Source organism: Streptomyces sp. SN-593 (assembly GCF_016756395.1).
Lineage (GTDB): Bacteria > Actinomycetota > Actinomycetes > Streptomycetales > Streptomycetaceae > Actinacidiphila > Actinacidiphila reveromycinica.
In genome coordinates, this window is record NZ_AP018365.1 from 7,064,016 (window position 1) to 7,121,686 (window position 57,671).

The 57,671-nt window shown below is 73.6% G+C and carries 45 protein-coding genes and 2 pseudogenes (2 of these 47 cut by a window edge); 27 read left to right on the top strand and 20 right to left on the bottom strand.

What is annotated here, in order from left to right:
• From RVR_RS30585 to RVR_RS30610, 6 genes are all read right to left on the bottom strand, one after another.
• Nucleotides 1–628, bottom strand: partial view of an enoyl-CoA hydratase family protein gene (locus tag RVR_RS30585; RefSeq protein WP_202237138.1) — the 5' portion only. Its footprint begins 116 nt before the window's first position; 628 of the gene's 744 nt are visible here — the first part of the coding sequence; it begins with the start codon at nt 626–628; its stop codon lies beyond the left edge, outside the window.
• 99 nt (nt 629–727) lie between these two features.
• Nucleotides 728–1,918 (bottom strand): acyl-CoA dehydrogenase family protein, encoded by a 1,191-nt coding sequence (locus RVR_RS30590; RefSeq protein ID WP_202237139.1) that lies wholly within the window; start codon nt 1,916–1,918, stop codon nt 728–730.
• An 88-nt stretch (nt 1,919–2,006) separates the two neighbouring features.
• On the bottom strand, nt 2,007–4,244 hold the full coding sequence (locus RVR_RS30595) for an ATP-binding protein (RefSeq protein ID WP_202237140.1): 2,238 nt from the start codon (nt 4,242–4,244) through the stop codon (nt 2,007–2,009).
• Nucleotides 4,245–4,257: 13 nt separating this feature from the next.
• Nucleotides 4,258–5,841 carry an acyl-CoA carboxylase subunit beta gene (locus tag RVR_RS30600; protein ID WP_202237141.1) on the bottom strand — a complete coding sequence of 528 codons (1,584 nt, stop codon included), beginning with the start codon at nt 5,839–5,841 and terminating at the stop codon, nt 4,258–4,260.
• Nucleotides 5,838–6,644, bottom strand: coding sequence for a TIGR03084 family metal-binding protein (locus tag RVR_RS30605; RefSeq protein WP_202237142.1), 807 nt, complete (start codon nt 6,642–6,644; stop codon nt 5,838–5,840). Before RVR_RS30605 ends, RVR_RS30600 begins: the two co-directional genes overlap by 4 nt.
• Before the next feature lie 168 nt (nt 6,645–6,812).
• Nucleotides 6,813–8,384: an FG-GAP repeat domain-containing protein gene (locus tag RVR_RS30610; RefSeq protein ID WP_202237143.1), complete on the bottom strand. Its 1,572-nt coding sequence runs from the start codon at nt 8,382–8,384 to the stop codon at nt 6,813–6,815.
• A gap of 125 nt (nt 8,385–8,509) precedes the next feature.
• Here RVR_RS30610 and RVR_RS30615 point away from each other — a divergent pair, with 125 nt between their 5' ends.
• Entirely contained in the window at nt 8,510–9,289 is a 780-nt protein-coding gene (locus tag RVR_RS30615) for an HAD family hydrolase (RefSeq protein ID WP_237405057.1), read from the top strand.
• Between the two features lie 13 nt (nt 9,290–9,302).
• Nucleotides 9,303–10,940, top strand: coding sequence for an ABC-F family ATP-binding cassette domain-containing protein (locus tag RVR_RS30620; protein ID WP_202237144.1), 1,638 nt, complete (start codon nt 9,303–9,305; stop codon nt 10,938–10,940).
• 163 nt (nt 10,941–11,103) lie between these two features.
• Here RVR_RS30620 and RVR_RS30625 read toward each other — a convergent pair whose 3' ends face one another.
• Nucleotides 11,104–12,201 carry an aldo/keto reductase gene (locus tag RVR_RS30625; protein WP_202237145.1) on the bottom strand — a complete coding sequence of 366 codons (1,098 nt, stop codon included), beginning with the start codon at nt 12,199–12,201 and terminating at the stop codon, nt 11,104–11,106.
• A 192-nt stretch (nt 12,202–12,393) separates the two neighbouring features.
• On the opposite strand from RVR_RS30625, the gene RVR_RS30630 reads away from it, so the two are divergent.
• The gene (locus RVR_RS30630) at nt 12,394–13,296 is read left to right on the top strand and encodes an AraC family transcriptional regulator (RefSeq protein WP_202237146.1); all 903 of its coding nucleotides are present in this window, start codon (nt 12,394–12,396) and stop codon (nt 13,294–13,296) included.
• A gap of 150 nt (nt 13,297–13,446) precedes the next feature.
• On the opposite strand, the gene RVR_RS30635 is transcribed toward RVR_RS30630, so the two are convergent.
• On the bottom strand, nt 13,447–15,492 hold the full coding sequence (locus RVR_RS30635) for a S53 family peptidase (RefSeq protein WP_237405059.1): 2,046 nt from the start codon (nt 15,490–15,492) through the stop codon (nt 13,447–13,449).
• A 399-nt stretch (nt 15,493–15,891) separates the two neighbouring features.
• Here RVR_RS30635 and RVR_RS30640 point away from each other — a divergent pair, with 399 nt between their 5' ends.
• Nucleotides 15,892–16,707 (top strand): TrmB family transcriptional regulator, encoded by an 816-nt coding sequence (locus RVR_RS30640; RefSeq protein WP_202237148.1) that lies wholly within the window; start codon nt 15,892–15,894, stop codon nt 16,705–16,707.
• 70 nt (nt 16,708–16,777) lie between these two features.
• The gene (locus tag RVR_RS30645) at nt 16,778–17,665 is read left to right on the top strand and encodes a DMT family transporter (protein ID WP_202237149.1); all 888 of its coding nucleotides are present in this window, start codon (nt 16,778–16,780) and stop codon (nt 17,663–17,665) included.
• A 146-nt stretch (nt 17,666–17,811) separates the two neighbouring features.
• On the opposite strand, the gene RVR_RS30650 is transcribed toward RVR_RS30645, so the two are convergent.
• Nucleotides 17,812–18,612, bottom strand: a complete 801-nt coding sequence (locus RVR_RS30650; protein ID WP_202237150.1) for an enoyl-CoA hydratase/isomerase family protein — start codon at nt 18,610–18,612, stop codon at nt 17,812–17,814.
• Between the two features lie 315 nt (nt 18,613–18,927).
• Between RVR_RS30650 and RVR_RS30655 the strand changes: the two genes are divergently transcribed.
• Nucleotides 18,928–19,410: an ATP-binding protein gene (locus RVR_RS30655; protein ID WP_202237151.1), complete on the top strand. Its 483-nt coding sequence runs from the start codon at nt 18,928–18,930 to the stop codon at nt 19,408–19,410.
• 136 nt (nt 19,411–19,546) lie between these two features.
• Here the strand turns inward: RVR_RS30655 and idi are convergent, their stop codons facing one another.
• Together idi and RVR_RS30665 are read right to left on the bottom strand one after the other, a co-directional pair.
• Nucleotides 19,547–20,155, bottom strand: a complete 609-nt coding sequence (gene idi, locus RVR_RS30660) for an isopentenyl-diphosphate Delta-isomerase (RefSeq protein ID WP_202237152.1) — start codon at nt 20,153–20,155, stop codon at nt 19,547–19,549.
• A 129-nt stretch (nt 20,156–20,284) separates the two neighbouring features.
• Nucleotides 20,285–21,247, bottom strand: a complete 963-nt coding sequence (locus RVR_RS30665) for a cation diffusion facilitator family transporter (protein ID WP_202237153.1) — start codon at nt 21,245–21,247, stop codon at nt 20,285–20,287.
• Nucleotides 21,248–21,629: 382 nt separating this feature from the next.
• On the opposite strand from RVR_RS30665, the gene RVR_RS30670 reads away from it, so the two are divergent.
• From RVR_RS30670 to RVR_RS30745, 16 genes and pseudogenes are all read left to right on the top strand, one after another.
• The gene (locus RVR_RS30670; protein WP_202239392.1) at nt 21,630–23,516 is read left to right on the top strand and encodes a DUF5941 domain-containing protein; all 1,887 of its coding nucleotides are present in this window, start codon (nt 21,630–21,632) and stop codon (nt 23,514–23,516) included.
• Entirely contained in the window at nt 23,513–24,265 is a 753-nt protein-coding gene (locus RVR_RS30675) for a phosphocholine cytidylyltransferase family protein (RefSeq protein WP_202237154.1), read from the top strand. The genes RVR_RS30670 and RVR_RS30675 overlap by 4 nt, the downstream gene beginning before the upstream one ends.
• Nucleotides 24,253–25,314: an iron-containing alcohol dehydrogenase family protein gene (locus tag RVR_RS30680; RefSeq protein ID WP_202237155.1), complete on the top strand. Its 1,062-nt coding sequence runs from the start codon at nt 24,253–24,255 to the stop codon at nt 25,312–25,314. Before RVR_RS30675 ends, RVR_RS30680 begins: the two co-directional genes overlap by 13 nt.
• Complete coding sequence (locus RVR_RS30685) at nt 25,292–26,071, top strand: CDP-alcohol phosphatidyltransferase family protein (RefSeq protein WP_202237156.1); 780 nt, start codon at nt 25,292–25,294, stop codon at nt 26,069–26,071. The genes RVR_RS30680 and RVR_RS30685 overlap by 23 nt, the downstream gene beginning before the upstream one ends.
• 8 nt (nt 26,072–26,079) lie before the next feature.
• The gene (locus RVR_RS30690) at nt 26,080–26,955 is read left to right on the top strand and encodes a glycosyltransferase family 2 protein (RefSeq protein ID WP_202239394.1); all 876 of its coding nucleotides are present in this window, start codon (nt 26,080–26,082) and stop codon (nt 26,953–26,955) included.
• 80 nt (nt 26,956–27,035) lie between these two features.
• Nucleotides 27,036–27,968, top strand: a complete 933-nt coding sequence (locus RVR_RS30695) for an ABC transporter permease (RefSeq protein WP_202237157.1) — start codon at nt 27,036–27,038, stop codon at nt 27,966–27,968.
• Nucleotides 27,955–28,764: an ABC transporter ATP-binding protein gene (locus tag RVR_RS30700; protein WP_202233427.1), complete on the top strand. Its 810-nt coding sequence runs from the start codon at nt 27,955–27,957 to the stop codon at nt 28,762–28,764. The genes RVR_RS30695 and RVR_RS30700 overlap by 14 nt, the downstream gene beginning before the upstream one ends.
• A 430-nt stretch (nt 28,765–29,194) precedes the next feature.
• Entirely contained in the window at nt 29,195–30,082 is an 888-nt protein-coding gene (gene hpnC / locus RVR_RS30705; RefSeq protein ID WP_202237158.1) for a squalene synthase HpnC, read from the top strand.
• Nucleotides 30,079–31,035 carry a presqualene diphosphate synthase HpnD gene (hpnD, locus tag RVR_RS30710; protein WP_202237159.1) on the top strand — a complete coding sequence of 319 codons (957 nt, stop codon included), beginning with the start codon at nt 30,079–30,081 and terminating at the stop codon, nt 31,033–31,035. The genes hpnC and hpnD overlap by 4 nt, the downstream gene beginning before the upstream one ends.
• Nucleotides 31,036–31,264: 229 nt before the next feature.
• The gene (gene hpnE, locus RVR_RS30715; RefSeq protein WP_202237160.1) at nt 31,265–32,773 is read left to right on the top strand and encodes a hydroxysqualene dehydroxylase HpnE; all 1,509 of its coding nucleotides are present in this window, start codon (nt 31,265–31,267) and stop codon (nt 32,771–32,773) included.
• On the top strand, nt 32,770–33,849 hold the full coding sequence (locus RVR_RS30720; RefSeq protein ID WP_202237161.1) for a polyprenyl synthetase family protein: 1,080 nt from the start codon (nt 32,770–32,772) through the stop codon (nt 33,847–33,849). Before hpnE ends, RVR_RS30720 begins: the two co-directional genes overlap by 4 nt.
• Nucleotides 33,850–33,948: 99 nt before the next feature.
• A complete protein-coding gene (gene shc, locus RVR_RS30725; protein WP_202237162.1) occupies nt 33,949–36,042 on the top strand; it encodes a squalene--hopene cyclase in 2,094 nt (697 codons plus the stop codon).
• 3 nt (nt 36,043–36,045) lie between these two features.
• A complete protein-coding gene (locus tag RVR_RS30730) occupies nt 36,046–36,663 on the top strand; it encodes a phosphorylase family protein (protein ID WP_202237163.1) in 618 nt (205 codons plus the stop codon).
• A 5-nt stretch (nt 36,664–36,668) separates the two neighbouring features.
• The gene (hpnH, locus tag RVR_RS30735) at nt 36,669–37,697 is read left to right on the top strand and encodes an adenosyl-hopene transferase HpnH (RefSeq protein ID WP_202237164.1); all 1,029 of its coding nucleotides are present in this window, start codon (nt 36,669–36,671) and stop codon (nt 37,695–37,697) included.
• Nucleotides 37,698–37,824: 127 nt separating this feature from the next.
• Nucleotides 37,825–39,762 (top strand): annotated as a pseudogene (dxs, locus tag RVR_RS30740) (1-deoxy-D-xylulose-5-phosphate synthase); the annotation flags it as partial.
• A 227-nt stretch (nt 39,763–39,989) separates the two neighbouring features.
• Entirely contained in the window at nt 39,990–41,426 is a 1,437-nt protein-coding gene (locus tag RVR_RS30745) for an aspartate aminotransferase family protein (RefSeq protein WP_202237165.1), read from the top strand.
• A gap of 49 nt (nt 41,427–41,475) precedes the next feature.
• Here RVR_RS30745 and RVR_RS30750 read toward each other — a convergent pair whose 3' ends face one another.
• Nucleotides 41,476–42,336: a tyrosine-protein phosphatase gene (locus tag RVR_RS30750; RefSeq protein ID WP_202237166.1), complete on the bottom strand. Its 861-nt coding sequence runs from the start codon at nt 42,334–42,336 to the stop codon at nt 41,476–41,478.
• Nucleotides 42,337–42,649: 313 nt separating this feature from the next.
• Here RVR_RS30750 and RVR_RS30755 point away from each other — a divergent pair, with 313 nt between their 5' ends.
• Nucleotides 42,650–43,468, top strand: coding sequence for an SGNH/GDSL hydrolase family protein (locus RVR_RS30755; protein WP_202239396.1), 819 nt, complete (start codon nt 42,650–42,652; stop codon nt 43,466–43,468).
• Nucleotides 43,469–43,724: 256 nt separating this feature from the next.
• On the opposite strand, the pseudogene RVR_RS38005 reads toward RVR_RS30755, so the two are convergent.
• A pseudogene (locus RVR_RS38005) lies at nt 43,725–43,955 on the bottom strand (ATP-binding protein); the annotation flags it as partial.
• 265 nt (nt 43,956–44,220) lie between these two features.
• Between RVR_RS38005 and RVR_RS30765 the strand changes: the two are divergent.
• The 3 genes from RVR_RS30765 (at nt 44,221) to RVR_RS30775 (ending at nt 46,162) form a co-directional block, all read left to right on the top strand.
• Nucleotides 44,221–45,045, top strand: a complete 825-nt coding sequence (locus RVR_RS30765) for a helix-turn-helix domain-containing protein (RefSeq protein WP_202239398.1) — start codon at nt 44,221–44,223, stop codon at nt 45,043–45,045.
• Between the two features lie 3 nt (nt 45,046–45,048).
• Complete coding sequence (locus RVR_RS30770; RefSeq protein ID WP_202237167.1) at nt 45,049–45,300, top strand: DUF397 domain-containing protein; 252 nt, start codon at nt 45,049–45,051, stop codon at nt 45,298–45,300.
• Nucleotides 45,301–45,367: 67 nt separating this feature from the next.
• The gene (locus RVR_RS30775; RefSeq protein WP_202237168.1) at nt 45,368–46,162 is read left to right on the top strand and encodes an SAM-dependent methyltransferase; all 795 of its coding nucleotides are present in this window, start codon (nt 45,368–45,370) and stop codon (nt 46,160–46,162) included.
• 264 nt (nt 46,163–46,426) lie between these two features.
• Here RVR_RS30775 and RVR_RS38745 read toward each other — a convergent pair whose 3' ends face one another.
• Nucleotides 46,427–47,455, bottom strand: coding sequence for a saccharopine dehydrogenase family protein (locus tag RVR_RS38745; protein WP_202237169.1), 1,029 nt, complete (start codon nt 47,453–47,455; stop codon nt 46,427–46,429).
• A gap of 209 nt (nt 47,456–47,664) precedes the next feature.
• Here RVR_RS38745 and RVR_RS30785 point away from each other — a divergent pair, with 209 nt between their 5' ends.
• Nucleotides 47,665–49,677 (top strand): M3 family metallopeptidase, encoded by a 2,013-nt coding sequence (locus RVR_RS30785; protein WP_202237170.1) that lies wholly within the window; start codon nt 47,665–47,667, stop codon nt 49,675–49,677.
• Between the two features lie 69 nt (nt 49,678–49,746).
• Here RVR_RS30785 and RVR_RS30790 read toward each other — a convergent pair whose 3' ends face one another.
• The 6 genes from RVR_RS30790 to RVR_RS30815 all read right to left on the bottom strand — a co-directional run.
• Nucleotides 49,747–50,919: an MBL fold metallo-hydrolase gene (locus RVR_RS30790; RefSeq protein WP_237405061.1), complete on the bottom strand. Its 1,173-nt coding sequence runs from the start codon at nt 50,917–50,919 to the stop codon at nt 49,747–49,749.
• Between the two features lie 183 nt (nt 50,920–51,102).
• On the bottom strand, nt 51,103–51,642 hold the full coding sequence (locus RVR_RS30795) for an SRPBCC family protein (protein WP_202237172.1): 540 nt from the start codon (nt 51,640–51,642) through the stop codon (nt 51,103–51,105).
• 124 nt (nt 51,643–51,766) lie between these two features.
• Nucleotides 51,767–52,399 carry a GNAT family N-acetyltransferase gene (locus RVR_RS30800; RefSeq protein ID WP_202237173.1) on the bottom strand — a complete coding sequence of 211 codons (633 nt, stop codon included), beginning with the start codon at nt 52,397–52,399 and terminating at the stop codon, nt 51,767–51,769.
• Nucleotides 52,396–55,422 carry a glycoside hydrolase family 2 TIM barrel-domain containing protein gene (locus RVR_RS30805; protein WP_202237174.1) on the bottom strand — a complete coding sequence of 1,009 codons (3,027 nt, stop codon included), beginning with the start codon at nt 55,420–55,422 and terminating at the stop codon, nt 52,396–52,398. The genes RVR_RS30800 and RVR_RS30805 overlap by 4 nt, the downstream gene beginning before the upstream one ends.
• Nucleotides 55,423–55,519: 97 nt before the next feature.
• Nucleotides 55,520–57,115 (bottom strand): carboxylesterase/lipase family protein, encoded by a 1,596-nt coding sequence (locus RVR_RS30810; RefSeq protein WP_202237175.1) that lies wholly within the window; start codon nt 57,113–57,115, stop codon nt 55,520–55,522.
• A 115-nt stretch (nt 57,116–57,230) separates the two neighbouring features.
• On the bottom strand, nt 57,231–57,671 hold the 3' portion of the coding sequence (locus tag RVR_RS30815; protein ID WP_237405062.1) for a GntR family transcriptional regulator. The gene runs 231 nt beyond the window's last position; 441 of the gene's 672 nt are visible here — the last part of the coding sequence; the start codon falls outside the window, past its right edge; its stop codon occupies nt 57,231–57,233.

The following is a 57,671-nucleotide window of genomic DNA, read 5'->3' on the forward strand; positions in this document are numbered from 1 at the left end:
GCCGGTCCAGCAGCGCCGCCGCGGTCAGCTCCTTGGTCGCGGCCAGGCCCTGCGGCGAGGCGGCGCGCAGCCCGGCGAGGATGCCGTCGAGGTCGTCGTCCCACGCGGTGACCAGCCCGGTCCTGATCGCCTCGGCCGTGCCGAAGCGCTCGCCGGTGAGGAAGTAGCGGGCCAAGGCGCGCCGGTCGCCCGCGGCCAGGACCGGTATCGAGGCGACGGCGGGGGCGAGTCCGAGCCGGGACTCGGTGAAGGCGTAGGAGGCGTCGTCGGTCGCCACCGCGATGTCGCAGGCGGCCAGCAGTCCGAGCCCGCCCGCCCTGGCGTGCCCGCGCACCCGCGCCACCACCGGCTTGGGCAGGCTCGCCATCTGCCGCATCAGCTCCGCCAGCAGGGCCGGACCCTGCTGGACGCGGCGGTCGGCGAGGTCGGCGCCGGAGCAGAACGTGCCGCCGGTGTGGGTGAGCAGTACCGCCCGGACCGCGGTGTCCGCGGCGGACCGCCGCAGCGCCGACGCGAGCCCGTCCAGCAGGTCGGCGGACAGGGCGTTGCGGTTGTGCGGGGAGTCGAGGGTGATGACGGCGATACCGCGGTCGAGGTGCCGCTGGACCAGCGGCGCTGTGGCTGCCACGGTGCGGACTCCTGTCGGTCGGGCTCGGAGAGGAGCGGGCGGGGCCGGTCGTGCGGGCCGGTACGCGGGGGTCCGTACGCAGAGGTCAGTACGTGGGGGTCAGTACGACTTGGGCAGGCCCAGCGTGTGGTGCGAGACGAAGTTGAGGATCATCTCGCGGCTGACCGGGGCGATCCGGCCCACCCGGGAGGCGGTGAGCAGCGTGGCCAGGCCGTACTCGGCCGTCAGGCCGTTGCCGCCGAGGGTGTGCACGGCCTGGTCGACCGCCTTCGCACCGGCCTCCGCGGCGGCGTACTTGGCCATGTTGGCCGCCTCGCCGGCGCCCATGTCGTCGCCCGCGTCGTAGAGGTGCGCGGCCTTCTGCATCATCAACCGGGCGAGTTCCAGCTCGATGTGGGCCTGCGCGAGGGGGTGGGCGATCGCCTGGTGGGCGCCGATCGGTGCCTGCCAGACCTGCCGGGTACGGGCGTACTCCACCGCCCGGGACAGGGCGTAGCGGCCCATCCCGATGGAGAAGGCGGCGGTCATCACGCGCTCCGGGTTGAGCCCCGCGAAGAGCTGGAGCAGTCCGGCGTCCTCGTCGCCGACCAGCGCGTCGGCGGGCAGCGCCACGTCGTCGAGGAAGAGCTGGAACTGCTTCTCGGGCGCGGCCACCTCCATCTCGATCTGCCGGAACTCGAAGCCGGGGGTGCCGCGTTCGACGATGAACAGGCAGGGCTTGAGCTTCCCCGTACGGGCGTCCGCGGTGCGGCCGACGACCAGCGTGGCGTCGGCGATGTCCACCCCGGAGATGAAGACCTTGCGTCCGGTCAGCCGCCAGCCGCCGGTGTCCTCGTCGCGGCGCGCGGTGGTGGAGATCCGGTGCGAGTTGGAACCCGCGTCCGGCTCGGTGATGGCGAAGGCCATCCGCAGCGTGCCGGCGGCCAGCCCGGGCAGCCAGCGCTCCTTCTGCGCGGCCGTGCCGAACCGGGCGATCACGGTGCCGCAGATCGCCGGCGACACCACCAGCAGCAGCAGGGGGCTGCCGGCGGCGCCCAACTCCTCCAGCACGATGGACAGTTCGGCGAGCCCTCGACCGCCGCCGCCGTACTCCTCGGGCAGGTTCACGCCGAGGTAGCCGAGCCGGCCGGCCTCCTGCCACAGCTCGTCCGGCTGCTCGCCGGCGCGGACGGTCCGGGTGAAGTAGTCCCGGCCGTAGCGGCGGCCGAGGGCGCCGACCGCCGCGCGCAGCGCACGCCGCTCGTCGCTCTCCAGCAGCGCGTGGTCGAAGGGGGTCGCGTCGGTGCTCATGTCGCTTTTCCTCCCGTTACGTGGGGGCGGTGCGCGGGGGCGGTGCGGTACGAGACGGCGGTACGAGGCTGCGGTACGTGCGGGGGCCTCACGGCTCCTGTCGCGGCGGGTTTCCGTCCTCCTTCACGACGGCCAGGACGGCGCCGGGCTCGACCTGCGCGCCCACCACGGCGGTGAGTTCGGCGAGCGTGCCCGCCGTGGGGGCGGTGACCACGTGCTCCATCTTCATCGCCTCCAGCCACAGCAGCGGCTCGCCGCGCTCCACCTTGTCGCCCGGTGCGAAACGGCCGATCCGGACCACCGTGCCGGGCATCGGCGCGCGCAGCGACCCGGGTGCGACCTGCTCGGCGGGGTCGGCGAAGCGCGGCAGCGCGACCAGCGCGACGCCGCCGTCGGGCCCGTCGACGAACACCTGGTCGCCGTAGGCGGCCACCTCCAAGGTCCGCCGGACGCCGGTGACTTCGAGCACCACCCGGTCCGGGGCCGCGGACACGAGCACGACGCCGTCGTGGCCCTCGGCGGTCAGGCCGTCGCGGGTCAGCCGGTAGCGGACCTCGTGCTCGGTGCCGGACGGCTGCGCCCGGTAGCGCTTGACCTGCGGCTGCGACGGGAGGTTGCGCCAGCCGCCGAGGCGGGCGGCGACCGGGGCCGGCCGGGCCGGGGGAGCGGACGCCACGCCGCGGCTGGCCGCGTCCGCGAGCGCGGCGGCCAGTGCGGCCGTGCGCTCCTCCCTCCCGGTCGCGCCCTTCCCACCGGTCGCACCGCTCCCGCCCGCCCGCGCTCCCGCGTCCCCGGTCTCCCCGGTCTCCCCGCCTTGCCCGCGGGGCCCGGTCAGCTCGGCCAGGTGCCCCTCCAGCCAGCCCGTGTCGAACCGGGCGGCCGCGAAGTCGGGATGGTGCAGGATGTCCGTGATGAGCTGACGGTTCGTCAGTGGACCGTGGATGCGCGCCCGTCGCAGACCGACGGCCAGCCGGCGGACCGCCTCGGCGCGGGTCGGGGCCCAGGCGATCACCTTGGCGAGCATCGGGTCGTAGTGCACGCCGACGGTGTCACCGCCGGTCACTCCGGAGTCCAGTCGCAGGCCCGCGTCGCGCCCCGGCGGGAGCGTGAACTCCGCGTCCACGCCCGGTACCTCCAGCCGGTGGACCGGACCGGCCTGCGGCTGCCAGCCGCGGGCCGGGTCCTCCGCGTACAGCCGCGCCTCGACGGCGTGCCCACGCGGCAGCGGGGGGTCGGGCGGCAGCGCGGCGCCCTCGGCGATCCTGATCTGCCACGCCACCAGGTCCACCCCGAAGACGCACTCGGTGACCGGGTGCTCCACCTGGAGGCGGGTGTTCATCTCCAGGAAGTACGGTCGTCCGTCCGCGCCGACCAGGAACTCCACGGTGCCGGCGCCCTCGTAGCCGATCGCCCGCGCCGCGCGGGCGGCCGCGTCGTGCAGGGCCGTGCGCACGGTGGCGGCCAGGCCGGGCGCCGGGGTCTCCTCGACGACCTTCTGGTGCCGGCGCTGCACCGAGCAGTCCCGCTCGCCCAGCACCCACACGGTGCCGTGCGCGTCGGCCAGCACCTGCACCTCGATGTGCCGTGCGCCCTGTGCGTACGGCTCGACGAACACCTCGCCGTCGCCGAACGCCGCCCGCGCCTCCGCCCGGGCGGCGGTCAACTCGCTTTCCAAGGCGCTCAGTTCGCGGACGATCCGCATGCCGCGGCCGCCGCCGCCCGCCGCGGCCTTCACCAGCACCGGCAGGTCGGCCGGGCGGACCCCGTCCGGGTCGAGCGCCGTGAACAGCGGCACCCCGGCCGCCGCCATCAGCTCCTTCGCCCGGGTCTTCGAGCCCATCGCGGCCACCGCCTCCGGCGACGGGCCGATCCAGGTCAGCCCCGCCTCCCGCACGGCCGCCGCGAACCGCGCGCTCTCCGACAGGAATCCGTACCCCGGGTGCACCGCGTCCGCGCCGGCCGCCAGCGCCGCGGCGACCACCGACTCCCCGCGCAGGTAGGTCTCCGCGGCCGACTCCCCGGGCAGCCGCACCGCCCGGTCCGCCTCCCGGACGTGTGCCGCGCCGGCGTCCGGGTCGGAGTGGACGGCCACCGTGCCGATGCCCAGGGTGCGGCAACTGCGCAGCACCCGGCGGGCGATCTCGCCCCGGTTCGCCACGAGGACGACCCGGATCTGCTCGCGCGCGGCGGGTGCGGGGCCCGGTGCGGGCTGCTGGGCGGGGCTCTGGGCGGTGGGCTGGGCGGGGCTCTCGGCCGTGGGATCGCCAGCGGGCTCGGCGCTGGGCCGGGCGGGCCGCCGGGTGGAGTGCCGGGCTTCCTCGGTCATCGGGTCCAACTCCTCACATCCTGAAGACGCCGAAGCCGCCCCGCGCGCCCTCGACCGGGGCGTTGTGGAGCGCGGACAGGCACACGGCCAGCACGGTGCGGGTGTCCCGCGGGTCGATCACGCCGTCGTCGTAGAGGCGGCCGGACAGGAACATCGGCAGCGACTCGGCCTCGATCTGCTGCTCGACCATGGAACGCAGCGCCGCGTCGGCGTCTTCGTCGTACGGCAGGCCCTTCGCGGCGGCCGACTGGCGGGCGACGATCGACAGCACTCCGGCGAGCTGCGCGGGCCCCATGACCGCGGACTTCGCGCTCGGCCACGAGAAGAGGAAACGCGGGTCGTAGGCGCGGCCGCACATGCCGTAGTGGCCGGCGCCGTAACTCGCGCCCATCAGCACCGAGATGTGCGGGACGCGGGAGTTCGAGACGGCGTTGATCATCATCGCGCCGTGCTTGATGATGCCGCCCTGTTCGTACTCCCGGCCGACCATGTAGCCGGTGGTGTTGTGCAGGAAGAGCAGCGGGACGTCCCGCTGGTTCGCCAACTGGATGAACTGCGCTGCCTTCTGCGACTCCGCACTGAACAGCACGCCCTGGGCGTTGGCGAGGATGCCGACCGGATAGCCGTGCACCTCGGCCCAACCGGTGGCCAGGCTCGGCCCGTAGAGCGGTTTGAACTCGTCGAACCGCGAGCCGTCCACCACCCGGACCACCACCTCGCGCGGGTCGAACGGGGTGCGCAGGTCGCCGGGGACGATGCCGAGCAGTTCCTCCTCGTCGAAGAGCGGCGGTCGCGGGTCGGGGCGTGGATCGGGGCCCAGCTTCCGCCAGTTGAACCGGGCGACCACCCGGCGGGCGGTGCGCAGCGCGTCGGGCTCGTCCAGCGCGAAGTAGTCGGCGAGTCCGGAGACCCGGGCGTGCATGTCGGCCCCGCCCAACGACTCGTCGTCGCTCTCCTCACCGGTCGCCATCTTCACCAGCGGCGGCCCGCCGAGGAACACCTTGGAGCGTTCCTTGACCATGATCACGTGGTCGGACATGCCCGGGACGTACGCCCCGCCGGCCGTGGAGTTGCCGAACACCACCGCCACGGTGGGGATGCCGGCCGCCGACAGCCGGGTCAGGTCGCGGAAGAGGGCGCCCCCGGGGATGAAGATCTCCTTCTGGCTGGGCAGGTCCGCGCCGCCCGACTCCACCAGGCTGATCACCGGCAGCCGGTTGGCCAGGGCGATCTCGTCGGCGCGCAGCGCCTTGCGCAGCGTCCACGGGTTGCTCGAACCGCCGCGCACCGTCGGGTCGTTCGCACTGATCAGGCACTCCACGCCCTCGACCACGCCGATCCCGGTGACCAGCGAGGCCCCGGTGGCGTAGTTGCTGCCCCAGCCGGCCAGCGGCGACAGCTCCAGGAACGGAGTGTCGGGGTCGAGCAGCAGCTCGATCCGCTCGCGCGCGGTCAACTTGCCGCGTGTGCGGTGCCGTTCGACGTACTTCGGTCCGCCTCCGGCCAGCGCCTGCGCGTGCGCCTCCGTGACCTCCGCCAGCCGCTCCAGCATCACCGCCCGCCGCTCGTCGAAGCCGGCCTCCCGCGACGCGCTCATGCCGCACCGCCGTTCGCCGCGGCCCGCGGCTTGCCGGGGGGCCCGGCGAACGCCTGTGCCACCGACAGCCAGCGGTCCGCGTCCGCTCCCCGCGCGCGCACCGCCGTGTCGTCGCGGTGCCGCCGCCGGACCGCCAGCAGGCAGAAGTCCAGCGCGGGCCCGGTCACCCGCTGAGCCGCGTCCGGCGGTCCGTAGGTCCACGACGAGCCGTCCGGGGCGACCAGTTCGACCCGGAACGGCTCCGCCGGCGGCGCCATCCCGTGGACCGCGAAGGCGTAGTCGCGTGCCCGTACCGCGATGCGCACGACGTGCCGCAGCCGGGCGGTCGGTTCCCGCCGCACCCGGAACGTGTCGGCCACGTCCTCGCCATGGGCCCACGTCTCCATCAGTCGCCCCGTGGCCACCGAGGCGGTGCTCATCGGCGGCCCGTACCAGGGGAAGCGCGCGTCCGGGGGCGCGGCGGCCAGCGCGTCCAGCAGCCGGGTCCGGCCCTCCCGCCAGCGCGCCAGCAACTCCGGGTACGGCTCCGCCGCACCCGCCGCGGCGCCCGTGTCCACCGAGGCGGCCAACTCCGCCAGGTCGCCGCCGAGTTCCCCGGTGAACCGGTCCGGGTCCAGCACCGCCAGCAGGGCGCGCCCGTCCGTCCACGCCAGGTGCGCGACCTGGTGCGCCACGGTCCAGCCCTCGGCGGGTGTGTCCGCCTCCCACCCCCGCGCCCCGAGCGGCGCGACCAGCGCGTCCAGCGCCTCGCCCTCCGCGCGCAGATCCTCCAACACGGCGCGTACTGCCTGCGGATCGACCACGGCCACCCCTCGTCGAGCAGAGCCCACGGACCGGACATGTGACGGTGCCCCCCGAGGGTCCCAGCGACCCCCGAAACATTCAAGCGTGCATGCATCTTTTGATCCGCCCGGAAACGAAGGAGCCGCGCTCCCCGAGGCGGGGGAGCGCGGCTTCGCGCGGCGATCCGTTCAGGCCAGGGCGTTGACCGTCGAGAGGTCCAGGCCGGAGACGGAGAGGCACACCGGCTTGCCGAAGTGGCCCCCCGCCTTCCCCTGGACGAAGTCGAGCTCGCCGTGAGCGGTCACGCCGTACATGTCGGGAAAGCCGTCGCCGTTGGCGTCGCCGACGACGGTGAGCAGCGGGTACTTCGCCTTGCTGAAGCCGGTCCCGACGTCCTGCCAGTCGGAGGTCGGCAGCACGGTGCCGTCCTCGGCCCGCGGGGCGACGCGCAGCAGACCGGTGCTGTCGTCGCGGATCAGCAGGTCGCTCACCCCGTCGCCGGTGAGGTCGCCGGGCGTCAGCACGGTCAGGTGGTCGTAGCCCGTGCCGAGGTCGGTCGGGTCATCGAAGATCGCTCCGTTGTGGCTCGGCCAGAGCAACAGGTGGCCGTTCTCGACGGACATCAGACCGCCCCACGAGGCGCCGTCGCCTGCCCCTGGCTGCACCAGTTGGGTGGCCGCGTCCCAGTAGCCGCCGGGCCGGGAGACGACGGTCACCCGGCCGAAGTCGCCGAGCCCGTTGTTCGCGGCCTGCTCCAGCACGTTGTTGGGGGTGATCCACAGGAGGTCCTGGTAGCCGTCGTTGGTCCCGTCGCCGTTCTGCGCGATCAGCCCCGTGGAGAAGGTGGTCGGCGAATCGGGGTGCACGACCGCCGGTTCGAGCGTTCCGTCGCCGTTGCCGAGCAGCGTGTGCAGGGTGCCGTCCGTGGTGGTCGCGAGCAGGTCCGCGACTCCGTCGCCGTTGACGTCGCCGTGCGCGTCGGGCTTCGGATCGGTGCCCACGGCGAACTGGTAAGGGGTCTCCTGCGACAGGTTGCCCGTCCGGTCCACCGTCTCGACCCACAGCGTGTGCGGGCCCCAACTCGTGGGCGTGATGGTGATGTCGGCGGTGCCGTCGGCCCCCACCGGCACCGCGGGGCTGCCGGAGTACGGGTACGCGTCCAGCGCGTAGCGCGCCGCGACGACGTCGGACGCCCCCGGCCCGCTCACCGCGACGTGCACCGTGCCGGTCGTGCGTGCCACGGGACCCGGGATGCCGGAAGTCTCCGACGGGAAGTCGGTCGACGTCAGGACCGGTGCCGCGGGCGGCGTGTGGTCGGTGACGAAGTGGCACGGCGCGGACCAGTCCGAGACCGCGCCGGTGCCGCTGATCGCGCGCGCCCGCCAGGTGTACGTCATCCCGTCGGCGAAGTCGTCTCCCGGCAGGTTGAGTTGGGCCCGTGACCCGCTGACGAGGTTGCTGCCCGTGTAGTCGTACCCGGGCGACCCGTCGCCGGGCGTCACGGAGAACTCCGTCTGCACCAGGGAACCGTCGGTCGTTGTCGAGACCGCACCGAACGTGACACCGCCGAGCCCGATGGAGCCGTAGGGCTCGGCGGTACCGCACCCGTCGCCCGGCGCCCCACCCACCGGTACCGGATCGGTGCCCAACCCGGTCGGCACCGGTACGGCCGGTGCCGCATCGGCGTGCGCCGTCGTCTGCACCGCGACGACCCCCACGAGCGCGCCTACCGCGGCCAGTACCAGCCCGCGTGCTGTCAACCGTCCTGTGGACGTGGACAAGTGAACCCCCAAGATGATGGACCGCGCGTCGGCCGGCGCGCGGTTGCATGCACCCGTCAATCTAGAGGCGGGCACTGACAGCGCGGACGGGACGGGAGGGGCCGGTGAGGGTGCGGGGAGTGCTCTTCGATGTGGACGGGACGCTGTTCGACTACGCGGCGGCCGAGGCGGCGGGGCTCCGGGCGCACCTCGGGGCGGAGCCGGTGGCGGGGCTCGGGTCGGAGGGGGAGGCGCTGGCGCGGTGGCGGGCGCTGATGGTGGAGGAGTACGGGCGGTTCCTGGCCGGGGAAGTGGACTTCGCGGCGCAGCAGCGGGCGCGGGTGCGGCGCTTCCTGGGGCGGCCCGGGCTGTCCGACGCGGAGGCGTCGGCGTGGTTCGGGCGGTACGCGGCACGGCGGGACCTGGCCGGGACGGCCTTCGCGGACGCCGAACCGGTGCTGCGCCGGCTCGCCGCGGACCACCGGCTCGGGGTGGTGTCGAACGCGGGCACCGAGGGCAAGCGCCGCAAGCTCGCCGCGGTCGGCCTGCTGCCCTACCTGCGCGGGGCGTTCGTCTGCTGCGACGAGTACGGCGCCGTCAAGCCCGCCGCCGGGATCTTCCACGCCGCCTGCGCCGCGCTGGGCCTGCCGCCCGAGCAGGTCGCGTACGTCGGTGACGACTACACCGCGGACGCGCTGGGCGCGCGCGACGCGGGCCTGCGGTCGTACTGGCTGTGCCGCGGCGGGCAGGAGCCGGGCAGCCCCAGCCCTGCGGCCGGCATCCACGTCCTGCGCACCCTGCACACCCTCCCGGCGGCGCTGGCCGGCCCGCACCCCGGCCCGCACCCCGGCCCGTACCCCGGCACGGGCGAAAACGGCGCGGTGCGGGAGCGGGGGAGCGGGTAGAGTCCGCGGTCTGATGAGCGCGACACTTGTAGCGAAGAACCTCGCCGCCGGGCACGGCGACCGAGCACTGTTCAGCGGGCTCGACCTGGTGGTCTCCGGGGGCGACGTGGTCGGGCTGGTGGGCGCCAACGGCGCCGGAAAGTCCACGCTGCTGCGGCTGCTCGCCGGGCTCGGCACCGCCGAGGAGGGCACGGTGCGGCTCTCGCCGTCCACCGCGAACGTCGGGTACCTGCCGCAGGAGCCGGACCGCCGGGAGGGCGAGACCGTACGCGCCTTCCTGGCCCGCCGGACCGGGGTCGCCGCCGCGCAGACCGCGCTGGACGCGGCCACCCAGGCCCTTGTGGACGAGGCACCCGGCGCTGACGACGCGTACGCGGAGAGCCTCGACCGCTGGCTGGACCTGGGCGGCGCGGACCTGGACGAGCGGGCGGAGGAGGCCGCGGGCTCGCTCGGGCTCGGCGTGGACCTCGACGCCCAGATGCGCTCGCTGTCCGGCGGCCAGGCCGCCCGCGCCGGCCTCGCCTCGCTGCTGCTCAGCCGCTACGACGTGTTCCTGCTCGACGAGCCCACCAACGACCTGGACCTGGACGGCCTGGAGCGGCTGGAGAAGTTCGTCTCGGGCCTGTGCGCCGGCACCGTCCTGGTCAGCCACGACCGCGAGTTCCTGGCCCGCACCGTCAACCGCGTGGTCGAACTCGACCTCGCCCAGCAGCAGGTGACCGCCTACGGGGGCGGCTACGCGGCCTACCTGGAGGAGCGGGAGACCGCCCGCCGGCACGCCCGCGAGGAGTACGAGGAGTACGCCGACACGAAGGCGGGCCTGGAGGCGCGGGCCCGGATGCAGCGCGGCTGGATGGACAAGGGCCTGCGCAACGCCGTCCGCAAGCAGCCCGACAACGACAAGATCGCCCGCAAGGCCCGCACCGAGAGCAGCGAGAAGCAGGCCGCCAAGGCCCGCCAGACCGACCGGATGATCGAGCGGCTGGAGGCCGTGGAGGAGCCCCGCAAGGAGTGGGAGCTGCGGATGGAGATCGCCGCCGCGCCCCGCTCCGGCGCCGTGGTCGCCACGCTGCGGCAGGCCAGGGTCCGGCGCGGGGCCTTCACGTTCGGGCCGGTCGACCTCCAGATCGACTGGGCGGACCGGGTGGCGATCACCGGCGCCAACGGCTCCGGCAAGTCCACCCTGCTCGCCGCCCTCCTCGGCCGGCTGCCGCTGGACGAGGGGAACGCCTCGCTCGGCCCCGGCGTGGTGGTCGGCGAGGTCGACCAGGCCCGCGGGCTCTTCCGCGGCGACGCCGCCCTGCTCGACGCCTTCCGGGCGCCGGCGCCCGACCTCGAACCCGCCGAGATCCGCACCCTGCTCGCCAAGTTCGGGCTGAAGGCGGCGCACGTGCTGCGTCCGGCCGCCACGCTCTCCCCGGGGGAGCGCACCCGCGCCGCCCTGGCGCTGCTCCAGGCCCGCGGCGTGAACCTCCTGGTGCTGGACGAGCCCACCAACCACCTCGACCTGCCGGCGATCGAACAACTGGAGTCCGCGCTCGCCTCCTACGAGGGCACGCTGCTGCTCGTCACGCACGACCGCCGCATGCTGGGCGCGGTGCACACCACCCGCCGTATCGAGGTCGCCGAGGGCCGCATCACCGAGCGCTGACCCCGACCCCTGACCCCGAGCGCCGACTCCCGCCTGCCGACCCCGTGCGCTGCCCGCCGAGTGCTCCCCCCGCGTGCCGGCCGCCCGCGTGCCAGCCGCCGGCCGCCGACACGCCGGCCGCCGACACGCCGGCCGCCGGCACGCTGGGGACGCCGAGCGCCGCTCACCAGGAGGGCATCATCGCCTCCGGGTAGCGCGACCCGGCCGCGCCGCGCGGCAGGATCTCCTGGATCCGGGAGAGGTCCTGCCCGGTCAGCCCGACGCTCCCGGCCGCCACGTTCTCGGCCACCCGCCGGGCACTGCGGGTGCCGGGGATCGGCACGACGTCCTCGCCCTGCGCCAGCAGCCAGGCCAGCGCGAGCTGCGTCACCGTGATGCCCCTGCCCTCCGCCAGGGCCGCCAGCTCGCGCACCGCCGCGGCGTTCCGCTCGTAGTTGCCCGGCTGCCAGCGGTCGTCCCAACTGCGCATGTCGTCCGCCGGGTACTCCGCGGCCGGCTTCCAGTCGCCGGTGAGGAACCCGCGTCCCAGCGGCGAGTACGGCACGAAGCCGATGCCCAGCTCGCGCAGCACCGGCAGCACGTCCGCCTCCACGGCGCGTTCGAAGAGCGAGTACTCGGTCTGGAGCACCGAGACCGGATGCACCGCGTGCGCGCGCCGGATGATCTCCGGGCCCGCCTCGCTGAGGCCGAAGAAGCGCACCTTGCCTTCCGCGATCAGCTCGCCGACGGTGCCGGCGACGTCCTCGATGGGTACGTCCGGGTCGACACGGTGCTGGTAGAGCACGTCGATGTGGTCGGTGCCGAGGTGGCGCAGGCTGTTCTCGGCCACCTCGCGGATGTGTGCGGGGCGGCTGTCCAGCGCGACCCCGTACTGCTCCGGGTCCCGCAGGTCGAAGCCGAACTTCGTGGCGATCACCACCTCGTCGCGGAAGTCCCGGACCGCGCGGCCGAGCAGGCGCTCGTTCGAGCCGTCCTCGGTGTTGTACAGCTCCGCGGTGTCGAAGAGGGTGACGCCGAGCTCCCACGCCCGGCGGATGGTCGCGATGCCGCCCTCCTCGTCGCCGCCCGCGCCGTACGCCATCGTCATGCCCATGGTGCCGAGCCCGATCGCGCCGACCTCCAGGCCCTGCGTGCCGAGCCGGCGCCGCGGCAGCAGCCCGCCGCCGTCGCCCGCCGAGCCCGCGCCGCCGGCCTTGCCCGTGTCGTTCACCTGGTTCCGGCCGTGCACGTCGTCCGTGCCGGCCCCGTTGCTGTGTGCCATGCCTCCACGCTAGGAAGACGTCCGCGGCGGCGCATGGGGCGCTGATCGCATATTCTTGCCCGATACTCTCAACAGCAAGGCCGCGATGCGGCACGGCACAGCGCCATGCAGCACAGCACAGCGCGACGCGGCATGGCACGGCACGGCACCGCAACGGACGGCGGCGGCCGACCGGCACGGCAAGGGGCACCCATGGACCAGCTCGCGGCGGCGATCGCCCGGCACAGCGACGGCACCTGGCACGACGCCGTGGTGCCGCGCCTGACCGTCGTGGCCCTCGACGAACCCCTCCCGCCGTCGGACCTGCTCTACGAGCCGATGATCTGCTTCATCGCCGAGGGCGCCAAGCACTCCACCGCGGGGGAGCGCAGTTGGGGGACCCGGCGCGGCGAGATGTTCCTCAACTCGCTGGTCCTGCCGGTCACGGCCGTCTTCGAGAGCCTGCCGTACCGCTCCGCCGTGATGCGGCTGGACGGCCGGGTGCTCGCGGACCTGCTGCTGGAGCTGGACGGCGCCGACGGCCCCCCGCCCCCGGCCGCGCCCGCGGGCCCGGAGGGGCAGATCTCCGCGCCCATGACCCCGGAGATCGTGGACGCGGTCACCCGGTGGGTACGGCTCCTGGACACCCCCGAGGACATCCCCGCGCTCGCCCCCAGGGTCGAGGCGGAGATCCTCTACCGGCTGCTCGGCAGCCCGCTCGGCCCGTTGCTGCGCCGCCTCACCCCGGCCGACACGGCCGCCTCCCGCGTGCGCGCGGCCGCCGCGTGGATCTGCGAGCACTTCCGCGAACCGCTCACCGTCGAGGCGGTCGCCGCCGTCGCCCACATGAGCCCGGCCACGCTGCACCGGCACTTCAAGGCCGCGACCGGTATGGGCCCGCTGCGCTTCCAGAAGCACCTGCGGCTCCAGGAGGCCCGCCGCCGCCTGCTCTCGGGCGACAGCACCGCCGCCCTGGTCGCCGAGGCGGTCGGCTACGCCAGCGCCACCCAGTTCAACCGGGAGTACCGCCGGCACTACGGCCTGCCGCCCGCGCGGGACGCCGCCCGCCTCCGCGCGCGCATGTCGGCGCCGGTCCGGGACCCCGCGGGTACCTGAGCCCTCCGCCACACGGTCCGGGGCCGGATGCCCGGGGGACGCCGGACACACGGCGTCCCCCGGGCATCCGGCCCCGGAGGTGGTCACGTGGTCCGGGTCGCCTCAGGTGCGACCCGGACCACGCGGTCTCGGTGCGGTGGAGCGGGCGGATCAGCTCACGTTGACCGCCGTGTCGTCCAGCAGGAACGACGTGGCGAGCGAGGAGTCCTCGGAGCCGGTGAACTTCAGGGTGAAGGTCTTGCCGATCTGCGACGACAGGTTGATCGTCTTCAGGACGTAGCCGCTCGACGCGTTGGCGTTGGAGTACGTGGCGAGCGTGGTGGTGCCGGCCGCGACGGTGAACTTGTCGTACGCGGTCGAGCCCGACTCGTCGGTGCTGATGTAGACGTAGAAGCTCAGGTTCGCGCTGGTGCAGGTGGCGGGGATCGTCACCGACTGGGAGAGCGTGTCGGTGTGGGTGGTGCCGTACCCGTCGAACCACGCCTTGTACGAGCCGGAGTGCGCCGGGGCGTCGGAGCTGCTGTCGATGACGCCGGAGGACGCGGTCCACCCGGTGGCGCCGGACTCGAAGCCCGGGTTGGTCAGGAGCTGGGAGGCCGTGCAGCCGCCGCCCCCGCCGGTGGTGCTCACCGTCCAGGTGAAGGAGGTCGAGCCCGACGCGTTGGTGCTGTCCTTGGCGGTGACCGTGACGCTGTAGGTGCCCGCGGTGGTCGCGGTGCCCGAGATCAGGCCGCTGGAGCTGATCGACAGGCCGGCCGGCAGGCCGGTCGCGCTGTAGGTGAGGGTCTGGCCGGAGGCGGAGTCGCTGCCGCTGATCTGCAGGCTCACCGCGGCGCCGGTCTGGGTGCTCTGGCTGCCCGGGTTGGTCACCGTCACCGTGTTGCCGCCGGTGGAGGTGCCGTTGGTGAAGGCGGCCGTGCCGTTGGGCGTGCCGAGGCCGGTCGGGCCGTCGTAGCCGGTGCCCGCGGTGCACAGGTAGCTGCCGCTGCAGCTTCCGTTGGAGCCGCTGGTCACGTCGTTGAGCGAGCCGGTGTGGGCGTACGGGTAGGACGCCGGGGTGGTGCCGGAGGCCGGGGCGCCGGCGAGCGCGTAGACCGAGGCGATGATCGGCGACGAGGCGCTGGTGCCGCCGTACACCTGCCAGCCGCTGGCCTGGTAGGAGTCGTAGACCGCCAGGCCGGTGGCCGGGTCGGCGACCGCGGAGACGTCGGCGATGGTGCGCTTGGAGCAGCCGGAGTCGGTCTGCCAGGTGGGCTTGGCGTCGTAGGCCGAGCAGCCCGAGCCGGTGCCCTCGCTGCTGGAGGTGTTCCACACGGACTCGGTCCAGCCGCGGCTGGTGCCGGTGGAGCGCTTCAGCGCGGTGCCGCCGACCGCGGTGACGTACTTCGACGCGGCCGGGTACTCCGCGCCGTAGCCCTCGTCACCGGAGCTGACGGTGATGGCGACGCCGGGGTGGTTGAAGTACGACGAGTCGTAGCTGGTGTCCGAGGAGGACTCGCCGCCGCCGTAGCTGTTGGAGACGTACTTCGCGCCGAGGGTCACCGCCTCGTTGACCGCGGTGCCCAGGTTGGTCATGCTCGCGCTGGTCGCCTCGACGAGCAGGATGTGGCACGACGGGCAGACCGCGCTGACCATGTCCAGGTCGAGCGAGATCTCACCGGCCCAGCCGGAGTCGGCGGTCGGGTAGCTGGTGCCGCCGGTCTGGTTGACCTTCTTGAAGCAGCCGTTGGCGGTGGTGCAGGCCGGCAGGCCGTACTGCGACCGGTAGGTGGCCAGGTCCGCCTCGGCGTTCGGGTCGTCCTGGGCGTCCACGATGGCCACGGTCTGGCCGGAGCCGCCGCTCGGCAGGGCGTAGGCGCTCGACAGGTCGGTGGGGCCGAAGCCGGACGGGGTGGCGTCCGGCGTGATGCCGAGGTGGTGCACGACGTCGGTGCGGGCCAGCGCCATGCACGACATCAGGCCGTCGGCCGGGGACGCGCACAGGTGCTGGGTGTCCTTGCCGGCGGAAGGGCCGGTGGCCGCGGTGCCGTTGCTGTTCGCCGCGGGTGCGGCGGCGGAGGCCGCGGTGGTGGTGGCGGGTGCCGCGGTCGCGGCGGTGGCGGCGTACAGGCCGCCGGTCACGAGCGCGCCCGCGGCGACCGCCGCGATGGTCCCGCGCCGGATGGCCCGTCTGAACGGGCCGGTACTGAGCTGCAAGGAACTGCCCTCCATGGGGGGAGATCGGCTGACGAGGGCGGCCGCCGCGAAAGTGTCACGTGCATGACAACGTACGCAAGGCGTCGCCCCGGCTTCACGTGGCGCACGTTCACAGGTGGGACGAGGACGTGGAGGGGTGCGCGGACTCCGGTGGTGCGCGGACTCCGGTGGTGCGGGGGTGCCAGGCGGAGCGGATGACGCGTGTAGAACGCGTGAAACAGATGGAGCCTATGTCAACTTCCGTTCACTGCCACCCCGTTCAGTGGTGACCAGATGAAGGTAGTGAGGACTATCGTCAAGGAACTACCGGGTGTTGGTAAAGGATTCCCCTCGACTTGCCCCCGACCCGGCCTCAGGTCGCTTCCGCCGGACGATCTCCGCCGTATACGGTCATGACCCATGGAGACGGAGGAAGAACCGGTCGGCGATCTGGTCGCGCTGGGTCTGGCGCGCTACGAGGCCCGGGTCTACCTCGCTCTGGTGCGCCGCGAGTCGTACACCGCCGCGGAGGTCGCCCGCGAGGCCGACGTGCCCCGGCAGCGGGTGTACGACGTGCTCGACGCGCTGGTCAGGCGGCGGCTGGCCACCACCCGGCCGGGCCGGGTCGCCACCTTCTCCGCGGTCGCGCCCGAACTCGCCGTCGCCCGGCTGATGGCCCATCAGCGCGAGACCCTGGAGCGGCTGGACCGGATGTCCTCCGCCCTGACCGCCGCGCTGCTGCCGGTCTGGACCGAGGGCCGCACCCAGACGGTGCCGATGGACTACGTGGAGATCCTGCGCGATCCGAAGTCGATCGCCGAGGCGTTCGCCGACATCCAGGCGCAGGCCCGGCACGAGCTGCTGAGCTTCTGCAAGCCGCCCTTCGTCTCCTCCCCGCTCAACGCCATCGGCATCAAGGTGGTGCGGCGGATGCGCCGGTCCGGAGGCTCGGTGCGCGCGATCTACACCAACGAGGCGCTGGACGACCACGAGGTGCTGGAGAACGTGCGGCGGTTCGGCGCCGCCGGCGAGGAGAGCCGGTTCGCCGCCCAGTTGCCGCTGAAGCTGGTGGTCGCCGACGCCTCGCTCGTGCTGTGCGACATGCCCGACCCGGTGGCCGGCACCGACGCGACCACCGCGCTGTACATCGAGCACCCGGCGCTCGCCGCGTGCCTGCGGCTGGCCTTCCTGACCGTGTGGGAGAGCGCGCAGACCGTGCCGAGCGCCCGGCCCTGACCGGCGCCACGCGCCGGACCGGCGGCCGCCAACACCGGACGGGCCCAGGTCGGGAGGCTACAGTGACCGCGTGGCCGTGTTCCTGCTGGGCGTGGGTGCCGCCTGCTGCCTGGGTCTGGGATTCGTGTTGCAGCAGCGCGCGGCCGCCCGTGCCCCGCGGACGGACATCCTCTCCTTCCGGCTGCTGCTCGACCTGATCCGGATGCCCGACTGGCTGCTGGGCGTCGCCTTCATGGTCGCCGGGCAGGTGCTCAGCGCGATCGCGCTCACCCGTGGCGAGATCTCGCTGGTCGAACCGCTCACCGCCACCAACCTGCTGTTCGCGATGGCGCTGTCCCGCTGGCTCACCCGGCAGCCGCTCGGCTGGAGCGGGTGGGGCGGGGTGGTGCTGCTCGCGCTCGGCGTGACCTCGTTCATCGTCGCCGGGCAGCCGCACGGCGGCGGAAACGTCGCCAGCGCGCTGCGGCACTGGCTGGTGTTCGGCATCGTGGCCGGCCTGGCGCTGCTGGTCACCCTCTACGCGAAGGGACTACAGCCGTCCCTGGAGGCCACCTACCTCGCGCTGGCCGCCGGGCTGATCTACGGGCTCCAGGACGCCCTGACCCGCATCTGCGGGTCGATCGCGGACGACGACGGGGTCGCCCGTCTCGTGGTCAGCTGGCAGCCGTACGCGGTGCTCGCCATCGGCATCACCGGGATACTGCTGGTCCAGTCCGCCTTCGAGGCGGCGCCGCTGCGGATGTCCCTGCCCGCGCTCACCGCGGCGCAGCCACTGGCGGGCATCGCGTGCGGCATCGGGTTCCTCGGCGACCAGATCCGGGTCACCCCGCTCGCGCTCGCCTTCCAGGCGGCCGGGCTCGCCGCCGTGGTCGCCGGGGTGCTCCTGCTCGGCCGGCACCCCGCGATGCCGCAGGGCCCGGCCAAACGCGAGAAGCCGGGCGCGACCCGCGTGGCGTAGGTCCGCGGAGCCGGACCGCGGGGACCCGCGCGGGCCCGTCCAGGGGGCCTGGCGCGGCCGCACGGGCCCTGTCCAAGGAGCTGCCTCGCGGTGGCCCGAGGGGCCCGCATCACCGGTGGACTCCGCGGTGCCGCCCGCTCCAGGCCCTAAGGGGCCGGGTGGGCCGCCGGCGCGCCCGCCGCGGGGGTCCAGGTGAAGGAGGGCGCGCGGCCGGCGAGGAAGGCGGCCGCGCCCTCGTCCGTGTCGGTGCTCTCGGCCGCCTGCCGGGCCCAGTGGGCGGCGCGCTCGGCGGAGGGCGGACCGGCGGCGAACTCCTTGGCGGCGGTCTGGGTGAGCCGCGAGCGGGTGCCGAGGATCTCGGCGAACCGGCGCACCCGCGCGTCCAACTGGTCGCCGTCGGGCAGCACCTCGTCGACGAGGCCGGTGCGCAGCGCCCGCTCCTCGTCGATCAGCTCGGCGGAGAACAGCAGGTACTTCGCGGTGGAGGGGCCGGCGACGGCCACCAGGCGGCGGGTGGAGGCGGCGGCGTAGACGATGCCGAGCCGGGCCGGAGTCACCCCGAACCGGGCGCCCCGCGCGGCGAACCGCAGGTCGCAGGCGACCGCGAGCTGGCAGCCGCCGCCGACGCAGTAGCCGCGCACAGCGGCCACCGTGGGCTTGGGGAACGCGGCGAGCGCCTCCTCGGCGGCGAGCGCGGCCTCCTGCACCTCGCGCCGCCCCTCGGCGTCGGCCAGCTCGCTGATGTCGGCGCCGGCGCTGAACGCCTCGCCCTCCCCGGTGAGCACCAGCAGCCGCACCCCGGGTTCGGCGGCCAGCCCGGCCAGCACGCCGGGCAGCGCCCGCCACATGCCGAGCGTCATCGCGTTGCGCCGGGCCGAGTTGCTGATGGTGACCGTCGCGACACCATCCCGCGCGCTCACCAGCAGACCGGGGCCGAACCGGGACATCGGGCGCTCCTTCGATCGGTGCACGTGCACCGACCAGGTGCAGCCGGACGATCCTAACCACGCGTGTCGCCCCGGCCTCGACCGCCCCAACCACACACCCGGCGATCGGGACCGGACGTCTCGTCGATCAGTATCGGTCCGATGCGGTCGCGGGACGCGCAAAGCCGTGGAATTCCGGTCTCCCGCACGTGCGGCGCGCACCTGCGCGGAGACTCGACGGGTGAGGCTGGTCCGCCGGTTCCCCGCTCCACCGGGACGGACGCCTCGGCAGGCCCTGTCGGACGATGTCACGCGAAAGCGATGGTGGGTGCGGTCATGGAGGTCCGCGGGAGTGTCCCGCTCGGTCAGGCTCCTCTCCCGGCTCCGGTTCCCCGACCGTACGAAGGGGTCTGGCGCTTCACCGCCCCCACGGTCGACGGTTCGGTGCCGCAGGTGCGGCACGGCGTGCGGGCGCTCGTCCGAGAGCAGGGCGTCCCCATCGACGACGACATGCTCTTCGGCCTGCTGCTGATCGTCTCCGAGCTGGTCACCAACGCGGTGAAGCACGCCGCGGTGCTCTCCCCCGAGGTGGCCGTCGAGCTCGCGGTCGGGCCGGAGTGGGTCAGGATCGCGGTGGAGGACAACCACCCCTACCGGCCGAAGGCGCTGGAGGCCGACCACGCGCGCACCGGCGGGCGCGGCCTGGTGCTGGTCAAGACGATCACGGACGAGGCGGGCGGCTCCTGCGACATCGCGCAGACCCCGGGCGGCGGGAAGGTGATCTGGGCGGCGCTCCCGCTGCGCGCGCCCCTGTACTGACGGCGGGGCCGGGACGGCGACCGGGCCGCCGGGCGGGGAGGACGACCGGGCCGCCGGGCGGGGAGGACGGCCGGGCCGGCCGGGCCGGAGGCGCGAAGCGTGTCGCCGCGCCCCCGGCCCCACCGGCCCGCGCGGCTCACCAGCCCGCGGTGCCGGCCACCTCGCGCACGGCGGGCAGCGCCGCGTCCAGCACGGTCTGGAACCACGCCGAGAACGGACCGTCCTCACGCAGCTTCGCCAACTCCCCGGGCGTCACGAAGAGCGTCTCGCCGATCTCGTCCGGGTCCGGCAGCAGCGGGGCGCGAACCACCCCGACGTACAGGTGGTTGTACTCCTGCTCGACCAGGCCCGAGGCGGGGTCCGGGTGGTTGTAGCGGACCGTGCCGGCCTCGCGCATCAGCGCCGGCGCGACCCCCAGCTCCTCGGCGGTGCGCCGGGCGGCGGCCACGAACGGCTGCTCGCCGGGGTACGGGTGGCCGCAGCAGGTGTTGGACCACACGCCGGGGGAGTGGTACTTGCTCAGCGCCCTGCGCTGGAGCAGCAGCCGGCCCTCGTCGTCGAAGAGGAAGACCGAGAACGCGCGGTGCAGCCTGCCGGGCGCGAGGTGCGCCGACAGCTTCTCCGCCGTGCCGATGGTGACGCCGTTCTCGTCGACCAGTTCGAGCATGATCGGTTCTGCGACCCCGTCGGGGGACGGCACGGTGGAGGGGGAGCCGGGTCGGCCGGTGGCGGGACTGGTGGGCATTTCCATCCTTCGCGTTCGACGACGAGTTCTTAGTCTGCCTCACCGCCGCCGCCGTTCCGCGCGCGCACCGCCCCCGCCGCACCGGCGTGAAGAGGGCGCGAGGTGGTACCCGGGGGCGCCCCGCACCCGTCAGCGGCACATGCCCGGCTCGTGCGCCGCGTGGCCGGCCGGTTCGAGCTGGAAGGTGCAGTGCGCCACGTCGAAGTGCGTGCCGAGGCAGCCCTGGAGGTCGTGGAGCATCTTCTCGTACCCCACCGCGTCCAGCACGTCCTGGCTCACCACGACGTGCGCGGACAACACCGGCAGGCCCGAGGTGATGGTCCACGCGTGCAGGTCGTGCAGCCCCTCGACGCCCGCCAGCCCCTCGATGTGGCGGCGCACCTGCCGCATGTCCACCCCCCGGGGCGCCGCCTCCAGCAGCACGTCCAGCGCCTCGCGCATCAGCTGCCAGGTGCGCGGCACGATCAGTACGCCGATCAGCAGCGAGGCGACCGCGTCGGCCTGCCGCCAGCCCGTGAGCAGGTAGACCACGGCCGCCGCCACCACCGCGAGCGAGCCGAACGCGTCGGCCATCACCTCCAGGAAGGCGGCCCGCACGTTCAGGCTCTCCTTCTGGCCGGCCATCAGCACCGCCAGCGACACCGAGTTCGCCACCAGGCCGATGACGCCGAAGACGATCGTGGCGCCGCCGTCGATGCCGTGCGGGGTGATCAGGCGGCGGACGCCCTCGTAGAAGATGAAGACGCCGACGGCGAGCAGCAGCAGGGCGTTGAGCCCGGCGGCCAGGATCTCGGCGCGGGCGTAGCCGAAGGTGCGGCGCTCGCTCGGCGGCCGGGCCGCGACGTGGACGGCCAGCAGCGCCATCGCCAGGCCCGCCGCGTCGGTGGCCATGTGGCCCGCGTCGGCCAGCAGGGCGAGCGAGCCGGTGACCAGGCTCCCGGCCACCTCGGTGGCCAGCACCAGCAGGGTGATCGTCAGGGCGATCCGCAGCCGGCCGCGGTGCGCGCCGCCGGCGGTGGTGGCCGTGCCGTGCTGGTGGCCATGGCTGTGGCCGTGTCCGTGTCCGTGGTGGTGACCGCTCCCTGCCCCCATCGACGGGGCCCCCTTCCGCATGCGCCTGGGTGTCCGCTGAACGCCTGCTCTCGTGGTCCGCGGGCCAGTCAACACCGGTTACCCACCGTGGGCAAGCCGATACTGGAGACCGTTGTCATGTGCGGTGACCTGGGGTGGTGAGGTGACCCTAATCCGTCGCCGAAGGGGGGGCGCGGAGGTGCCGGAGGGCCCGCTCGCCCCGATGTTGTGGCGGGCGACCGGAATCGAGGATGATGATCACACTGGGCGGGCCACGTTCAGGCGAACACGCAGTGAACGACTGCCGACCCGCATCCGATAACCTCGCCGTCGTGTCCGGCCCGGAGCCGCCTGCCGCGGCCTCGCCGGTGCGCCTTCGTACGCATTCAGGGAGTGGGTTCCTCTGTCGACCGCAATTCTCACCGGCCCGCCCGACGCCGGGACGCCGTCGCCGCTCGCGGACGACCTGCGGGCTCTGGGATTCCAGGTCGTGGAGGCCGACGGGCCGCGCGCGGTGGCCGAGCGCGTCGCCGGCGCGCCGCCCGCCGAGCGCGTCGCGGTCGTCGACCGCCGCTTCCGCGGCCACCGCCACGCCCTGCGGCTGGCCCTGACCGACCCCCGCTTCGACGCCGGCGCCGTGCCCGGCGCGCTGGCCGTGCAGGCCGCCGCCCGGCCCGCGCTGTCCCGGGCGCTCCACGAGCTGGCCGGCGGCGCGGACGCCGCCGCCCCGGCCGCCGGCGGCCCGGCCGCGCCCCAGGGCGGCGCGCCCACCGCCACGGTCGCCGACGGCGACGTCCTCGCCGACGTGCTGGCCGGGGAACTGGGCCGGCAGGGCGCCGAGCCGTACCGGCCCGAACTGGGCGTCCTGGTGGCCCGGGTGGCCCGCGGGCCCCAGGAGGAGGCCGCCGCGGCCGAGGCGGTCGCCGGCGTGGACGAGGAGGCGGTGCGGCTGCGCAGCGCGGTGAAGTCCCGCGACGGGTTCTTCACCACGCACTGCATCAGCCCGTACTCCCGCTACATCGCGCGCTGGTGCGCCCGGCGCGGCCTGACCCCCAACCAGGTGACCACCGCCTCCCTGCTGGTCGCGCTGATCGCCGCCGGGTGCGCGGCGACCGGCACCCGCGGCGGGTACGTCGCCGCCGGCGTGCTGCTGCTCGCCTCGTTCGTCCTGGACTGCACCGACGGCCAGCTCGCCCGCTACTCCCTCCAGTACTCCACCCTCGGCGCCTGGCTCGACGCGACCTTCGACCGCGCCAAGGAGTACGCCTACTACGCCGGCCTGGCGCTGGGCGCCGCCCGCGGCGGCCACGACGACGTGTGGGCGCTGGCCCTGGGCGCGATGGTGCTCCAGACCTGCCGCCACGTCGTGGACTTCGCCTTCAACGAGGCCAACCACGACGCCGCCGCCAACACCAGCCCCACCGCCGCCCTGTCCGGGCGGCTGGACAGCGTCGGCTGGACGGTGTGGGTGCGCCGGATGATCGTGCTGCCGATCGGCGAGCGCTGGTTCCTGATCGCGGTCCTCACCGCCGCCACCACCCCCCGCGTCACCTTCGTGGTGCTGCTCATCGGCTGCGCGCTGGCCGCCTGCTACACCACCGCCGGCCGCGTGCTGCGCTCCCTCACCCGCAAGGCCCGGCGGACGGACCGGGCCGCGCAGGCGCTCGCCGACCTCGCCGACAGCGGCCCGCTGGCCGAGGCCGTGGCGCGCGTCGCGGCGCCGCTCGCCCGGCGGCTGCCCGCCTTCGCCCCCCCGCTGCTCGCCGCGATCGGCGCCGGAGCGCTCACCGCGACCGCCGCGCTGGCCACCCGCGGCACCTGGTGGGTCGTGGCGGCCGCCGTGCTCTACGTCGTGACCAGCGCGATCGCCGTCGCCCGCCCGCTGAAGGGCGCACTGGACTGGCTGGTGCCGCCGTTCTTCCGGGCCGGCGAGTACGGCGCGGTGCTGGCACTGGCCGCCGTCTCCGAGGTGAACGGAGCGTTGCCCGCCGCCTTCGGGCTGGTGGCCGCGGTCGCCTACCATCACTACGACACGGTCTACCGCATCCGCGGCGGAACCGGAGCCCCGCCCCGCGCACTGGTGCGGGCGGCCGGCGGCCACGAGGGCCGGGCGCTGCTGGTGGCCGTGCTGTCGGCGGTCCTGGTCACCGGAAGCCGCCACGACGGCTTCACCGCCGCACTGACGGTGCTCGCCGCCGTCCTCGCGCTGCTCGTCCTCACCGAGAGCATCCGCTTCTGGGTGTCCTCGGGGGCACCCGCCGTACACGACGAGTCAGGAGAACCCGCATGATCGGCCTGGTGCTGGCGGCAGGCGCAGGACGGCGCCTGCGGCCGTACACGGACACGCTGCCGAAGGCGCTGGTGCCGGTCGGGCCGGACGGCGCGGCGGACGGCCCGACGGTGCTCGACCTCACGCTCGGCAACTTCGCGGCGGTCGGCATCACCCGTGCCGCGGTCGTCGTCGGCTACCGCAAGGAGGCCGTCTACGCCCGCAAGGAGGCGCTGGAGGCCCGCTACGGCGTCGAGCTGACCCTCGTCGACAACGACAAGGCCGAGGAGTGGAACAACGCCTACTCCCTGTGGTGCGCGCGCGACGTGCTGCGGGAGGGAGTGATTCTGGCCAACGGCGACACCGTCCACCCGGTCTCCGTCGAGCGCACGCTGCTGGCCGCCCGCGGTGACGGCCGCCGGATCATCCTCGCGCTGGACACGGCCAAGAAGCTCGCCGACGAGGAGATGAAGGTCGTCGCCGAGCCCGGCCGTGGGGTGCGCCGGATCACCAAGCTGATGGACCCGGCCGAGGCCACCGGGGAGTACATCGGCGTCACCCTGATCGAGGCGGACGCCGCGGCCGACCTCGCCGACGCGCTCAAGGCCACCTACGAGCGCGACCCCGACCTGTACTACGAGGACGGCTACCAGGAACTGGTCGACCGCGGCCACGTGCTGGACGTGGCACCGGTCGGCGACATCCCCTGGGTCGAGATCGACAACCACGCCGACCTCGCCCGCGGACGGGAGATCGCGTGCCAGTACTGACCCGGCTGATCCCCTCGCCGGTCGTCGTCGACATCCGCGGGGGCGCGCTCGCCGACCTCTCCCGGCTGCTGGCCGACGAGCGGATCTCGACGTCCGGCAAGATCGCCGTGGCGGTCAGCGACGGCTCCGGCGCCCGGCTGCGCGAGCGGCTGGCGCCCGAACTGCCGGGCGCCGACTGGTTCCCGGTCGCCGCCGGCACCATCGACGCCGCCGTGAAGCTCGCCGACGCCATGCGCGGCCAGCGCTACGACGCGGTGGTCGCGCTGGGCGGCGGGAAGATCATCGACGCCGCGAAGTACGCGGCCGCCCGGGTCGGGCTGCCGATGGTGGCGGTCGCCACCAACCTCTCGCACGACGGCATCTGCTCGCCGATCTCCACCCTCGACAACGACAACGGGCGCGGCTCGTACGGCGTGCCCGGCCCGATCGCGGTCGTGATCGACCTGGACGTCATCCGCGAGGCCCCGAGCCGCTACCTGCGGGCCGGCATCGGCGACGCGGTCTCCAACCTCTCCGCGCTCGCCGACTGGGAGCTGTCCCACCGCGAGACCGGCGAGCGGATCGACGGCCTGGCCGCGGCCATGGCGCGCGGCGCGGGCGAGGCGGTGCTGCGGCACCCGGGCACCGTCGCCGACGACGACTTCCTCGTCATCCTCGCCGAGGGCCTGGTGCTCACCGGCATCGCGATGTCGATCAGCGGGGACAGCCGCCCCTCCTCGGGCGCCTGCCACGAGATCAGCCACGCCTTCGACCTGCTCCACCCGCAACGGGCCGCCGCGCACGGCGAGCAGGTGGGCATCGGCGCGGCCTTCGCGATGCACCTGCGCGGCGCCCGCGAGGAGTCCGCGCTCATCGCCGACACGCTGCGGCGGCACGGACTGCCGGTGCTGCCGGAGCAGATCGGCTTCTCCGCCCAGGAGTTCGTGGAGGCGGTGCGCTACGCGCCGCAGACCCGGCCCGGGCGCCACACGATTCTGGAACACCTCGACCTGTCCGCCACCGAGATCAGGGACGCGTACGCCGACTATGCCAAAACCATCAGTAGCTGAGCTGCGCCCCGTCGTTCATCCGGCGGGCGTCAAGGACCGGCGCAGCGGGGAGCACTGGGCCGGCCGGCTGTACATGCGCGAGGTGTCGCTGCGCATCGACCGCCACCTGGTGAACACCCGCGTCACGCCCAACCAGCTGACCTACCTGATGACCGTCTGCGGCGTGCTCGCCGCACCGGCCCTGCTGGTCCCCGGCATAGCCGGCGCCGTGCTCGGCGTGGTCGCGGTCCAGCTCTACCTGCTGCTGGACTGCGTCGACGGCGAGATCGCCCGCTGGAAGAAGCAGTACTCGCTGGCCGGCGTGTACCTCGACCGCGTCGGCGCCTACCTGACCGACGCGGCCGTGCTGGTCGGCTTCGGCATGCGCGCCGCCGACATCTGGGGCAGCGGCCGCATCGACTGGCTGTGGGCGTTCCTCGGCACCCTGGCCGCGCTCGGCGCCGTGCTGATCAAGGCGGAGACCGACCTGGTCGGCGTGGCCCGGCACCAGGGCGGGCTGCCGCCGGTCAAGGAGGCGGCCTCCGAGCTGCGCTCCTCCGGGATGGCGCTGGCCCGCCGGGCCGCCTCCGCGCTCCAGTTCCACCGGCTGGTGCTCGGCATCGAGGCGTCGATCCTCATCCTGGTGCTCGCCGTCGTCGACCAGATCCGCGGCGACCTGTTCTTCACCCGCCTCGGCGTGGCCGTGCTGGCCGCGATCGCGCTGCTCCAGACCCTCCTGCACCTCGTCTCCGTCCTCGCGTCGAGCAGGCTGAAGTGAGCGCCCCGCTGACGGTGGGTGCCGTCGTCATCACCATGGGCACCCGACCCGCGGAGCTCCAGGACCTGCTGGACTCCGTCGCCAAGCAGCAGGGCGCCCCGGTCGAGGTGGCGCTCGTCGGCAACGGCTCGCCGCTGCCGGTGATGGAGCGCGAGCACCTGCGCACCGCCGAACTGCCGGAGAACCTGGGCATCCCCGGCGGCCGCAACGTCGGGGTGGAGCTGTTCGGCCCCGGCGGCCGGGACGTCGACGTCGTCCTCTTCCTCGACGACGACGGCCTGCTGCCCGGCGACGACACCGCCGAGCTGGTCCGCCGGGCCTTCGAGCAGGACCCGGAGCTGGGCATCATCAGCTTCCGGATCGCCGACCCGGAGACCGGCGAGACCCAGCGCCGGCACGTGCCGCGGCTGCGTGCCTCGGACCCGATGCGCAACTCGCGGGTGACCACCTTCCTCGGCGGTGCCAGCGCGGTGCGCACCGAGGTCATCCGGCAGGTCGGCGCCCTGCCCGAGCAGTTCTTCTACGCCCATGAGGAGACGGATCTGGCCTGGCGTGCCCTTGACGCCGGCTGGATGATCGACTACCGCTCCGACCTGGTGCTGCTCCACCCGGCCACCTCGCCGGCCCGGCACGCGGTCTACCACCGGCTGGTGGCCAGGAACCGGGTCTGGCTGGCCCGGCGCAACCTGCCCTGGCCCCTGGTGCCGGTGTACCTCGGCGTATGGATGGCGCTCACCTTGGCGCGCAGGCCCTCGGGCACCGCGCTGCGCGCGTGGTTCGGCGGCTTCCGGGAGGGCTGGGCCACCCCGTGCGGCCCGCGCCGCCCGATGCGCTGGCGTACGGTGTGGCGGTTGACCCGGCTGGGCCGACCCCCGATCATCTGACAAGCTCGGATCTGAGAGCATCAGGCGCAGTCCGGGAACCCCTGCACCCGGCGCGCACCTTGAGGACGAAAGTGTCAACTGTGAGCGATACGACGCACAACGGTGCGGTCGCCGTCGGCGCCTCGCCAGTGCCCTCGGCCTTCGACGACGGCCTCAGCCCCGCCGAACTCGCCGCCAAGTACGGGTTGTCGGTCAGTGGTGCGCGGCCCGGGTTGTTGACCTACACGCGTCTGTTGTGGGGTCGTCGACATTTCATCAACGAGTTCGCGAAGGCGCGGACGGCGGCGCAGTACACGCAGGCGCGGCTGGGTCAGTTGTGGCAGGTGATGACGCCGTTGTTGAACGCGGCGGTGTACTACCTGATCTTCGGGATCCTGATCGGTACGCATCGGGGGATCGACAACTTCATCGCGTTCCTGGTGACGGGTGTGTTCATCTTCACGTTCACGCAGTCGTCGGTGTTGAGCGGGGTGAAGTCGATCTCGGGGAATCTGGGGTTGATCCGGGCGTTGCATTTTCCGCGGGCGTCGATGCCGATCGCGTTCACGTTGATGCAGTTGCAGCAGTTGATGATGTCGATGTTCGTGTTGCTGGCGATCGTGTTGATGACCGGTGAGGTGCCGGACGCGTCGTGGTTGTTGATGTTCCCGGCGTTGTTGTGCCAGTGGGTGTTCAACACGGGGTTGGCGTTGATCGTGGCGCGGTTGGGCAGCAAGATGACGGATCTGTCGCAGTTGATGCCGTTCATGTTGCGGACGTGGATGTACATGTCGGGGGTGATGTACAGCATCACGAAGTTGACGACGACGGCGCCGCACATCCTGCGGATCCTGTTGGATGTGAATCCGGCGGCGGTGTACATCGATCTGATGCGGTTCGCGTTGATCGATTCGGTGACGGCGGCGCAGATGCCGGCGCATGTGTGGCCGATGGCGGTGGTGTGGGCGCTGGTCGTCGGTGTCGGTGGGTACGTGTACTTCTGGAAGGCGGAAGAGTCCTATGGCCGTGGCTGAGCAGCCGGCGCTTCCGCCGGTGCAGGTGAGTCGTCCGATGGTGCCGACGGTGATCGTGGAGGACGTGAACATCGTCTACACGGTGTACGGGGCGGGGACGGGTAAGGGGAGTGCGTCGGCGGCGTTGGGTCGGATGCTGTCGAAGAAGCGCCGGTCGACGAACGTGCGGCGGGTGCATGCGGTGAAGAACGTGAGTTTCACGGCGTATCGGGGTGAGGCGATCGGGATCATCGGGTCGAACGGTTCGGGGAAGTCGACGTTGTTGCGGGCGATTGCGGGGTTGCTGCCGCCGGAGTCGGGGCGGATCTACACGGATGGGCAGCCGTCGTTGCTGGGGGTGAACGCGGCGTTGATGAATGATCTGACGGGGGGGACGAACGTGGTCCTGGGGGGGTTGGCGATGGGGATGTCGCGGGAGGAGGTGCGGTCGCGGTACAAGGGGATCGTGGATTTCTCGGGGATCAACGAGAAGGGTGATTTCATCTCGTTGCCGATGCGGACGTATTCGTCGGGTATGGCGGCGCGGTTGCGGTTCTCGATCGCGGCGGCGAAGGATCATGACGTGTTGATGATCGATGAGGCGTTGGCGACGGGTGACCGGGCGTTCCAGCGGCGGTCGGAGGAGCGGATCCGGGAGTTGCGGAAGGAGGCGGGGACGGTGTTCCTGGTCAGTCACAGCAACAAGTCGATCCGGGACACGTGTGAGCGGTCGATCTGGTTGGAGCACGGGGTGATGCTGATGGACGGGCCGACCGAGGACGTCCTCGCCGCCTACGAGGCGAAGACCGGCAAGTGAGGATCCGGCGGCGGGCGGGCGGCGGCTGACGTGGCGTCGGGAACCGGCCGCACCGACCCCGCGGCCGCACCTTGTCCGGCTTCGTCCGGCTCGGTCCGCCGTGCCGACCGGATCCGGGAAGTTTTTTGCCGGAACATGATCCCCGCCGGATGATCCGGCGGGGATCGGTTGTTGAGGTCGGGTGTCGCCGCCCGCCGATCGGGGGCGCGCCCCCGGCGTACGCCGGGTAAGCCTCCGACGTAAGCTGTACCGGTGCTGGGAGCCTGCCGATGATCGATACCCGGGTACGGGTGACCGCGAGTGAGCATGCGGCGTGTCCGAAATGGGAAGTTTCGACGGGGCAGTGTAGAACGGGGGATGTGGCGGCCATGAAGATCGGGACCATCCTGCTCCGGGGCGCGCTCGCCGCCTGTGCGCCGGGAAGCCCGCGGTGACCGGGGACGTCGCCTCCCGTGCCGTCCTCGACAAGGCCGCGCGCGAGAACTTCCCCGTGGCACCGAGGATCCTTCCGCGCGCCTGGCGCCAGGACCTGATGGCCGTCTACGGATTCGCCCGTCTGGTGGACGACATCGGCGACGGCGACCTGGCCGACGGCGGCCGGCCCGACGCGGTCCGGCTCGGCCTGCCCGCCGAGGCGGCCGGCGACCGCCCGACGATGCTCGACGCCTTCGAGGCCGACCTGCACCGGGTGTTCGACGGCACCCCCCGGCACCCGCTGCTGCTGGAGCTGCGCCCGACCGTGCGCAAGCACCGGCTGACCCCCGAGCCCTTCCTCGGCCTCATCGCCGCCAACCGCCAGGACCAGGTGGTCAGCCGCTACGCCACCTACGGCGACCTGCTCGCCTACTGCGAGCTGTCCGCCAATCCGGTGGGCCGGCTGGTGCTCTCCATCACCGGCACCTCCACCCCGGAGCGGGTCCGGCGCTCCGACGCGGTGTGCACCGCGTTGCAGATCGTGGAGCACCTCCAGGACGTCGCGGAGGATCTCGGCAGGGACCGGGTGTACCTCCCCCAGGAGGACATGAAACTCTTCTCGGTGGACGAGGCCGACCTCGCCGCGCCGAGCGCGGGGGAGAAGGTACGCGAGCTGGTCGCGTTCGAAGCCGGGCGGGCCCGTGACCTGCTGGGCGAGGGCGGTGCCCTGGTCCGCAGCGTGCGGGGCCGGCTCAGACTGCTGCTGGCCGGATTCGTCGGCGGCGGTCGTGCGGCGTTGCGGGCGGTGGAGAACGCGGGGTACGACGTGCTGTCGGGTTCACCCAAGGCCACCAAGCCCGTCCTGCTGCGTGAGGTGGGGTCGACATTGCGAAGAGAGGGGTGACCCGGACCGTGAACGGTTCAGCGCACACGTCCGGACAGGTGCTTGCTGCATACAAGTACTGTGAGACCGTGACCGGCCACGAGGCCCGCAACTTCGCCTACGGAATCCGTCTGCTGCCCACGGCGAAGCGGCAGGCGATGTCGGCGGTCTACGCCTTCTCCCGGCGGGTCGACGACATCGGGGACGGCGGGCTGCCGCCCGAGGAGAAGCTGCGCCGGCTGGAGGAGGCCCGCGGGCTGCTGCACCGCGTCGAGGCCCACGAGGTCGAGGAGGACGACACCGACCCGGTGGCGGTCGCCCTCGCCGACTCCTGCGCGGCCTTCCCGATCCCGCTGGGCGGTCTCGGCGAACTCATCGACGGCGTCCAGATGGACGTGCGGGGCGAGAGCTACGAGACCTGGGACGACCTGGCCGTTTACTGCCGCTGTGTGGCGGGAGCTATCGGTAGGGTCTCATTGGGCGTTTTCGGCACCGTGGATGGGCACGATCACGCTCGTGCCGCCGAATACGCCGACACGCTCGGCCTCGCCCTGCAGCTCACCAACATCCTGCGCGACGTCCGCGAGGATGCCGGCAACGGACGCACCTACCTGCCTGCCCAGGACCTCGCCAAGTTCGGCTGCGCCGAGGGCTTCCACAGCGACCTGCCGCCGGCCGGCTCCGACTTCACCGGCCTGGTCGAGTTCGAAGTGCGCCGGGCCCGCGCGCTGTTCGCCACCGGCTACCGGCTGCTGCCGATGCTCGACCGCAGGAGCGGCGCCTGTGTCGCCGCCATGGCCGGCATCTACCGGCGGCTGCTGGAGCGGTTCGCCGCCGACCCCGAGGCGGTGCTGCGCGGTCGGGTGTCCCTGCCTGGCCGGGAGAAGGCGTACGTCGCCGTCCGCGGCCTCGCCGGCCTCGACGCCCGCCGCACCGCGCGTACCCCCGTCGCCGATCCGCGGAGGGGCGTGTGAGAACGACCCGCGTGCACCAAGCGGGTTCCACCGCGCAGTCCGCCCCCGGCACGTCCCCCGCCACGCCGCTCGCCCGGCCCGTCCGTTCCGCCCGGTCCCTCCGGCGGGCGCGGTTCCCGCGGCCGCTCGCGCACCCGTCGTCCGGCCGAGCAACCCTGCCGACGCGCCCTGCGTCACCTTCCGCGACGGCCCGCCGCACCCCGCTCGGTGCGGCCCGAGGAGAGCACGCATGACGACCACCCGATCCGGCCCGGACGCCGGTCCGGACACCGGCCCGGCCGGGCCGGGAGCCGACCCCGCCGCGCGCGGCCGCGCGCGGCGCACCGCCGTCGTGGTCGGCGGCGGCCTGGCCGGGGTGACCGCGGCGCTCGCGCTCGCCGACGCCGGGGTCGAGGTGACCTTGACCGAGGCCCGGCCGCGGCTGGGCGGCCTCGCCTTCTCCTTCAAGCGCGGCGAGTTGACCGTGGACAACGGCCAGCACGTCTTCCTGCGCTGCTGCACCGCCTACCAGTGGTTCCTGGACCGGATCGCGGCCCGCGACCTGGTGACCCTCCAGGACCGGCTGGACGTGCCGGTCCTGGACGCGGACACCGGCAGGACCGGACGGATCGGCCGGGTGGGGCTGCCGGTCCCGCTGCACCTGGCCCCGAGCCTGCTGCGCTACCCGCACCTGTCGGTGGCCGAGCGGGCGTCGGTCGGGCGCGCCGCGCTCGCGCTGCGCGGCCTGGACCTGGACGACCCGGCCCTGGACCGGGTCGACTTCGCCTCCTGGCTCGCCGCGCGCGGGCAGTCCGCGCGGACCGTCGAGGCGCTGTGGGACCTGGTGGCGGTGGCCACTTTGAACGCGACCTCGGCCCAGTCCTCGCTGGGCCTGGCCGCGAAGGTGTTCAAGACCGGGCTGCTGTCCGCGCCGGGCGCCGCCGACATCGGCTGGGCGGCGGTCCCGCTCGGCGACCTGCACGACGGCCGGGCCCGCGCGGCGCTGGACGCGGCCGGGGTGCGGGTACTCCTGCGGTCCCGCGCGGCCGCCCTGACGGCCCGTCCGCCGGGCGCGGACGACGGCTCCGGCGGCGACCCGGCACGTGACGTCGCCCACGCCGGGTGGTGCGTGAACGTGGAGACCGGGCCCGGCCGCGGCGAGCAACTCAACGCCGGCACGGTGGTGTTGGCGGTGCCGCAGCACGAGGCGCACGAACTGCTGCCGGCGGGTGCGCTGGAGGAGCCGGAAAAGCTCTTGCGGATCGGGACGGCGCCGATCCTCAATGTCCATGTGATCTACGACCGGCAGGTGCTCCAGCAGCCGTTCCTGGCGGCGATCGGCAGTCCGGTCCAGTGGGTCTTCGACCGCACCAGGAGCTCCGGGCTCACCGGCGGCGGCCAGTACGTGGCGCTGTCCCAGTCCGCCGTGCAGGACGAGATCGACCTGCCGGTGGCCGAGTTGCGCCGACGCTACCTGCCGGAGCTGGAGCGGGTGCTGCCCGCCGCCCGCGGCGCGGCCGTCCGCGACTTCTTCGTCACCCGTGAACGCACCGCGACCTTCGCGCCCACGCCGGGCGTGGGAGCCCTGCGCCCCGGGCCCGCCACCCGTGCCCCCGGCCTGTACCTGGCCGGCGCGTGGACCGCCACCGGCTGGCCCGCGACCATGGAGGGTGCGGTGCGCAGCGGCCTGCACGCCTCCCGACAAGCTTTGTCCGCCCTCGGACTGCCCTGTGAACCCGGCGTACTGGAGGCGGCATGAGTGCAATTGGTGCGACAAGAGGAGAGAACGTGACCGCTGACAGCGTGATCGCGCTGCTGGAGAACGGCCGCATCCTGACCACCCCCGTGCTCCGCGCGGCCGTCGCACGGCTCGCCCCGCCGATGGACACCGTCGCCTCGTACCACTTCGGGTGGATCGACGAGGCCGGCCGGCCCGCGGACGGGGACGGCGGCAAGGCGGTGCGTCCCGCGCTGGCCCTGCTGTCCGCGCAGGCCGCGGGCGCGCCCGCGGAGACCGGCGTGCCCGGCGCGGTCGCGGTGGAGCTGGTGCACAACTTCTCGCTGCTGCACGACGACCTGATGGACGGCGACGAGCAGCGCCGGCACCGGGACACGGTGTGGAAGGTGCACGGACCGGCCCAGGCGATCCTGGTCGGCGACGCGCTCTTCGCGCTGGCCAACGAGATCCTGCTGGAGCAGGGCACCGCCGACGCCGGCCGGGCCACCCGCCGGCTGACCACCGCGACCCGCAAGCTGATCGACGGTCAGGCCCAGGACATCTCCTTCGAGCACCGCGAGCGGGTCACCGTGGACGAGTGCCTGGAGATGGAGGGCAACAAGACCGGCGCCCTGCTGGCCTGCGCCTCCTCCATCGGCGCGGTGCTCGGCGGAGCCTCGGAGTCCGACGCGGACGCGCTGGAGGAGTACGGCTACCACCTGGGGCTCGCGTTCCAGGCGATCGACGACCTGCTCGGCATCTGGGGCGACCCGGCCACCACCGGCAAGCAGACCTGGAGCGACCTGCGGCAGCGCAAGAAGTCGCTGCCGGTGGTCGCGGCGCTCGCCGCCGACGGCCCCGCGGCCGAGCGGCTGGGCGAACTCCTGGCGGCGGACGCGAAAAACTCCGGACTGATCGAAACTGATGCCTTCAGCGAGGAAGAGTTCGCCCTGCGGGCGGCGTTGATCGAGGAGGCAGGTGGTCGGGAGTGGACGTCCCAGGAGGCCCGGAGACAGTACACGACCGCCATTGCCGCACTGGACAAAATGGACATGCCGGAAGAAATCCGACGTAAGCTCGTGGGCCTGGCGGATTTTGTGGTGGTCCGCGAGAAGTAAACAGACAGACGTGGAGCGTATGACGTCGCCGGTCTCACTCTTGTGACGGCGGACGGCCGCCCCCGACACCGCAGAAGTCTCAACTGCAAAGGGGAAGCCATGACAGCGACGACCGACGGCGGTCCAGGGACGCCAACCCACCGGACACCTTCGGCCAGTAGCGCCTCGGAGCCGGAGCCTGTTCCAGCCGGTGACACAGAGGCGGCGGCGCAGCGTGCCGTGCAGCGCGCCGCAGACCACCTCCTGGCACGGCAGCACCCTGACGGATGGTGGAAAGGCGACCTCGAGACAAACGTGACGATGGATGCCGAGGACCTGCTGCTGCGGGAGTTCCTCGGCATCCGTGACGAGCAGGTCACCGCGGCCTCGGCCCGCTGGATCCGCTCGCAGCAGCGCGAGGACGGCGCCTGGCCCACCTTCCACGGCGGGCCCGGCGACCTCTCGGCGACCATCGAGGCGTACGTCGCCCTGCGGTTGGCCGGGGACGACCCGGCCGAGGCGCACATGGCGCTGGCCGCGAAGTGGTCCCGCGGCGAGGGGGGCGTGGCCGCCAGCCGGGTCTTCACCCGGATCTGGCTCGCCCTGTTCGGCTGGTGGGACTGGGACGACCTGCCGGAGATGCCGCCCGAGGTCATCTTCCTGCCCAAGTGGATGCCGCTGAACATCTACTCGTTCGGCTGCTGGGCCCGGCAGACCATCGTGCCGCTGACCGTGGTCGGCGCCCACCGGCCGGTGCACCCCGCGCCGTTCGGCATCGACGAACTGCACCTCGACCCGGGCCGGCCGAACCCCAAGCAGCGCCGCAAGTCGATCACCAGTTGGGACGGCGTCTTCCAGCGCCTGGACCAGGTGCTGCACGCCTACCGCAGGTTCAGCCCCCGGATGGTGCGCCGCAGCGCGATGAACGCGTGCGCCCGCTGGATCATCGAGCGCCAGGAGGCCGACGGCTGCTGGGGCGGCATCCAACCGCCCGCGGTCTACTCGGTGATGGCCCTGCACCTGCTCGGGTACGACCTGGACCACCCGGTGGTCAAGGCCGGACTGGACTCGCTGGATCGTTTCGCCGTGTGGCCCGAGGACGGCGTGCGGATGATCGAGGCGTGCCAGTCCCCGGTCTGGGACACCTGCCTGGCGACCATCGCGCTCGCCGACGCCGGCATCGGCGCCGACCACCCGGCGCTGGTCAAGGCCGCGGACTGGATGCTCGGCGAGCAGATCACCCGCCCCGGCGACTGGTCCGTGCAGCGCCCCCGACTGGCGCCCGGCGGCTGGGCCTTCGAGTTCCACAACGACAACTACCCGGACGTGGACGACACGGCCGAGGTGGTGCTCGCGCTGCGCCGGATCGACCACCCCGACCGGGCCCGGCTCGACTCCGCGATCGACAAGGCGGTGCGCTGGAACGTCGGCATGCAGTCCAGGAACGGCGCCTGGGGCGCCTTCGACGCCGACAACACCAGCCCCTTCCCGAACCGGTTGCCGTTCTGCGACTTCGGCGAGGTGATCGACCCGCCGTCGGCCGACGTGACCGCACACGTGGTGGAGATGCTGGCCGCCCTCGGCCTGGAGCACGACGGGCACACCCGGCGCGGCATCGACTGGCTGCTGGGGGAACAGGAGGACAGCGGCGCCTGGTTCGGCCGCTGGGGGGTCAACTACATCTACGGCACCGGGTCGGCCGTCCCGGCGCTGGCCGCGGCGGGGCTCGGCCCGGACCACCCGGCGATCCGCCGGGCCGTCGACTGGCTCCACCAGGTGCAGAACGCCGACGGCGGCTGGGGCGAGGACCTCCGGTCCTACAGCGACCAGGAGTGGGCCGGCCGCGGGCACTCGACCGCGTCGCAGACCGCGTGGGCGCTGATGGCGCTGCTGGCGGCCGGCGAACGGGACACCGCGTCCGTCGAGCGCGGGGTGCGCTGGCTGACCGACACCCAGCTCGAGGACGGCTCGTGGGACGAGCCGTACTTCACCGGCACCGGCTTCCCGCGCGACTTCTCGATCAACTACCACCTGTACCGGATGGTCTTCCCGCTGACCGCGCTCGGCCGCTACGCCCGCGCCGAGCCCTTCGGCGCCGGCCACCCGGCGGCCCCGTCCGGCGGGTCCGCCGTGACCGCGCCGAGCACCGGCGCGTCCGGTTCCGGCATGTCCAGCACGTCCACCACCATCCCGAGCACCGGAAAGGGGGCCTAGTTCGTGGGCCCTTCCCGACCCCCGCTGACGGTGGTCTGCGCCCTGCCGATCGAGCGCTTCGCGCTGCGCAGGGGCACCGCCAGGAACACCGCGGACTTCCCGGTCACCGTGCTGCGAACCGGCATGGGACCGAAGAACGCGGAGCGGGTCGTCGCCCAGGCCCTGAAGGACCCGGCGCTGCACGGAGGTTCCGTCCTGACCACCGGCTTCTGCGCGGGGCTCGCCCCCGGCATGCGGCCGGGAGACGTCGTCGTCTCCGACGACGGGCACGAGAGCGCGCGGCTTGCCGCCGCGCTCAAGGCCGCTCTCGCGGACCGGGGCCACACCGTGCACACCGGCACGTTGGCGGAGTCCGATCATGTCGTGCGGGGCGCCGAGCGCACCGCACTCGCGGCGACGGGTGCCATCGCCGTGGACATGGAGTCGGCCGCGATGCGCCGTGCCGCTCTCGCCGAGGGCGCGCACCGCATCGCGGCGGCCCGCGTCGTCGTCGACACGCCCGAGTTCGAACTCGTCCGTGTCGGAACGCTTCGCACCGGGATCATCGCATTCCGCGTGCTCAGAGATCTTGTTCCCGCCTTTCTCGATTGGCACCGCACTACCACGCTCCCCTGGAGGTGAGCCAGATGGCCATGCCGCTCCGTCAGACCGTCCGCGTCGCGTCGTACCTCTTCGAACAGAAAATGGTCCGGCGTCGCGAAAAGTTCCCGCTGATCGTCGAACTCGAACCGCTCTTCGCCTGCAACCTCAAATGTGAGGGCTGCGGCAAGATCCAGCACCCGGCCGGGGTGCTGAAGCAGCGCATGCCGGTTGCCCAGGCGGTCGGGGCGGTGCTGGAGTCGGGTGCGCCGATGGTCTCCATCGCGGGCGGCGAGCCGCTCATGCACCCCCAGATCGACGAGATCGTGCGCCAGCTCGTCGCTCGTAAGAAATTCGTATTCCTCTGCACGAACGCCCTGCTCATGCGCAAGAAGATGGACAAGTTCACACCTTCTCCTTACTTTGCTTTTACCGTGCACATTGACGGTATGCGGGAGCGGCACGACGAGTCGGTGGCCAAGGAGGGCACCTTCGACGAGGCGGTGGCGGCGATCAAGGAGGCCAAGCGCCGCGGCTTCCGGGTGACCACCAACTCCACCTTCTTCAACACCGACACCCCGCAGACGATCATCGAGGTGCTCAACTACCTCAACGACGACCTCCAGGTCGACGAGATGATGCTGTCGCCCGCGTACGCGTACGAGAAGGCCCCCGACCAGGAGCACTTCCTCGGTGTCGAGCAGACCCGCGAGCTGTTCCGCAAGGCGTTCGGCGACGGCAACCGCAAGAAGTGGCGGCTCAACCACAGCCCGCTCTTCCTGGACTTCCTGGAGGGCAAGGCGGACTTCCCCTGCACCGCCTGGGCGATCCCCAACTACTCTCTCTTCGGCTGGCAGCGCCCCTGCTACCTGATGAGCGACGGCTACGTGCCGACGTACCAGAAGCTCCTGGACGAGACCGACTGGGAGAAGTACGGCCGCGGGCGGGACGAGCGGTGCGACAACTGCATGGCGCACTGCGGCTACGAGCCCACGGCCGTGCTGGCCACCATGGGCTCGCTGAAGGAGTCCATCCGCGCCGCCCGGGAGACCGTCGCGTCCAACCGCGCGAAGTGACCGCCCGGTAAAAGCGGGTACGAGCCACCGGTACGGCATCCGCCGCCGGTGGCTCGTACTCCGCGCTGCCACCGGCCGGTCAGCGGCCGGCGATCCACCGCAATCCCGGCAGGAACGAGGTCCACGCATGTCGATGCTGGAGCACATCAAAGGCCCGCGCGACCTGAAGGCACTGCCCGACGGCCGGCTCGACGAACTCGCGGCCGACATCCGCCACTTCCTCGTCGACGCGGTCGCCAGGACAGGCGGCCACCTCGGCCCGAACCTCGGCGTGGTGGAGCTGACGATCGCGCTGCACCGCGTCTTCGACTCACCCGCCGACCGCATCCTGTGGGACACCGGCCACCAGTCCTACGTGCACAAGCTGCTCACCGGACGCCAGGACTTCTCCAAGCTCCGCAGCAAGGGCGGCCTGTCCGGCTACCCCTCGCGGGCGGAGTCCGAGCACGACGTGATCGAGAACAGCCACGCCTCCACGGTGCTCGGCTGGGCCGACGGCCTCGCCAAGGCCAACGAGGTGCGCGGCAGCGACGACCGCGTGGTCGCGGTGATCGGCGACGGCGCGCTGACCGGCGGCATGGCCTGGGAGGCGCTGAACAACATCGCCGCCGCCCGGGACCGCCCGCTGATCATCGTGGTCAACGACAACGAGCGCTCCTACGCGCCGACCATCGGCGGCCTGGCCAACCACCTGTCCACCCTGCGCACCACCGACGGCTACGAGCGCTTCCTGTCCTGGGGCAAGCAGCTCCTCCAGCAGACCCCGGTGATCGGCCAGCCGCTCTACGAGTCGCTGCACGGCGCGAAGAAGGGCTTCAAGGACGCCTTCGCCCCGCAGGGCATGTTCGAGGACCTGGGGCTGAAGTACCTCGGGCCGATCGACGGCCACGACATCGACGCCATGGAGTCCGCACTGCGCCGGGCCCGCCGCTTCCACGGGCCGGTCCTGGTGCACTGCCTCACCGAGAAGGGCCGCGGCTACGCGGCCGCCGAGCAGGACGAGGCGGACCACTTCCACGCCGTCGGCGCCATCGACCCGGCGACCGGCCGGCCGCTGGCCCCCTCCGCGGGGCCGAGCTGGACCTCGGTGTTCGGCGAGGAGATGGTGGCCATCGGCGCCGAGCGGCCGGACGTGGTCGCCATCACCGCGGCGATGCTCCAGCCGGTGGGCCTGGCGAAGTTCGCCGCCGCCTACCCGCACCGCGTCTTCGACGTCGGCATCGCCGAGCAGCACGCCGCGACCTCGGCCGCGGGCCTGGCCACCGGCGGGCTGCACCCGGTCGTCGCGGTCTACGCCACGTTCCTCAACCGGGCCTTCGACCAGGTGCTGATGGACGTCGCCCTGCACAGGTGCGGCGTGACCTTCGTCCTGGACCGCGCCGGGGTGACCGGGGTGGACGGCGCCTCGCACAACGGCATGTGGGACATGTCCATCCTCCAGGTGGTGCCCGGGCTGCGGATCGCCGCGCCGCGCGACGCCGACCAGTTGCGGGCGCAGTTGCGGGAGGCGGTCGCGGTGGACGACGCGCCCACCGTCGTCCGCTTCCCCAAGGAGACTGCGGGCGAGGCGGTGCCCGCGCTGGAGCGGGTGGGCGGTGTGGACGTCCTGGCCCGGCCGGCCGGGGACCTGCGGCCCGACGTGCTGCTGGTGTCCGTCGGCGCACTCGCCGGGACCTGCCTGTCGGTGGCCGAACTGCTGACCGGCCGGGGCATCGGCGTCACCGTGGCCGACCCGCGCTGGGTCAAGCCGGTCGACCCGGCGCTGACCGAACTCGCCGCCGGGCACCGCATGGTGGCCGTCGTCGAGGACAACGGGCGGGTCGGGGGCGTCGGCTCGACGATCGCGCAGGCGCTGCGGGACGCGTCGGTGGACGTGCCGCTGCGCGACTTCGGCATCCCGCCGCAGTTCCTCGCGCACGCCAAGCGCGGCGAGGTGCTGGCGGACATCGGGCTGGTCCCGGCGGAGATCGCCGGGTCCGTCGGCGCGTCCTTCCTGCGGCTGGCCGCGCGCGCCGGGCAGCCGTCCGGTAGCGGCACCGAGGCCCGCGGTGCTTCCGGCGCCCGTGCCGCCTCGGGCGCCGCCGCTTCGGGCGCCGCCGCTTCGGGCGCCGCCGCCTCGGGCGCCCGTGCCGCCTCGGGCCCCGGCGACGCCCGCGAGCAGGGCCCCGCGTCCCCGTCCGCGGCCGGCGCCGGGAAGGTCCCCGGCCAGGCCGACCCGGCACGTCCCGAAGACGCCTCGGCGGCGCATACTTCGGGTGGCAGCACCCCACGCACACGAGGAGCAGGTGAGCGATGACATCGTCCGACCCGACGCCCGAGCCGGGCAGCCCGGTTCCCGGTGGGCAGCCGAAGGGGTTCGACCTGGGCACCCTTCTCGCGGAGCGGGGCGGTGAGCGGTACGACCTGCACGGCAAGCACCTGAACCACCAGTTGCCGCGGATGCTGCACACCATCGGCTTCGACAAGTTCTACGAGCGGGCCGAGGGCGCGCACTTCTGGGACGCCGAGGGCAACGACTACCTGGACATGCTCGCCGGGTTCGGTGTGATGGGCGTCGGCCGCCACCACCCCGTGGTCCGCAAGGCGCTGCACGACGTGCTGGACGCCGGGCTGCCGGACCTGACCCGGTTCGACTGCCAGCCGCTGCCCGGGCTGCTCGCGGAGAAGCTGCTCTCCTACACCCCGCACCTGGACCGGGTGTTCTTCGGCAACAGCGGCACCGAGGCGGTGGAGACCGCGCTGAAGTTCGCCCGGTACGCCACCGGCAAGCCCCGGGTGCTGTACTGCAAGCACTCCTTCCACGGCCTGACCACCGGCTCGCTGTCGGTCAACGGCGAGGAGGGCTTCCAGGACGGCTTCGCCCCGCTGCTGCCCGACACCGAGATCGAGGTCGGCGACCTGGACGCGCTGGCGCGCGAGCTCAAGCGCGGCGACGTGGCGGCGATGATCGTGGAGCCGATCCAGGGGCACGGTGTGTACATCCCCCCGGCCGGGTACCTGCGGTCCGCCCAGTCGCTGCTGCGCGCCCACAAGGCCCTGCTGATCTGCGACGAGGTGCAGACCGGCATCGGCCGCACCGGGACCTTCTACGCCTACCAGCAGGAGGAGGGCGTCGAGCCCGACCTGCTGACGGTGGCGAAGACGCTCTCCGGGGGCTACGTCCCGGTGGGCGCGACGCTCGGCCGGGACTGGATCTTCAAGAAGGTCTACTCCTCCATGGACCGGGTGCTGGTGCACTCCGCCAGCTACGGTTCCAACGCGCAGGCGATGGTCGCGGGGCTGGCCACGCTCTCGGTGATGGAGGACGAGCAACTGGTCGAGAACTCCCGGCGGATGGGCGACCTGCTGCGCACCCGGCTGGCCGCGCTCGTCGACGAGTACGAACTGCTGAAGGACGTGCGCGGCCGCGGCCTGATGGTCGCGGTCGAGTTCGGCCGGCCCAAGTCGCTGAAGCTGCGCGGCCGCTGGACGATGCTCCAGGCCGCCCGCAAGGGCCTGTTCGCGCAGATGGTGGTGGTGCCGCTGCTCCAGCGGCACCGCATCCTCACCCAGGTCTCCGGGGACCACATCGAGGTGATCAAGCTGATCCCGCCGCTGGTGGTCGACGAGGCGGACATCGACCGCTTCGTGAACGCCTTCACCGACGTCATGGACGACGCGCACGGCGGGGGCGGTCTGATGTGGGACTTCGGCCGCACCCTGGTGAAGCAGGCGGTGGCCAACCGGTAGAACGCGCGGTCCCCCGTGGCGCCGCGCGCCGGCGCCACGGGGGAGCGGCTCAACCGGTCAGCAGGTGGTCCTGGAGGCGGGTGCGGGCCGCGGGGCCCAGGCACAGGCCCTCCTCCAGGTAGCGGTCCACCGAGCCCCAGCGCTCGTCGATCGTGTCGAACGCGGCCCGCAGGTACTCGATCCGGGCCTCGAACAGCGGGTCGAGCAGCGCGCGGACCTCCGGGTCGATCGCGGTGCCGGTGCTGCCGTCGCCGCGCACCACCTTGTAGCGGCGGTGCCGGGCGTTGCTCTCCAGGTAGTCCGCCTCGATCGCGGGCCGCTGCACGCCCAGGGCCAGCAGGATGATCGCCATGGAGGTACCGGCCCGGTCCTTGCCGGCGGCGCAGTGCAGCAGCGCCGGGACGGCCGCGCCCTGCGCGGGCCCCCCGGCCGGGTCCTGGTCGGCCGCCGTCCCGGCGAGCAGGGCGAGCATCCGGCCGTGCTCCGAGGTGCGCTCCAGGACGAGCTTGCGGTAGGACGCCTCCATCCGCCGCGCGCCCCGGCCGTCGCCGAGCGCCGCGTGCAGCGCCGCGAGGTCGCCGTCGCGGACGGTGTGCCAGAAGCCGGCGTGCTGCGCGGGATCGCTGAGCGGGAGGTTGATGTTGCGGGTGCCCGGCAGCGTGACGTCCGGGCCCTCCAGCGCGATGTCGTCGCCGTTGCGGAAGTCGAAGATCGTGTGCAGCCCGAGTGAGGCGAGGAAGTCCGTGTCCTGCTCGTCGGCGTGCGCGAGGTGGCCGCTGCGGAAGAGCACCCCCGGCCGCACCCGCCGGCCGTCGGCGGTGGGCAGCCCGCCCACGTCGCGGAAGTTGCGTACCCCGGTCAGCCGGGGTTCCGGACCGGTCGTGGCGGGCTGCCGTACGTCCTGCGTCACCCGGTGCTCCCTCGTCTCTGCGTCGCGTGCGTGCGTCCCCTGCGGGCGCGCATGGCCACCGCCAAGATACGGCAGCACGGGCAAACGCGTACCGACCGGTACGTGTCCGTCTCGTTCCGCCGGCGGCGGCCTGCCGCGCGGCGGGCGGGTGGGATGAATCACGTGCCGTCAACCCGTCCTTACGGTCGCGTAGGTCACAGGCCGAGGAGAAAAATGGTGCGACGTGGCTGACGATACGCGGACAACAGACGACTACGGAGAGACCGACGGGGAGCGACCGGCGCCGCACGGGCCGACGAGCGGACCGGGCCTCGTGCTCGCGCCCGCCGCGGCCGGGTTCGGGTCGTACGCGGCGGTCGGGGACAGCTTCACGGAGGGCGTCGGCGACCCCGGGCCCGGCGAGGCGTTCGTGGGGTGGGCGGACCGGCTGGCGGGGCTGCTCGCCGGCCGCCGGGCCGAGGGCGGCCCGCCCGGCGCCTTCCGCTACGCCAACCTCGCGGTGCGCGGCCGGCTGCTGGACCGGATCATCGACGAGCAGGTGCCCCGGGCGGTGACGCTCGCGCCCGACCTGGTCACCTTCTGTGCCGGCGGCAACGACATCCTGCGCCCGGGCAGCGACCCCGACGCGCTCGCCGAGCGGTTCGAGGGCGCGGTGGCGGACCTGCGCGCGGTGGTGGGCACGGTGCTGGTCTGCACCGGCTTCGACACCCGCGGGGTGCCCGTGCTGGGCCTGCTGCGCGGCAAGATCGCGACGTACAACGCGCACATCCGGGCGGTCGCCGACCGCTACGGCTGCCCGGTGCTGGACCTGTGGTCGCTGAGGTCCATCCACGACCGGCGGGCCTGGAGCGAGGACCGGCTGCACCTGTCCTCGGCCGGGCACGCGCGGGTGGCGCTGCGCGCCGCCCAGGTGCTCGGGATCGAGACGCCGTCCGACCCGGACCTGCCCTGGCCGCCCGAGCCGCTCCGGCTGCCCGCGCAGGTCCGGAAGGACAACCTCCACTGGGCCCGCGAGTACCTGGTGCCGTGGATCGGCCGCCGGCTGCGCGGGGAGTCCTCCGGCGACGACGTGCTGCCCAAGCGGCCGGAACTGCTGCCGCTGGAGCCCGCCCGACTGGAGTCCTGCCGCTGATCGGGGCCGGCCGCTCGCCGGAGCGGTGAGCGGTCGCTCCCGGTCGGGCGGGGCGGGTGGCGCGGGAGAGGCGGTGCGTTGCCCGGTGCGTCAGCGGGGCGCGTGCCCGGTATGTCAGCGGGGCGCGTGGTGTGCGGCCAGTTCGGCCCACACCACGCGCCCCCGTGCCGTCCGCTGCGGGGTCGGAGCCCCAGGCCGTCGCCAGCACGCTCACCAGCAGCAGGCCGCGGCCGCCCTCCTCGTCGTCGGTGGCCGTACAGGGCACCGGGCTCGCGCCGCCGCACCCCTGGTCGGTCACCTCCAGCCGCACCGCCGAGCCGACGTCGCGCAGCGCGCACGTGATCTGCCGGCTGTCGGTGTGCCGGACGGCGTTGGTGAACAGCTCGGTCACCACCAGGCCGGCGTCGTCCCTCAGTTCCGCGTCCGCGCCCCATTCCCGCAGCCGGGCCCGTATCCGGGCGCGGGCGTCCGCCACGGACGCGCTCATCGCGGGCAACCGGAAGACGTCCTGGCGCGTACAGGCGCGGACGTCCGCCCGGTGTCCGGGTCGGAGGGCGTGAGTTGAAAGGACCACCCCGTAACTATGGGCCCCGCCCTGGACACATGGCAAGGTCCGAACTGTAAATTACAGAATCGACAGAACATGCTGTTCCTGGCGCTGACGTCATGACACACTGCTTGTCAGTCAAGGGAGTTGGAGGTTGAGGCACGTGATGGACCCCAGGCCGGGCGGTGCGCCGACGGTCCTGCGCATGGTGCTCGGCAAGCGACTCCAGGACCTCCGTGAGAAGGCCGGCCTCAGCTTCGAGCAGGCCGGGCGCGCCCTTGATGTGACACACGCCACGATCCGGCGGATGGAGAAGGCAGAAGTCGGGCTGAAGATCCCGTACGTCGAGAAGCTGCTCACCACGTACGGGGTCACCGCCCCCGACGAGATCGGCGGCTTCCTCGCGCTGTGCCGCGAGGCCAACCGGCCCGGTTGGTGGCACAACTTCCGCGACGTGCTGCCCGAGTGGTTCAGCGCCTTCGTCAGCCTCGAAGGCGAGGCGTCGGTCATCCGCGCCTACGAACCGCACTACGTCCCCGGACTGCTCCAGGTCCCCAGCTACGCCCAGGCCGTGCTGCGTGCCGGCCTGCCCAACGCCACATCCGAGGAGATCGACCGGCTGGTCACGCTGAGGGTGGAGCGGCAGGCGCTGCTCTCCCGCGCCGAGGCGCCGCTGCTGTGGGTCGTGATGGACGAGACGGTGCTGCGCCGGCCGATCGGCGGCCCGAAGGTGATGCGCGAGCAGGTGGGTGCCCTGATGGACGCCGCCGACCTGCCGAACGTGCGCCTCCAGGTGATCCCGTTCGCCGCGGGCCCGCACCCGGCCATGTACGGGCCGTTCCACATCTTCCGGTTCCAGCTCAAGGAGATCCCGGACATCGCCTACACCGAGAGTCTGGTGGGCGGCGCCTACTTCGACGACCGGGACGACGTGTCCACCTTCCTCGAGGCCCTCGACCGGATGTGCGCGCAGGCAGCGCCGGCACAGAGCACCAAAGCCATCCTCGATGGCATGCGCAAGGAGATCTGAACCATGGATCGCGTCACCAACGACAGCATCTACAACGGAATGCCCGCCGCGGAACTCGGCGCGGACGGCTGGCGGAAGCCCTGGAGCGGCGGCAACGGCGGCTCCTGCGTGGAGGCCAAGCGCCTCAACGACGGCCGGGTGGCGCTGCGCCAGTCCACCGACCCCGAGGGCCCCGCGCTCATCTACACCAACCACGAGATCACCTCGTTCATCCAGGGCGCCAAGGCCGGCGACGCGGACTTCCTGCTCGGATGACCGGGACCCGACGCCGGCCCGGCCGGCTCCGACACCCCGACCAGGACACGACGAAGCGGAGGACCGCGTGACCGAGCAGGGCTTTCCCGCCGGTGAGATCGACACATCCCGGCCGCACCCGGCCCGGATGTACGACTACTACCTCGGTGGCAAGGACAACTACGAGGTGGACCGGGAAGCCGCCGACCGCGTGGTGGACGCCGTGCCCGAGGTGGTCGTCGGGGCCCGCGCGAACCGGGACTTCCTCCAGCGGGCGGTGCGCTACCTCGCCGAGCACGGGGTGCGCCAGTTCATCGACATAGGCACCGGCATCCCGACCTCGCCGAACACCCACGAGATCGCCCACTCGGTCGCGCCCGACGCCCGGATCGCCTACATCGACAACGACCCGATCGTCGCCACCCACGCCGGCGCCCGACTGCTCGGCACCGGCAACACCGGCTTCTTCCTCGCCGACATGCGCGACCCGCAGACGATCCTGAACCACCCCACCATCCGGGAGCTGATCGACTTCGGACAGCCGGTCGCCCTGATGCTGGTGTCGGTGCTGCACTTCGTCACCGACGAGGAGAACCCGCGCGAGACCGTCGCCACGCTGCGCGACGCCATGCCCGAGGGCAGCTACCTGGTGCTCTCGCACGCCACCGCCGACTTCAACGCCGGCAAGGCCGACGAGGTCACCACGGTCTACAAGAAGGCCACCGCGCTGCTCACCCCGCGCACCCACGCCGAGGTGCTGGACCTCTTCGGCGGGTTCGAACTGGTCGAGCCGGGCCTGGTCCAGGTCAACCACTGGCGGAACGAGGTGCCCGAGGACACGCCGCCGGTCGGCGTCTACGGGGCCATCGGCCGCAGGCGCTGAGCCCCGCGCGCAGCGGGCCGCACCAGACAGGGGCCCTGCCGGGGCGCCCGGACCGTGTCAGGGGAAGGACACGTCCGGGAGGGCCGACCGGCGGGGCCCCACACCTCTTTCCGGGCCCCACGCCCGTTGCCGGAACGGCCTCTTTCCGGGCCGGGCTCCCTCCGGCGGCGCTTCATGCCACGGCGCACGCCCGTCCGCGCCGGCCCCCGCCCGGCCCGTGCAGCCCCGACTGGCCCCCCGCCGCCCGTGCCGCCCCCGTGTGGCTCAGCGCGCCGTCTCCACCGCGACCGTGACGTCCTCCAGCGACGCGGCGAAGTCCGCGCCCAGCGCGCGCGACGGGGTCTGGAAGCCGGTCGCCAGCTCCGGCAGCCGCTGCACGATCCGCAGGACCGCGTCGCTCGTCAACCGGTACGGGTTCGGGCCGGTCAGCGTCGCGGCCGCCCGGTTCCCCGCGGCGTCCGTGGCCTGCCCCCACACCTCGCACCGGCTGCCCGCGAGCCGCCGCTCGCCCGGCCCGCGCACCAGCCGTCCCACCACGCCCGACACCGCGCCGCGCAGCGGGCCGAGCCGTACCGCCCGGGACGCGGCGACCACGGCCTGCGGCATCGCGGTGTACGTCGTCACGTCCGGGATGCCGGTGGAGTGGTAGGCGGTGCTCACGTCGCCCCACGGGATCGACACCACCGTGCGGGCCCCCGACGGGAAGGCGGCCCGCACCTGGCGCGACCCCAGCGGCACCGAGCGGATCTCCCCGCCGCTGCGGATGCGGCCGCCGTCGGGGGTGCCCTCCACCATGGTCCGCGCGGTGCCCGGGCTGGGGCCGCCGCCGGTCAGGAACGCCAGGTCGAGCTGGGTCGCGTCCGGCAGCCTGGCCGCGAGCAGCGCCGCCACGCAGTCGGTGGGCACCACGTCGAAGCCCGCGCCCGGCAGCAGGGTGATCCCGGCCGCCTCCGCGCGGGCACCGAGCGCGTGCAGCGACTCGAACACGTCGATCTCGCCGGTGATGTCCAGGTAGGGCGTCCGCGTCTCCAGGCACGCGTGCGCCATCGGCAGCGCGGTGCGGACGAACGGGCCCGCGCAGTGCGCCACCGCCGTCACGTCCTTGAGCCCCCGGCGCACCGCGGCGGGCTCGGACAGGTCGAACACCCGGTGCTCCAGGCCGAGTTCGGCGGCGAACGGAACCAGCTTGGCCGCGTTGCGACCGGCCAGCACGGGACGCAGGCCCTGCGTGACGGCACGCCGGGCGATCAGGCGACCGGTGTACCCGGTGGCCCCGTACAACAGCCAGGTCATGGGGTGCGATCCTTCCGCGGCGGTGCTGCGAGAGCTGACCGGAACCGTACACGCGCGGTCTGTCAGGCCGCTATCCAGGCGTTCGGCAGGTGGACGGGGCACGCGGCGCGGCGCGGTGCCGGGGTGGCCGCGTCGGCCACGGGGGCGGGATCCGGCCCGTACCCGAAAGCGCCGGGGTGCGGGCCGGACCGGCTGTATAGGGTCGCAAGGTGACCACGAACCCGCTGCTGGAACCGAGCCCGCTGCCCTACGGCCTGCCGCCCTTCGCCGAGTTGGCGGACGCCCACTACCTGCCGGCGTTCGAGCGGGGCATCGCCGAGCACACCGCGGAGGTCGAGCGGATCGCCACCGACCCCGCGCCGGCCACCTTCGCGAACACCGTGGAGGCGCTGGAGCGTTCGGGGCAACTGCTGGCACGGGTGCGGGCGGCCTACGACAACCAGGCGGCGGCGCATGTCACGGACGGGCTGCGGGAGATCGAGGCCCGCGTCAGCGCGATGACGGCGGCCCACGCCGACGAGGTGTACCTCGACCCGGCCCTCAACGCCCGGATCAGGACGCTGTACGAGGCGCGCGCGGACCTCGGCCTCGACCCGGAGTCGCTGCGGCTGCTGGAGCGCTACCGGACCGACTTCGTCCGCGCCGGGGCCGAGCTGTCCGAGCCGGACCGGGCCCGGCTGCGCGAGCTGAACGCCTCGATCGCCGCCGCGCGCACCGAGTTCGGCCAGAACGTGCTGGCCGCCGGCAGGGACGGCGCGCTCGTGCTGGACGACCCCGCGCAGTTGTCCGGGCTGTCCGCGGACGCGGTCGCGGCCGCCGCGGCGAACGCCCGCGAACTGGGCCACGAGGGCAAGTGGGTGCTGAGCCTGCGGAACTTCACCAACCAGCTCGAACTCGCGCTCCTGGACGACCGCGACGTCCGCCGCCGGCTGCTGGCCGCCGCCATGGACCGGGCCCAGGACACCAACGGCCCGCTCGCCGTCACCCTCGCCACGCTGCGCGCCGAGCGGGCCGCGCTGCTCGGCCACCCCAGCCACGCCGCCTACACCGTGGCCGACACCACCGCGGGCAGCACCGCGGCCGTCACCGACCTGCTGGAGCGCCTGGTGCCGCCCGCCGTGGCCAACGCCCGCCGCGAGGCCGAGTCCCTCGCCGAGGCCGCCGGCGGGCCCATCGAGGCGTGGGACTGGGCGTACTGGTCGGAGAAGGTCCGCAGGGAGCGCCACTCCGTCGACCAGGCCGCGCTGCGCCCGTACCTCGAACTGGAGGCGGTGCTGCGCGACGGCGTCTTCCACGCCGCCCACGAGGTGTACGGCATCACCGTCACCGAGCGGCCCGACCTGGTCGGGTATCACCCCGACGTGCGGGTCTTCGAGGTCTTCGACGCCGACGGCAGCGGCCTGGGGCTGTTCCTGGCCGACTTCTTCGCCCGGCCGACCAAGCGCGGCGGCGCCTGGATGAACGCGCTGGTCGCGCAGTGCGGCCTGCTGGACCGCCGGCCGGTGATCGTCAACAACCACAACATCGCCAGGCCCGCGCCCGGCGAGCCGGCGCTGCTGACCTTCAGTCAGGTCGACACGCTCTTCCACGAATTCGGTCACGCGCTGCACGGGCTCTTCTCCGACGTGCGCTACCCGTACTTCTCCGGTACGGCGGTGCCGCGCGACTTCGTCGAGTACCCCTCCCAGGTCAACGAGATGTGGTCGACCTGGCCCGAGGTGCTGGCGCGGTACGCCCGCCACCACGAGACCGGCGAGCCGATGCCGGAGGGCATGGTGGCCAGGATGCTGGAGGCCGCGCGGTTCGGGGAGGGCTTCGCGACCGTGGAGTACCTGGCGGCGGCGCTGCTGGACTGGGCCTGGCACTCGCTGCCGGCCGGCGCCGACCCGGGCGACCCGCTGGAGTTCGAGGCCCGCGCGCTGGCCGCGGCCGGGATCGACCTGCCCGCGATCCCGCCGCGCTACCGCACCACGTACTTCACGCACGTCTTCGGCGGCGGTTACAGCGCGGGCTACTACTCCTACATCTGGAGCGAGGTGCTGGACGCGGACACGGTGGACTGGTTCGAGACGCACGGCGGCATGCGGCGCGCCAACGGGGAGGTCTTCCGGCGCGAGCTGCTGGCGAGGGGCGGGAGCAGGGACCCGATGGCCGCGTTCGCCGCGGTGCGCGGCCGCGCGCCGCGGATCGAGCCGCTCCTCGCCCGCCGCGGCCTGCGGTAGGTCCAGCCGTCCGCGGTCCCCGGCGGCCGCGGCGCCGGGGACCGCGGACGGCCCGGCGCCGCGGGGCGGTCAGGTGCCCGCGAGGTGGTCCTTCTCGGCGGGGGCCGGCGGCGGCCAGGGGGCCCAGCCAGCCTCGGGGGTGACGGCGACCTCGCGCCACCACGGGTAGGCGGCCGGCGGCTCGGCGGGCTCGAAGGGCTGGCCGACCAGCGGGGTGACGGCCCGTACGCCCGCGAGGTGGGCGGCTTCGAGGGTGCCCTCGCCGGGGTCGGACCAGGCGTGCGGCGCGAGGTTGAAGGTCCCCCAGTGGATCGGCAGCATCACGCCGTGCGCGGTGCCGCCGGACAGGTCGAGGTGGGAGCGGACGCCCTCGGCCGGAGTCATGTGGACGTCCGGCCAGAACTCGCTGTAGGCACCGATCTGGATCATCGTGGCGTCGAACGGGCCGTGCAGCCGGGCGATGTCGGCGAAGCCGGGGAAGTAGCCGGTGTCGCCGCTGTGGTAGATCCGGTGGACGCCGTCGGTCGCCACCCACGAGGCCCACAGGTTCTGCTGCCGGCCGCGCAGGCCGCGCCCGCAGAAGTGCCGCGCGGGCGTGGCGGTCAGGGTCACCCCGGCCACCTCGGTCGACTCGTGCCAGTCCAGCTCGCGCAGCCGGTCCGCCGGCACCCCCCAGTGCTCCAGGTGCGAGCCCACGCCCAGCGGCACGACGAAGACCGCGCCGCCGCGGATCAGCGCGACGATCGTCGGCATGTCGAGGTGGTCGTAGTGGTCGTGGGAGATCACCACGGCGTCGATGCCGGTCAGCGACTCCACCGGGACCGGGGTCGGGTGCACCCGCCGGGGCCCGGCGAACGCGAACGGCGAGCAGCGCTCGCCCCACACCGGGTCGAACAGCACCCGCCGGCCGCCGATCTCGGCGAGCACCGAGGAGTGGCCCGTCCACGTCAGCCGCAGGCCCGAGACCGGCGGCTTGGCCAGGTCGGCGAGGGTCGTGGGGTACAACGGCACCGGGCGGGCCGGCCGGCGGGCCTGCCGGGCGTCCTTGCGGAGGTTGGCGGGCAGCGCCTTCAGCATGCTCCCGCTCGGGGTCGAACGGGCGCCCAGGGGGTTCACGAAGGCCCCGTCGGCGTAGTGGGGCGAGGCGAGGATGCGTTCGAGCCGTGCGCCCTCGGCGTCCGCGCCGAAGGGTGCGGGGCGCAGCTTCGCGAGTCGGGACGGCTGTCGGCGTGCGCCGGTCACGGCTCCTCCTGGCGATCGTCGGACGGCGGGGTGTCCGCCACCCCCCATTATGCGGGCCTGCCTCCTGACCCTTCCCCGAAACTCCACGCACAGTCGATCATCCGAGGACGACCTCCCACCGATTCCGCACCGCCGCGTACCCCGGCCGGCGGTACACGTCCGGGCCGGGGCGTCGCGCGGCGGCTACGTCCCGAGGGTCTCGGGGTCCTCGGGGTCCACGGGCAGGAGGGGGGCGGTGTCGACCGCGTCGGCGAGGCGTTCCAGGGTGCGCTCCATGCTGCGGGTCCACACCCGGCCCTCCCGCATGCCGGCGCGCTCGGCGGACGGGGCGCGGGAGCAGTCGTAGGACTCGGTGACGAGGGTGGCGTCGGGGCCGGCCGGGACGAGGGTCCAGGTCCAGCGGTGGCCCCAGCGGCTGCCCGGCGCCCGGTGGCCGGGATGGCCGCGGCCCGCCGCGGGCTCCCAGGCGACGCGGCGGTCCTGTTCGAACTCCACGACGTGGTTGTCCATCTCGTAGTGGCCGTGCTCCGCGAAGTACATCCGCATCGTGAACACGTCGCCCACGCGGGAGACGGGGGTCTCGGTGACGGCGCCGCGCAGCATGCCGGAGCCGTCGAGGTCGGTGTGCCGGGTCGGGTCGGTGAGGACGCGGAAGACGGCCGCGGGCGGGGCGGGGACCACCCGCGACACCGTCACGGGCTCGTACGGGGACTCGTCGGTCATCGGTGTGCACCTCCTGCCGCCGAGCGTAGGCGCGGGCACCGACAACGGCCGCGCCCCGCGCCCGGCGGCCGGGCGCGGAACAGGGGCCGGGACACGGGTCGGGACGGGGTGTCGGGACGGAGTGTCAGGACGTGGCACGGCCCAGGTACGTGAGGGGGCCCGGGGAGGGCACCGGGATCTCGTGGAAGCCGAGCCGGTCGTAGAACGCCCGGGCGGCGGTGTTGGAGGTGAGCATGCCGAGGTGCACCGCCGGGACCCCCTGCGCGGCCAGCGCGGCCAGGTACGCGGTCATCAGGGCCCGCCCGTGGCCGGACCGCTGCACCCGCGGCAGCAGGTCGATGTGCAGGTGCGCGGGGTAGCCGGCGAGCGCGGGCAGCACCATCCGCTCGGGGGAGTGCAGCAGCGCCGCCATCGCCTCGGCGGGCGTGCCGGGTGCGGCCGGGTCCGCCGGCGCCGGCCAGCGCCCGGCGACGGTCGGCAGCCACTCCGCCCGGAACCGCTCGGCGAACCGCGCGGTGTCACCGGTGCCGAGGACGTAGCCGACCGCCTGCCCGTTGCCGTCGTCGACCACGAACGCGAGGCCGGGTTCGAGCACCGCGTAGGGCGCCGCGAAGATCGCGCCGACCAGGTCGCGGTCCTGCGCGCGGTACGACGCGGAGGCGTCCTGCCCGGCGTCGGCGGTGCGCAGGCAGATGGCGTAGAGGGCGGGCAGGTCCGCCGGACGGTAGGGGCGGACGAACGGGGTCGTGGCGGTCACGGTCGCTCCGGGGTGTCGGCGGCACCGGCTCCTTCGCCGGCGCGCAGCGGGGTGAAGGTGAGGGAGAACGCGGACGGCACGGCATCCAGCCGGAACTCCGGCAGCACCTCGGGCCCGCACGCGTGGCTGCCGATCCCCTGGAGCGCGTGGTCCAGGTGCAGCCACAGCACGTCGCCCGGGTCCAGCGCGTACGTGTGCTCGGCGGCCGCGAGGTGCTCGGTGCTCCACGGCCGGGCGGTCAGCCAGAACGGCGGCGCACCGGCCACCCGCAGCCCCGACCCGTCGGCGCGGCGCAGCTCCGCCCACCGCACGTCGGCCCGCGCGCCGTTCTCCTGGGGGCGCACGTACGGCGTCTGGAGGGCGTCCACGGTCGAACGGTACCGGCCGAGCCGGGACGCCCGCCGGGTGTCCGGGTAGGCCTCGCCGGGCCCGCCGCCGTACCACTCGACGGCGTCGAGCGCGGGGCTGAGTCCGAGGCGTATGCCGAGCCGGGGCAGCGGCAGTGTCCAGGGGCCCTGCGGGACGACCTCGACGTCCAGTCCGAGCACGTCGCCGACCGCCGTCCAGCGGTAGACCGCCAGCAGTCCCAGGTCCGAGGCGGCGGGCGCGACCCGGGTGGTGACGGTCAGCGCGTCGTCGCCGAGGGACACGCCGTCGACGCGGTGCCGCATCCGGTCGAACCCGGCCTCGCGCCACAGGTGTTCCAGCCGGCCGTCCGGGTGCCACCGGGTGCCGCGGTCGTTGTCGGTCGGTGCGCGCCACACGTCCAGCCGCGGGCCGTGTGCCAGCGGCTCGCCGTCCAGGGAGCGCAGGACGCCGTCGGCGGCGCCGAACCGGCCCGGGCCGAGCCGCAGCAGTCCGTCCCCGGCCCGCCGCGGGCGGTGCCGGGCGCCGGGCGGCGGCCCCGCCGGGGCGGCCTGCCGCGGCACCTCGAACTGCTGCCAGGCCACTTCGTGGCCGGACGGCGCCCAGGCGGTGTCCTCGGCGAGCACCGCCCGCACCGTCCAGCACGCCTCGGCGCCCGCCGCGGCCCGCGGCGCGTCCGGCAGCCGCACCCGCGCGCTCGCGCCCGGCGCGAGGGCGGGCACGTGGAGCCGCCCCTGGCCGGCGGGTTCGCCCTCCACCTCGTAGACCCACCGGAAGGCCAGCGCGGACAGGTCAGCGACGTCATGGCGGTTGGTGACCGTCAGCAGGCCGCGCGCCAGGTCCGCGGTGAACGCGACCGGCTGGACCACCTTCTTGTACTCGACCAGGCCGGGGGAGGGGGTGCGGTCGGGGAAGAGCAGCCCGTCGCAGACGAAGTTGCCGTCGTGCAGTTCCTCGCCGAAGTCCCCGCCGTACGCGAAGTACGCGCGGCCGTCCGGGGTCCGCCGGCGCAGCCCGTGGTCGATCCACTCCCACACGAAGCCGCCCTGGCAGCGCGGGTGCGCCTCGAAGATCCGCTGGTACTCGGTGAGGCCGCCCGGGCCGTTGCCCATCGCGTGGGCGTACTCGCACAGCAGGAACGGCATCGCCCGGCGCCGCCGGTCCGCGTCGGCGTCCGGGAGCGGCGGCTCGGCGCGCCGGCCGATCGCCTCGCACTCCGCGTGGTCGGCGTACATCCGCGAGTAGACGTCCACGTCCGAGCAGGACGGGTCGCCCTCGTAGTGGATCGGGCGGGCCGGGTCGCGCCGCCTGATCCAGTCGGCCATCGCGGACAGGCCGCGCCCGGTGCCGCACTCGTTGCCCAGCGACCACATCACCACCGACGGGTGGTTCTTGTCCCGCTCCACCATCCTGGCGGCCCGGTCCAGCAGGGCGGGCGTCCACCGCTCGTCGTCCACCGGGTTGCCGCGCCAGCCCACCTCGGCGAAGCCGTGGGTCTCCAGGTCGCACTCGTCGACCACCCACACGCCCAGTTCGTCGCACAGGTCGAGGAAGGCCGGGTGCGGCGGGTAGTGGCTGGTGCGGACGGCGTTGACGTTGTGCTGCTTCATCAGCAGCAGGTCGCGGCGCATCGTCTCCAGGTCCAGCACCCGGCCGTGGTCGGGGTCGAACTCGTGCCGGTTCACCCCGCGGAACAGCACGCGCCGCCCGTTGACCTGGAGCACACCGTCCTCGACGCGGACCGTGCGGAAGCCGATCCGCAGCGGGACGCGCTCGCCCTCGGTGGCCAACTCCGCGTCGTACAGCCGCGGCGCCTCGGCCGACCACGGCTCCACCGGGACCACCGCGGTCTCGCCGGTCGCGATGTCGAGGCCCAACTCCGGTACGGTCACGGCCCCCGGCGGATCGCACTCGACCCGCAGCGAGCCGTTCCCGGTCAGGTGGTCGTACGCGCAGTGCACGAAGTAGTCGGCGACGGCGCCCTCGGGCCGCTCGATCAGCGTGACGTCGCGGAAGACGCCCGGCAGCCACCACATGTCCTGGTCCTCCAGGTAACTGCCCGAGGACCACTGGTGCACCCGCACCGCCAGCACGTTGCCGCGCGGCCGCAGCAGCTCGCCGACCTCGAACTCCACCGGCAGCCGGCTGCCCTTGAAGGTGCCCAGCTCCTCGCCGTTGAGCCAGACCCGGGCGCAGGAGTCCACCCCGTCGAAGCGCAGCACCGCGGCCCCGCCCGGCCAGTCGCCGGGCAGGTCGAAGCCGCGCAGGTGGTCCCCGGTGGGGTTCTCGGTCGGCACCCGCGGCGGGTCAATCGGGAAGGGGTAGCGGATGTTGGTGTAGGCCGGCCGCCCGTAGTCCGGGGTCCCGCCGCGCGCGCCGGGGACACCGCCGTCCCGCTCGCCCGCGCCCCCGCCCAGGCCGTGCAGCGGCCAGTGCGAGGGCACCGGCAGGACGTCCCAGCCGGAGGCGTCGAAGCCGGGCCGGGCGAACGCGTCGTCCGCGCCGTCCGCGGTCGGCGAGAGCCGGAACCGCCAGGCCCCGCCGAGATCGACCCGGCGCGCGTCGGACACCGCCGTCCACGCCCGCGGAGGCAGCGCCCCCGTGCCCGGCCCGGGGTCCTCGTAGTACGGAAGCGGCCCGGACGGCGCCTCGTGCATGGTGCTGCTCCTCGTGATCCCGTCGAACGGATGAACCGGCGTGCGACGTCGATTCTTCGTCAGCGGACGGGCACCGCGCCAGCGGGTGCGGGGAGGGTCACCAGGGCTGCTGGGTGAGGAAGAAGCGCCGCCAGAAGTCGAGGCGGTCCGGGTCGGCGATCGGGATGGGCCCGAAGTGCGCGCCCAGTTCCATGACGGCCGGGGCGTGGCGGGAGTACGCGGGCCAGTGGGGCAGGCCGGGGCCGTTGGGGTCGCCGGTGGCGGCGAAGTTGGCCCAGTACGCGGAGACGACCGCCGCGATCTCGTGGTCCTCGTCCGTCCACGGGGCGCTGCCCGGGGTGAGGTTGTCGAAGACGAACTCGATCTCCGAGCTGTGCGACGCCCGCCGCGGCTCCTGGCCCTGCGCCGGCGACGGGTGGGTCCAGAAGTACGTGTAGACGGGCCGGGCGGCCCGCTCGGTCCACTGGGCACCCCACAGGTAGGTGGATATGCGGGAGTTGTCGTGGACCGCCGCGTTGCCGGCCCGCGCCGCCTCGTCGTCCGAGCCGGCCGGGTACAGCCGGAGGAACTCGTCGGCCATCGGGCCGAACCGGTGCCGGGCCGCGGTGACGAAGGCGTCCAGCGTCACGTGCACCGGCGGCAGGCCCGGGCTCACCGCGGACGCCGCGCGCGTGCGGTGCTCGGCGAAGGTGGACTCGGGCACCGCGCCGCTCTCGTGCAGGTTGTTCCCGGCGAGGTAGGGGACGTCGTTCTGCAGGCCGGCGGCGTAGGTCTCGTCGTAGCCGTGCGGCAGCACCCAGCCGTCGACGACCGGGCGGAACATCGGCGGCTTGCCTCCGCCGGCGCTGTCCACCCGCGTGTCGAAGGCCGGCCGGCCGTCCACGAGCTTCTGCCACGGCAGGGCGCGCAGGTCGGCGAGCGAACGCGCGCCGTGCTCCCGCGCGTACGTCAGCCCCGACTCCTCGGCGTCGGCGAGCGTCCGGTAGGAGGTGGCCAGGTAGCGCAGTTCGGGGTCCCGCGCGTAGCGGGCGTGGCTCTGCGCGATGGCCCGGTGGAACAGCCCCTTCGCCAGGGGTGACATGGCGAGGAAGTTGACCGTCCCGGCGCCTGCCGACTGCCCGGCGACGGTGACCCGGCCCGGGTCGCCGCCGAACGCCGCGATGTTGTCGCGGACCCACCGCAGCAGCGCGATGGTGTCGAGCAGGCCGTAGTTGCCCGACGCCCCGTGCGCGGACTCCGCGCTCAGCTCCGGCGTGGCGAGGAAGCCGAAGGCGCCCAGCCGGTAGTTGAAGGTCACCACGACCAGGTCCCGGCGGGCCAGCGCCTCCCCGTCGTAGCGCGGGTGCGCGCCGGTGCCGGCCCGGAAGCCGCCGCCGTAGACCCAGACCAGCACCGGCAGCGGGCCGCGCCGCGCCGCGTCCGTCGGCGCCCAGACGTTGAGGTACAGGCAGTCCTCGCTCATCGGCAGGTCGATGCCGGCCCGGGAGGCGTCGCGCGGCGACTGCGGGCACATCGGCGCGAACGCGCCCGCCTTGAGCACGCCCTGCGCGCGGACCGGCGGCTCCGGCGGCCGCCAGCGCAGCGGACCGACCGGGGGCGCGGCGTAGGGGATGCCCCGGTGGACCGTGATCGAGCGGTCCCGGCCGAAGATGCCTTCGACGGGGCCGGACTCGGTCTCCACTGCTGCGGTCATGTGTCGCTCACTCCTGGACGAAAGACGAGGGGGCGTCCGGCTGCGGGGAGCGGCGGTGAGGTGCTCCCAGCGGGCTGCGCGGGGACGCGGGCCGCGGCGGCGGGCCGGCGCGCGGCTACTTCAGGACCAGGGCGTGCCGCGCGGTGGCGACGTGGTGGCGCATCGCGGCCGTGGCGGCGTCCGGGTTGCGGGTGACGATGGACAGCAGGATGGCCTGGTGCTCCTCGTAGGACCCGGTCCGCGGGTGGCGGGCGGAGAGGTTGCGGTACTGCCGCATCACCAGCGGGTACAGCAGGACGTCGTAGGCCCGCGCCAGCGTGTGCTGGTGCGCGGCGGTCTTGATCTGCTGGTGGAAGCGCCGGTTGCCCTGGGAGTACGCCGCCTGGTCGTCGCGGGCGCGGGCGTCGGCCATCTCCTCCAGCGTGGCGCGCAGCGCGGCGATCTCCTCGTCGGTGGCCCGCTCGGCGGCGAACCCGGCCAGCGCGGACTCCAGCATCTCGCGGGCCTCCAGGATGTCGCGGGCCTCGTCCGGCGTGAAGTTGCGGGTCCGCACGCC

Coding starts and splice junctions, on each gene's coding strand:
- RVR_RS30590 (WP_202237139.1), bottom strand. CDS start 1,918: ATGAGCACCGACGCGACCCCCTTCGACCACGCGCTGCTGGAGAGCGAC.
- RVR_RS30595 (WP_202237140.1), bottom strand. CDS start 4,244: ATGACCGAGGAAGCCCGGCACTCCACCCGGCGGCCCGCCCGGCCCAGC.
- RVR_RS30600 (WP_202237141.1), bottom strand. CDS start 5,841: ATGAGCGCGTCGCGGGAGGCCGGCTTCGACGAGCGGCGGGCGGTGATG.
- RVR_RS30620 (WP_202237144.1), top strand. CDS start 9,303: ATGAGCGCGACACTTGTAGCGAAGAACCTCGCCGCCGGGCACGGCGAC.
- RVR_RS30625 (WP_202237145.1), bottom strand. CDS start 12,201: ATGGCACACAGCAACGGGGCCGGCACGGACGACGTGCACGGCCGGAAC.
- RVR_RS30630 (WP_202237146.1), top strand. CDS start 12,394: ATGGACCAGCTCGCGGCGGCGATCGCCCGGCACAGCGACGGCACCTGG.
- RVR_RS30640 (WP_202237148.1), top strand. CDS start 15,892: ATGGAGACGGAGGAAGAACCGGTCGGCGATCTGGTCGCGCTGGGTCTG.
- RVR_RS30650 (WP_202237150.1), bottom strand. CDS start 18,612: ATGTCCCGGTTCGGCCCCGGTCTGCTGGTGAGCGCGCGGGATGGTGTC.
- RVR_RS30655 (WP_202237151.1), top strand. CDS start 18,928: ATGGAGGTCCGCGGGAGTGTCCCGCTCGGTCAGGCTCCTCTCCCGGCT.
- idi (WP_202237152.1), bottom strand. CDS start 20,155: ATGCCCACCAGTCCCGCCACCGGCCGACCCGGCTCCCCCTCCACCGTG.
- RVR_RS30665 (WP_202237153.1), bottom strand. CDS start 21,247: ATGGGGGCAGGGAGCGGTCACCACCACGGACACGGACACGGCCACAGC.
- RVR_RS30675 (WP_202237154.1), top strand. CDS start 23,513: ATGATCGGCCTGGTGCTGGCGGCAGGCGCAGGACGGCGCCTGCGGCCG.
- RVR_RS30685 (WP_202237156.1), top strand. CDS start 25,292: ATGCCAAAACCATCAGTAGCTGAGCTGCGCCCCGTCGTTCATCCGGCG.
- RVR_RS30700 (WP_202233427.1), top strand. CDS start 27,955: ATGGCCGTGGCTGAGCAGCCGGCGCTTCCGCCGGTGCAGGTGAGTCGT.
- hpnE (WP_202237160.1), top strand. CDS start 31,265: ATGACGACCACCCGATCCGGCCCGGACGCCGGTCCGGACACCGGCCCG.
- RVR_RS30720 (WP_202237161.1), top strand. CDS start 32,770: ATGAGTGCAATTGGTGCGACAAGAGGAGAGAACGTGACCGCTGACAGC.
- shc (WP_202237162.1), top strand. CDS start 33,949: ATGACAGCGACGACCGACGGCGGTCCAGGGACGCCAACCCACCGGACA.
- hpnH (WP_202237164.1), top strand. CDS start 36,669: ATGGCCATGCCGCTCCGTCAGACCGTCCGCGTCGCGTCGTACCTCTTC.
- RVR_RS30745 (WP_202237165.1), top strand. CDS start 39,990: ATGACATCGTCCGACCCGACGCCCGAGCCGGGCAGCCCGGTTCCCGGT.
- RVR_RS30765 (WP_202239398.1), top strand. CDS start 44,221: ATGGTGCTCGGCAAGCGACTCCAGGACCTCCGTGAGAAGGCCGGCCTC.
- RVR_RS30770 (WP_202237167.1), top strand. CDS start 45,049: ATGGATCGCGTCACCAACGACAGCATCTACAACGGAATGCCCGCCGCG.
- RVR_RS38745 (WP_202237169.1), bottom strand. CDS start 47,455: ATGACCTGGCTGTTGTACGGGGCCACCGGGTACACCGGTCGCCTGATC.
- RVR_RS30795 (WP_202237172.1), bottom strand. CDS start 51,642: ATGACCGACGAGTCCCCGTACGAGCCCGTGACGGTGTCGCGGGTGGTC.
- RVR_RS30805 (WP_202237174.1), bottom strand. CDS start 55,422: ATGCACGAGGCGCCGTCCGGGCCGCTTCCGTACTACGAGGACCCCGGG.
- RVR_RS30810 (WP_202237175.1), bottom strand. CDS start 57,115: ATGACCGCAGCAGTGGAGACCGAGTCCGGCCCCGTCGAAGGCATCTTC.